The following is a 55,206-nucleotide window of genomic DNA, read 5'->3' on the forward strand; positions in this document are numbered from 1 at the left end:
CGGACTCGACGGCCTCGCCGAAGCGCTCGGCGGACCCCTCGGCGAGCGCCGGGAGCAGCCGTCTGGTGACGATGCCGGCGATTCGGTCGCCGGTCTGTGCGTCCGCGCGCTCGACGACGGAGCGCATGCTCTACTCCTCGGACGCGCCGTTGCGGCCGGGGTCCGCGTCGGGGACGACGAGCAGGAACCGCCAGCGGTCGGGTATCTCGTGTCGGGCGGCGACCGCCGGCACCGACCACGAACCGTCTTCCGGTCGGTCGGTGGTGAACCGCGCGGTCGGGTGGCCCGCGTCGAGGACGGCCCCGCCGGCTTCGAAGGTGGCGACGCCGACGCCGGAGCGGCCGCCGCGACCCATCTCGGGGGCGAGTCGGCGCACGTCGGCCTCGCGGCCCGTCGCGGCCCCGACCGCCCGCAACACCGCGAGCGCGAGCTGTGTCCCGCTCCCGAGGCCGGCGTGTCGCGGCAGGGTGCGCTCGACCGAGAGGTCGACGCCGTCGGCTCCGAGGAGGTCGACCGCCTGTTCGGCGTACTCGCGGGCGGCGGGATGCCGACACCGAACGTCGGACGCGGGCTCGGCGGCGACGACCACCCGCGGCTCGTCGAGCGCGACGCCCACGCCGCCGTAGAGGCGGTCGCGGGCGAGGCTCAGATTGAGGAAGCCGAAGTGGATGCGCGCGCCGGTCGAGACCCGAACCATGTCACCGGCTATCGGCGGGGACGCCAAAAGGGGGTTTCGACCATGGCAACGCGGGCCGGGGTTACCCGCCGCTGTCGGTCGGTTTCGACTCTCGGGGCGGTGGTCGAAAGGGGGTGGGCCGAGGCGCAGGAAGAACGAAAGCGGGGCGAACTGAAACCGGGGGCGCATCGCCTCAGCGGGGGTGACAGGCGGGAGGAGCCGCGTTACGAGGTCGTCTCGTTCGTCGTCGTTTCGTTGGCGGTCGAATCGGTCGTCGTCCCGTTCGTCTCCGTCTCGTTCGCCGTCGTCTCCGTTGACTCGTACGTCACCGTCACCTCGTCGGCGACGGGCTGGAGGACGTACTTGCCCGCGTTGCCGGCCTTGACGGGCGTGAAGTCGGCCGTGAACGTGGTCGTCTCGTCGGCGCGAATCTCGAAGGACCGCTCGAACTTCAGCGGGGCGGACCCGGGCACCTCGACGGTCGCCGAGGACCCGTCGGTGAGGGTCGCGTCGGTCTCCGACACCTCGACCTGCAGGGACTCGTAGGTGCCAGTCTCCAGTTCGAACTCCTCGACGAGCGCCGAGGCGTCGCCCTGTAGTTCGACGAGGTCGAGTTCCGCGTCGCCCGCGTCGAGCGACTCCGCCTCGCCGTCATCGGGCTTGACGCGGACCGTCGAGACCGTCACGACGCAGGACTCGAAGTCGGCGATGTCGCCGGGCTTGTCGCTCACGCGGGCCGAGAGCGTCCCCGTCGTCGCGGACGCGGTGCCCAGACAGCCGGCGAGGCCGGCGGTGGTTGCGGCGGCGATTCCAGCGGCGGACGTGAGGAAGCGTCGTCTGGTGCGTGTCATTGGTAGGTGTCCGTGTGTCTGCGGGGCGTCGCGGCGCGACCGGGCGGTCCGCGCGATGACTGGTGGGGAACCGCCGTCGCCCCGCGACGTCGCTCGCTCTGCACGCCGCGGTATTGAAGGGTGGAAACCGACGCGCCGGCTTGCGGTCGTTGGCGCGAGATTCGGCTCGAAAGACGCCGAATTTCGCCGAGTTTCGTCAGAAAATGGGGTGGGTCCGCCGCCGACCGCACGGGAGGGCGGCGACCAGCGTTCGACTCAGCGCACGCGGCAGACGTTCCCGTTTGACGGGTTCCCGTTGGACGGTCGCTCGCGCGCGGGCGAGACGGCGTCGACGACTGGGAGGACGCTGAAGCCGGGCGACCCGCCGGTGGCGAACCCGATGGCGAACACCGAGTAGGTCCGGCCGCCTTCGAGCGTCGTTCCGGGGAGGTCGAGCACGACGCTCCCGTCCGACGAGAGGACGACCTGCAGGTCGTACGTCCCGGCGGGCACCGTCTCGTAGTGCGAGACGTCGCCGAACGCAAGTCCGGAAAACAGCGTCGGGCCGTCCTTGACGACGATGTCGACTTCGGGCGCGTCGGGCGAGAAGTGCGCGACGCGGACTCTGGCTTTGCCGTACGGTGCCGGCCGGTTCGTGTCCGTGAGCACGACTGGCGTGATGTCGTCGAGCACGTCGGTCGCCGCGACGGTGTAATCGCGGTTGCGTCGGAGCGTGACCGAGGCGTCGATGACGACCGTCGAGGGGTCACCCGCGGGCGTCACCTCGACCTGATACGTCCCCGCCGGGACGGTGAAGTAGTCGGACAAGACGCCGAACGGGACGCCCTGCAGACCGGGGAAGGGGTCGCCGTTCACGTACACGTCTACGGGGGGCGCGTCGGGCGAGAAGTGGCCGACTCGGAACCGCGCGTCACCCGCGGCGACGCCGCCGGGGCGTGCCGCCGCTGTGGTCGCACCGCCGGCGAGGAGGAGTCCAGTTGCGCCGAGGCTCTTCAGCATCGTTCGTCGGGAGAAAGACGACATTTGCAACCGTCATGAAGGTCCATAAAGAGATTAATATTTCTACAAAACAATTCTTGAAAGAAAATCTTCGCGTCGAGACAGTCAGGCGTTCCTGACCGTCTCAGACGAGTTCTTCTGCGACCACGTCGACCGCGAGCAGGTTCGGGTCGATTGCGAGGTCGGCCTGCGCCGTGGCGAACTCCGGGAGGGAGTCGTAGGCGTAGGTCACGACGCGCACGTCGGGGTTCAGCTCCTTCGCCACCGAGATGGCCGTCGCGTCGTCCATATCGGTGAGCACGAACAGGTCGGCGTCCTCGATGCCGGCCTCGCCGAGCGAGTCGGCGGAGGCGATACCGCTGACGCGGACGACCGTCGCGCCCTCGGTTTCGAGCGCCTCGCCGAGTCCGTCGGGGTCGGTCCCCGCGACGACTGCCGTCGTCATTCGTACTCGATGGTCGCCGGCGGTTTGTGGGTCACGTCGTAGACGACGCGGGCGACGTTCTCGTTCGTCCCGGTGATGCGCGACTGGATGCGCTGGAGGGTGTCCCACGGCAGTTCCTGCGCGCGAGCGGTCATGCCGTCGCGCGACTCCACGGAGCGGACCGAGACGATCCAGCCGTGGACGCGGTTGTCACCCTTGACGCCGGTGCCCTTGCCGATGACGGCGGCGAACGCCTGCCACGGCTCGTGCTTTTCGGTCTCGTCTTCGACGACGTGACACGCGTCGCGGGCGACCTGCACCTTCTCGGGCGTGACTTCGCCGAGGACGCGGACCGCGAGGCCCGGCCCCGGGAACGGCATCCGCTCGGCGATGATGGATTCGAGGCCGAGCGCGCGGGCGACCTCGCGGACCTCGTCCTTGTAGAGGTCGCGGACGGGTTCGACGATGCCCTCGAAGTCCACCACGTCCGGCAGGCCGCCGACGTTGTGGTGGGACTTGATGTTGCCCTCGGACTCGATGCGGTCGGGGTAGATGGTCCCCTGCACGAGGTACTGCGCGTCGGTCTCCTTCGCCTCGCGCTCGAACTCGCGGATGAACTGCTCGCCGATGACCTTGCGCTTTTCCTCGGGGTCGACGACGCCCTCGAGGGCGTCGAAGAATCGGTCTCGGGCGTCGACGACGCGGAGGCTCTCCATGAAGGAGAAGGTGTCCGCGATCTGCTCGGTCTCGCCTTTGCGCATCAGGCCGGTGTCGACGTAGACCGGGGTGAGCTGCTCGCCGACGGCCTCGTAGGCGAGCGTCGCGGCGACCGAGGAGTCCACGCCGCCCGAGAGGGCGATGATGGCGTGCTCGTCGCCGATTTGGTCACGAATCGATGCGGTCGCGTCTTCGATGAATTCGTCTACGTTTACCATTATGCTGTCACCTCTTCGTTGCCGAGTTCGCGCGCGTCGAGTTCGCCGAGGACCGCGCGGAGGAAGCCGAGGAACGGCGGGCTCGCGCGGTCGGGTCGAGAGCGGAACTCGGGGTGGAACTGCGTTCCGAAGAAGAACGGGTGGTTCGTCAGTTCGAGAATCTCCATGCGGTTTTCGGCGCGGCCGGAGAAGCGGAGTCCCTCGGACTCGAGTTCGTCGATGAGTTCGGGGTTCACTTCGTAGCGGTGGCGGTGGCGCTCCGTACAGGAGGTGTCGCCGTACACCGCCTCCGCGAGCGTGCCGGCGTCGATGTCGGTGTCGTGCGCGCCGAGGCGCATCGTGCCGCCCATCTCGTCGACCTCGTACTGCTCGGGCAGGAGGTCGATGACGGGGTACGGCGTGTCGGGGTCGAGTTCGGCCGAGTGGGCGTCCTCGTGGCCGAGGACGTTCCGGGCCTGCTCGACGACGGCCATCTGGAAGCCCAGACAGAGGCCGAGGAACGGGATGTCGTTCTCGCGGGCGTAGCGGATGGCCTCGATTTTGCCGCCGGTTCCGCGGGAGCCGAAGCCGCCGGGGACGACGACGCCGTCGGCGTCCTTGAGTCGCTCTTCGTGCTTGTCGAGCATCTCGTCGGAGTCGACCCAGAGGATGTTCACGTCGACGCCGCACTCGATGCCCGCGTGCTTGAGCGCCTCGTGGATGGACATGTAGGCGTCTTCGAGGGCGTACTTGCCGACGAGCGCGATGTCGACCGAGCCGGTCCGGTCGGCCGTGACGAGCTCGCGCCAGCGGTTGTCGCGGTCTTCCTTCGGCAGCGCCTCGTCGGCGATGCCGAGGCGCTCCATGACGTACTCGTCGAGGCCCTCCTCTTCGACCATCAGCGGGACGTGGTAGATGTCCGGCACGTCGGGGTTGGAGAACACGGCGGCGTCCGGCACGTCGCAGAACTGCGCGATTTTGGTCTTCGTCGCCGGTTCGAGCTTGTCGTCGGCGCGGCCGACGAGGATGTCCGGCTGGAGGCCGATGCTCCGAAGCTCCTTGACCGAGTGCTGGGTGGGCTTCGTCTTCTGCTCGCCGTTCTTCGAGTAGGGGACGAGCGTGACGTGCGTGAACAGCACGTCGCCGTCTTCCTCCTCGGAGGCGAACTGGCGGAGCGATTCGAGGAACGGCATCGACTCGATGTCGCCGACGGTGCCGCCGACCTCGACGATGCACACGTCGGTGTCCTCGGCCGCCTCGCGGATGCGGCGCTTGATGTCCTCCGTGACGTGCGGGATAATCTGGACCGTCTTCCCGAGGTAGTCGCCGTCGCGCTCCTTCTGGATGACGTGCTGGTAGGTCTTGCCCGTCGTGATGTTGTGGTCGGCGGTCATGTCGACGCCGAGGAACCGCTCGTAGTTCCCGAGGTCGAGGTCGACTTCAGCGCCGTCTTTCAGGACGTACACCTCCCCGTGCTCGTAGGGGTTCATCGTCCCGGCGTCGACGTTCAGGTACGGGTCTATCTTGACCGCGGTGACGTCGAACCCGGCGTTCTTCAGGAGTCGGCCGGTGCTCGCGGCCGTGATACCCTTCCCGAGGCCGGACATGACACCCCCGGTTACGAAAATGAACTTGCGCCCCATCTCTGGGTCGTATTCGTCCGTCGGCATACTGACCGTGTGCGAGCGTACTTCAAAACCATTTCGGAGGGAACATCGTGTGCCAGAGCACCGCACGCTCCCGAATCCGCGAGAATCGCGCGACGGCGACGCGACGATGACGCCGACTCGGCGGCGCGTCCCCGGTCAGTCCAGCCTTTTAATGACTCGCGCCGGGTTGCCGCCGACGACCACCGAGTCGGGCACGTCCTTCGTGACGACCGCGCCCGAGGCGACCACCACGTCGTCGCCGATGGTGACGCCGGGGTTGACGACCGCCCGGCCGCCGAGCCACGCGTTGTCGCCGACGGTCACCGGCTCCCCCGACTCGGGGCCCTTGATTCGCTCCGCGGCGTCGAGCGGGTGGGTCGCGGTGTAGATGTGAACGCCCGGCGCGAGCTGGCAGTTGTCGCCGAGCGTGATTGGACACACGTCGAGGAAGACGCAGTCGAAGTTGGCGAAGAAGTTCTCGCCGACGCTGACGTTGTAGCCGTAGTCGCAGCGGAACGTCGGCTCGATTTCGAACGACTCGCCGACCTCCCCGAACAGTTCCCGAATCAGTTCCTCGCGGCGCTCGGTTTGGGTCTCGTCGGTCTCGTTGAACAGGCGCGTGAGCCGCCGCGCGCGCTTTCGTTCCGCGACGAGTTCCGGGTCGCTCGCGTCGTACAGTTCGCCCGCGAGCATCTTCTCCTTCTCCGAGGGCATACCCTCGATGACCGGGGGAGCGGTGGTAAGTGTACGCACGACTTCCGCAACCGCAGGATTTGACTCGCCCGCCCACGACCACCCGTGCATGAAGGACTTCCCGCGACTCGGCTTCGGGACGTACAAGCTCGAAGACCGCGACGAGTGCGTCGAGGCCGTCAAGACCGCCCTCGACGTTGGCTACCGCCACGTCGACACGGCCCAGATGTACCACAACGAGGAGTTCGTCGGCGAGGGGCTCGCCGAATCCGACGTCGACATCGACGACGTGTTCGTGGCGACGAAGCTCGACACCGACAACCTCGGCTCTGACGACGTGCTGGAGACCGCCCGCGAGTCCGCCGAAAAGCTCGGCGTCGACACCATCGACCTGCTGTACGTTCACTGGCCGCTCGACAGCTACGACGAGGACGAGACGCTCGCGGCCCTCGACGAACTCGTCGAGGAGGGCGTCGTCGCCAACGTCGGCCTGAGCAACTTCCGACCCGACCAGCTCGAATCGGCCATCGAGACGCTCGACGCGCCCGTGTTCGCCCACCAGGTCGAGATGCACCCGATGCTCCAGCAGGCCGAACTCCGCGAGCTCGCCGCGGAACGCGGCCACCGTCTGGTCGCCTACTCGCCCATCGCGCGCAACCAGGTCGCCGACGAGGAGGTCATCGTCGACATCGCCGAGAAGCACGACGCCTCGCCCGCGCAGGTCGCCCTCGCGTGGCTCATCGAGAAGGGCGCGACGCCCATCCCGAAGGCCGCCTCGCCCGACCACATCCGCGACAACTTCGCCGCGCTCGACCTCGACCTCGACGACGAGGACGTGGCCGCCATCGACGACCTCGATTCGACTCACCGCATCGTCGACTTCGAGGAAGCGCCGTGGAACCACGCCTGACCTGAGTCGAGCCGACCCGGCCGATGCCGGGACGCTGAGAACCCTCATTTTCGCCGCGAGCGCCCCGCTGTGCGTCGTCTTCGTCGCCGACGAATCCCTGACAGAGCGGGCCGTGGGACCCCGCCACAAACAGGGTGAACATATATGATGGACTCGGCCGTACTGCCGAATATGGCAACGGTGGTGGTGGTGTGCCCGCACTGCGGACAGCAAGTGGAATCGAGATACGAGGGCGACGCCGACTTCGACGGTGTCAGACAGCGGTTAAAAAGCGAGTATCGCGTCGCGCGGCAGACCTGTCCGGTCTGTTCGAATCCGTACGACCTCCGTCGGGCGTAAGTCGCTCCGACGGCGCGGCGACGGTGACGGTGACGACTTCGGCGGGTGGCCGAGGGCGTCGGCGTCGGTGTCGCGTTCGCGTTATCCCGTGTTCTTCATCCCGGCGGCGATACCTTTGACCGTGAGCCGCAGGGTCTGTTCTTCCTCGTCGGTCCGGTGGGTCTGCGACAGCAGGTGCGTCTGCAGCAGGTTCAGCGGGTCGACGTAGGGGTTGCGGCGGCGGAGGCTCTCTTCGAGCCACTCGCGCTTCAGGAGACTGCTGCGCTCGCTGATGTCGAGCATGAGGTCCGCGGCGTCCTCGTACTCCTCGGTGAGGCGGGTGAAGAACTCCTCGCGGAGCTCCTCGTCGGCGAGGTTCGCGTACTCCGTGGCGATTTCGAGGTCGGTGCGCGCCAGCGCCATCGCGGCGTTGTCGAACGTGCTCCGGAAGAACGCCCACTCGTCGTACATCTCGCGGAGGTCGTCCATGTCGCCGCCGTCTTCGAGGAAGGCGTTGACGCCGGCGGCCAGCGAGTACCAGCCGGGGAGGATACACCGCGACTGGGTCCACGAGAACACCCACGGGATGGCGCGGAGGTCCTCGACGCTGCGCTCGTCGGACCGAGAGGCCGGCCGGGAGCCGAGGTTGAGTTCCTCGATGACGGTGATGGGCGTCGCCTGCTCGAAGTAGGAGACGAAGCCGTCGGATTCGAGGAGGTTCCGGTACTCCTCGCGGGCGGCGGCCGCCATGGTGTCCATGGCGTCGACCCAGCGGTCGGGCACCTCCTCTTCGGGCGTCCGAATCGCCTGCAGGCGGGCGCGAATCTGGGCGTTGAGCATCTGTTCGAGGTTCCGCTCGGCGATGCGCGGGTTGGCGTACTTCTCGGCGATGGCCTCGCCCTGCTCGGTGAACTTAATCTGCCCCGTGACGGTCTCGTTCGGGAGCGCGAGCATGGCTTCGTTCATCGGACCGCCGCCGCGGGAGATGGAGCCGCCGCGGCCGTGGAACAGCCGCATCGTCACGTCGAAGTCGTCGCAGATGTCGGCGAGGCGGCGCTGGTTCTTGTAGAGGTCCCAGTTGGCGGCGAGGAAGCCGTTTTCCTTGTTGGAGTCGGAGTAGCCCAGCATAATCTCCTGGACGTCGTTCCGGGCGGCGAGCGCCGTCCCGTAGGCCTCGTTCTCGAACAGCGTGCCCATGATGCGGCGCGCGCCGTTGAGCGCGGACTCGGTCTCGAGGAGCGGGACCACGTCGATGCCGCAGTGGTCGGGCAGAGAGACGACGCCCGCCTGGTCGGCGAGGAACAGCACTTCGAGGACGTGCGAGGGTTCCTCGGTCATCGAGATGCAGTAGGTGTCGATAGCGCCGACGCCGTACTCGCGCTGCCACTCGCCGAGCTTGCGGAACCGGCGGAGGACGCGCTCGGCCGTCTCGGAGATGTCGCCGGGGTCTTCGAGGTCGACGACGGGCTCTTCCTGCAGAATCGCGTCGGTGAGGAGTTCGACGCGCTCCGCCTCCGAGCTACCCTCGTAGTCGAGGCCCTCGTGGGCGAGCGCCTCGTGGACGGCCTCGGTGTGGTTCTCCTGGTGGTCGCGGAGGTCAAGGCTGGCGAGGGTGAAGCCGAACGTGTCGACCTGCCGCATCAGGGGCTCGACGTACACGTCCGCGACCTGCGCCGCGCCGGTCCGCCGGAGGCTGGCGTCGATGACTTCGAGGTCGGCCAAGAGCTCGCTCTCGTCCGCGTAGCCGTTCGGGCGCACGTCCTCGACGCGGCGGAGTCGCTCGCGCATCAGTTTGAGCTTCTGGCGGTACGGCTCGTTGGGGTAGCGCTCGTCGGCCTCCTCGGCGACGACGGGGAGGAGTTCGCGGTCGGCCTTCAGCGAGCGTTCGAGCTCGTGGCCGGGGTCGATTCGCGTCGCGTCCTGACTCAGCACACCGGAGAGACGCTTGAGCGAGTCGCTGTACTTTTCCAGGGCGACGCTGCGCTGGCGTTCGAGCGTGTCCTCTGTCACCTCGGGCGTGACGAACGGGTTGCCGTCGCGGTCGGAGCCGGCCCACGACCGGAACTCGAACAGCTTCGGCACGTCGAGGCCGGGGTACTCGGCCCGAAGCTCCTCTTCGAGTTCCTCGTACACCTCGCCGACCACGTCGAAGAGGGTGTTTTCGAGGTACCACTGGACGTTGCGGGCCTCGTCGGTCGGCTCCGGGCGGCGGTCGCGGACCTGCGAGGTCTGCCAGAGGCTCGTCACCTCGGCGACGACGTGCCGCCACTCCTGGTCGTGTTCGAGGTCGGTGAGACGGCGCTCGTCGAGCGTCTCCAGCCGGTTGGCGATGGAGCGGAGCTTCGATTTCACCGTCTTGCGGCGGGCCTCGGTCGGGTGCGCCGTGAACGTCGGTTCGATGAGCACGTCTTCGAGGACCCGTCCCAGAAGCTCCTCGTCGACCTCCTCGTCGTCCAGCGCGTCGAGCGTGTCGAGGATACCGTCTTCGAGCGTCCCCTCCTGGGACGCCTCGCGGATGACGCGAACGCGCTCGCGCTCCTCGGCGAGGTTGATGAGTTCGAAGTAGGTGGTGAACGCGCGGGCGACGACGCTCTCGCGCTCCGGTTCGAGGTCGCCGACCACGTCGTAGAGCCGCTCGCGCGACCCGGACTCGCCCTTCCGGTAGGCGATGGCCGCCTGCCGAAGCTCTTCGACCGTCTCGAACGACGCCGTCGACGTCTGCGCTTCGAGCACGTCCCCGAGCAACGCCCCGAGCTCGCGAACATCTTGCCGCACGTCTCTGGTGTGCAATCGCATCGTACTCGGATACGAGTAGCACATTCTAAAAGGCCACGAGTAACGTCGAAAATTTGCCCGGAAGTCGGTTCTAAACGAACGTTACGCACGTTTTCGTCCAGTTTTCGACGACCGACGAATTCCGCGCGTTCGAGCGGTCGAACCCCCTCGCTGGCGGCCGTTTCGTGGGGCGTACTACCACGGTGGATTCGTCACGCTTTTACTGGCCGCCTCGAAGGTGAGAGTATGAGCGATAGCGACAAGTACCCCGCCGACTCGGGTCGCCGTCGGTTCGTCAAGGGCGTCGTCGGGGGAGCGACGCTCGCGGGCGTGGGAACGACAGGCGCGGCCGCCATCAACAGCGCAACGTCATCCACCGGTACCGGTGGGGGGCCGACGCAGGCGTACGCCATCGAGAACACCGCCGGTCCCGCACCGCGCGGCATGCCGCAGATACCGATCGAGATCGACGACGAGGGCTACATCCGCGGCGTCTGGCCGGAGGTTCAGACCGTCACGCAGAACGGTGTGGAAGTCGACCTCGCCCTCACCGAGGACTACCAGGGGACGGGCGTCACCTACTCGCAGGACTGGTTCCAGTACTGCGGCGTGCAGACCTACGAGGGCCTGAACCCGACCTACGAGTCTGATAACTACTTCCGCTCCGACAGCGGCGGATACGACTGGCAGTCCGAGACGTACAGCTCCGGGGACCGCCTGAACGTCAACGACTTCGACGAGTACGAGACGTGGGGCAACGGCATCGGGCGGGCCGGTATCGGGATGCCCGCGACCGGCACCTGGCGCTCCGAGGGCGCCGAGAACACGATGCCGATTCAGGTGCTCCGCTCGACGCGCATCGAGGAAGCCGCACAGGACAACGAGTGGCTCGCCGCCTCGACGGACCAGGGCGTCATCGCGTGGCTCAACAAGTGTACCCACTTCTGCTGTGTCCCCGGCTACAAGCAGGCGGCCAGTTCCGCCACGTTCGGCGGCGAAAACGGTGTCTACTGCCAGTGCCACCAGTCCGTCTACGACCCCTTCTCCATCGTCCAGACGCTGTTTACGGCGCTGCCGCGCCCGAGCGAGTAACGACCCACGAAGCCGCCCTCCCGTTTCGAGTTCGACCGCGACGCGTTCCCGCCGTTTTCTCTTTTCAGACCCCCGAACGACCCGTTTCCGCCCCGACGAGTCGCCCGTTTCGAGCCCGTGGTCTCGTCTCCGTCTTCAGCACCATCTCCGTCTCCCGCCCCCGAGTGCCGACGGACCCGTCGCTCGCGGATGTGAGTCGAATTCGAGAATGTTCCGATTCGCGCGGTGCTCCGACGCGCCGGCGCGCTAGCCGCCGCTGACCGGCGGGAAGAGCGCGAGTTCATCGCCGGCGGCGGCCTCCTCGCCGAGCGCGGCGGCTTCACCGTTTCGCAGGACGTTGATGTGGTCGTACAGTTCGCCGTCATCGCCGAACACCCGCGATTCGAGCGCCGGGTGCGCCCCGACGAGGGCGTCGAGCGCGTCGCCGACGGTCGCGTCGCCGTCGACGTCAACCCGAACGGTCCGCGTGCCGGTGACTTCCGCGAGGTCGGCGAACAGCTTCCACTCCATACTCCCGTCTCGTCGCCCGGCGCTCATGAGGATTGCGCCCCCGACGACCGCGGCCCGTCGCCGTCGGAGTCGCCGTTTTCGTCTCCGTCTCCGTCGTCTCCGCCGTCTCCGTCGCCTCCGCCGTCGGTTCGGCTCGTGTCGGTCGTCGCCCGGCGCTCGACCTTCCGGAGAACTTCCGGCCGGCCGACGACGTAGAGCGTGTCGCCGGCGGCCAGTTCGCGACCCCGACCGGGAATCGCGTCCACCGGGCGGTTCGCCGACCGGATGGCGACGACGGTCGTGTCCACGTCCGAAACCGCCAGCCCGTCGAGGTCTGCGCCCGGTGCGACGGTCGTGACCGCCATCGTCTCGTCGGCGTTCCGGAGGAGCGACGCGAACTCGCGGTCGACGTGGGGGTCTGCGGGGAGCGTCACGAGTCGGTACTGCTCGCCGCTCGTCAGGCGGTCGGCGTCCTCCTCGTCGAGGGCGACGGTCGCCACGTCGTCGGCGACGCCGCGGAGTTCGCCGAAGGCGACGCGGGTCGGTGCGGCCGGTGCGGCCGGCGCGTCGGTGCCGCCGTCGGACAGCGACCCCGAACCGCCGGGAGGCGTCTCGGCCGTCGGTTCGGCGGACTGGGCCGGTTCAGTCGCGTCGGTCGCTCCCGCGACGGCGTCGTCGGACGGGTCGTTCTCGTCGTCCGCCGCCGGCTTCGGAACCGACCAGACCTGCACGGGGTCGCCGGCGGCCGCGCCGGAACCGGGGTCGCCGCGAATGGCGACCGCGACGGTGCCGGGTGCGAGCGTCGGCCCGAGGCCGGCCGCGCGACTGCCGAGCGCGAGGTACGACACCTCGTTCCCGCCGGCTTCGAACTCCACGTCGACGTGGCCGACGCCGTGGTCGTCCTTGATGCGCGTCGCGAGTCGGTCGCGGAGTTCGGCCTCGCTGAGCCGTCGGGGGAACAGCAGCGTCTTCCCGCTCAGTTGGGTCTTGACGGCCTCGCCGACCGGGTCGTACCCCTCGATGTCGGCGATGTCCTCGGGGAGCGTCACCGACGTGACGCGGCCGACGGTCCGGACCAGTCGGCTCACGTCGGCGTCGAGTTCCTTCGCGCCCGCGACGGCGAACACGTCGGTCGTGAGCCGGTCGCCGGCGACGCGGCCGACCGGCGCGATAAGCGCTCCGCCGAGGAGCGACGCGGTGTTGAAGAGGACGGTGTCGAGTTGGAACACCTCGGTCTCGGTGCCGGTGGTGAACGCGCCGAACAGGCCGATCGTGTTCAGGTAGAGCGCGACGACCGCCCCGCCGAAGAGGACCGAAAGCGCCCGCGGGATTATCTCCCGGGTGTACCACCGGTAGAGCAGCGAGGCGATCGCGGAGACGACGAACGCGCCGACGACGAGTCCGACGAACCGGAGAATCTGCAGGACGAGCGAGTCGTCCACCGGCGGAATCGACACCTGTCCGGCGGTCGCCGACTGTCCGACCGCCGCGAGCAGGTCGGCTGCGGGTGCGGCCGAAGCGGACCCGGCGGCCGAGGCGAGGGCGGCGAACATCACGCGACCGCCCCCTCGAAGGCTGTCAGGTCGCTTCTCGACCCGACCGCGTAGAGCGTGTCGCCGGCGGAAACCTCCTGGTCACCCCGCGGCGCAATCGTCCAGTTCCCGCCGTGGCGGACCGCGAGGACCGCAACGCCGTAGGCGTCGCGGACGCCGGCCTTCCCGAGTGTTACCCCGTCGAGCGGCCCCTCTGCACCGACCGAGAGCCGCGAGAAGCGCTTGCCCGCGCGGCGGAGCAGGGAGACGAGTTCGAACTCCCGGCGGACGCCGCGGGAGGTGACGATGAATCGCTCCGCGTCGCTCCCGAGGAGCGATTCGACCTTGCCTCGGTCGACCGCGAGCGTGACGCGGCCCTCGCCGCCGACGGCCGTCGGCGCGCGCGGCGCGGCCTTCGGGGCGTCCGCGTCGTCCTCGTCCTCGTCGGCGTCGCTCGGGGTCTCGACGACTGATTCGACCCCGGCGACGCTCGCCGAGACGGTGCCGCCGTCGGTGACGACGACCACCTCGTCGCCGCGCGCGAGTCCAGTCGGGACGAGCGCCGTCACCGACACCGCGCGCTTGCCCGTCGGGAGGCGCTTCGAGAGGCCGCCGACCGGGGCCGCGGCGGAGACGGTCGCGCGGGCTCGCTCGTCGAGTCTGACCTCGACGGCGGCGAGGTCGAACTCGTTTTGCAGGCGGTCGGCGTACCGCGATTCGAGTTCCACGAGCGGGATGTCGGCGGGGAACGTCCACTCGCCGTTTCGGATACTGGTACGGATGTCGAGCGGGACCGGCGGGTAGCCCTCGATGTCGCCGACCTCGCCGGTGACGCTGACGCTGACCTGTCCGCGGCCGCCGACGAGTTCGACCACGTCGGTCGAGAGCGACCGCTCGGTGAGCTTTCGCAGCGACATCTTCCGCGGGATGTCGTTGGCGAAGGCGTCCCCGCGGTTGTGCGCGTACAGCGCCCCCATCAAGACGACAAGCAGCGCGACCGTCAGCCTGACCTGGCTCTCCGACTGGGTAATCGTCGGGTCGGCCAGCGCCATGAGACCGCCGCTCGCGCCCGCGATGGCGACGCTGAGAACGACGACGGCGAGGCCCGGAACGGTGACGCCGGTGACGTAGCGGAAGCCGAAGCCGAGGAGCCACGCGACGGCGGCCGGAACGAGCCCGGTGAGAACGCCGAAGTACAGCCCGTAAACGACTTCGACGGGGAGTGAAGCCATGGACCGGTACACTCGCCGACGGGATAAAGACGTGACGACGCGCCCGTGACGGGCCGATACCCGACCGTTTTTGGCCTCGGACGCCAGAACTGGGAGAGACATGGCTTCGGTACGCGAGTGGGTCGGTGCCCGCGCGACGATTGGGACGGTGTTCTTCGCCGCCGTCCTGTCGGTCGCCATCGGCATCCTCAACATCAGCTCCCCGGTCACCGGCGGCGTGTTGGCACCGTACATCCCGGAAGCGGTCCGCATCACCGCCGGCTTCACCGGGACGCTGACGGGCTTTCTGCTCCTCGCGAGCGTCTTCGGGCTCCGCCGACGCTACCGCGCCGCGTGGTACTCGACCGCGGTGCTGCTCCCGGTGACCGCCGCGCAGGGGCTCGTCCAGTCGCCGGAACGGGCGGCACCGCTCGTCGGCCTCTCGCTTATCAGCCTCGCGCTCCTGCTTTTCAACCACAGGGCGTTCAACCGCGACCTCGACCTGACGGCGACACAGCTGTCGGCCCTGCTCGCCATCGCGGGCGCACAGACCTACGCGACCGCCGGCGCGTGGGCGCTCAGAGAGCAGTTCAACGGCATCGAGACGCTGTTCGACGCGTTCTACTTCGGCGTCGTCACCGGCAGCACGGTCGGCTACGGCGACATCTACCCGCGGACCGCCATCGCCAGACTGTTCGGGATATCGGCGCTCCTCATCACGGTGGCGACGTTCGCCGTGGCGCTCGGTGTCCTGCTCACGCCCGCAATCGAAGCGCGACTCACCAAAGCACTCGGACGCATGACCGAATCACAACTCGACATCCTGGAGAACCACGTCCTCGTCCTCGGCTACGGCGAGCTGACCGAACCGATTCTCGAAGAGCTCGGCGACCGCGCCCGCGTCGTCATCGTCACGCCCGACGAGAGCCGCGCCAAGCGCCTCACCGACCGCGGCTACGACGTGGTCACCGACGACCCGAGCGACGAGGAGGCGCTCCAGCGGACCCGCGTGGACGCCGCCCGCTCGGTCGTCGTCGCCACCAACAACGACGCCGAAGACGCGCTGGCCATCCTCACGGCGCGACAGCTCAACCCCGACGTGCACATCGTCGCGGCGGCGACCCAGCGCGAAAACGAGCGAAAGCTCCGCCGCGCCGGGGCCAACACCGTCATCAGCCCGGCGGCGCTCGGCGGTCACTTCCTCGCCGAGTCCGCCGTCGGCGGGAGCGGCCTCGAAACCATCGAGGAACGACTGCTCGACGAACAGCCCGCCGACCCGCCCGTAGACGAGACGGCCGAGACGAACGGGGCGGGTGCGGCCGACGACACCGACGACACCGACGACACCGACGACACGAACCGCTCGTAAACGCAAGCGACTCCGACTCTGCGTCTCGCCGCTCAGTGCCCGCGGTCGAACACCGCAACGTCGCAGTCTATCTCGCGGATTCGCTCGAACGTCGGCGGCGAGATGAACCGCGAGGCGGGCGACCGGTCGCCGCTGGACCCGAGCACCACGAGGTCGTAGGTGGCGGCGTTCGAGGCGATGAAACTAGTCACGTCGGACCGGGCGACCCGCGTCTCGATGTTCCCGTCCGCGGTTTCGACCAGATTGGCGAGTTTCGACTCTGCGGGCCGCCGTTCGACCTCCGTGGAGATGCAGGTCGTGACGCTCACGCTCCCGGTCTTCCCGGCGAGGCGGGTCGCGAAATCTATCATCGCGTGAGCGGCGTCGCCGGGGCGGGAGACGAGGACGAGCACGCGCCGCCAGCGGTAGGTCTCGCCGGTCGAGCGGAACGCCACGGTGTCGTACGACCCGCCGAACAGGCCGCGGATGTAGTCCGAAAGCAGACCGCGGTCCTCCTCGTAGGGGGCCACCACGAGGTCCGAATTAGTGTTCGCCGCGGCCTCGGTCGTCGCGGTCAACGGGTCGCCGCGGGCGACCGCGACCTCCACGGGCACGCCCAGTCGGGTCCGCAGTTGGTGCGCGCAGGATTCGAGGCGCTCGACCGACGCGTCGGCGTCGGTGTCGAGTTCGCCGTCGGTTTCCGCGGCCGCGTCCGCGCCGCCCTCGGCGGTCGCCGCCGGCGGGAGCACGTCGAGGAGGACGACCTTGCCGGCGCTGTGGGCGGCGGCGAGTCGGGCGGCGAAGAAGGCCGTCTGGGTCGCCGCCTCCCCGCGCATCGGGACGAGCACGTGGTCGTCGCCGCGGACGGTCCCGTAGAGGTACTCCGCGCGGCGCTCGTAGAACTGCTCGCGCCAGATAGTGAACGCGATGGCGATGACGACGCTGGCGAAGAAGATGCTCACCACGTACTCCTCGGGGTTCACGTCGCCCGTGACGAGCGTCAGGAGCGCCGTCGAAAACGCGGAGGGGGCTTCCACGTCGAGGAGCCACGTCGTGACCCCCGCGAGGAAGATGGCGAGCGCCGCCGCCGACGGGTGGACGATTGCGGTCCCCGTCGGGCCGTAGGTCCACCCGGTGAACCCGACCGCGACGAGGCCGCAGAGCGCGCCGACCGTGAGGGAGACGGTGAACTTCACCGGCGACGAGTACCGCCCCTCCGGGTCGGAAAACAGCGTGTACGACCCCGACGCGAGCGGCGGGAAAAGCAGGAACGAGAGCGTGCTGACCGAGTTGGAGATGAACGTCACCCCGGCGATGAGCACGGGGATGATGAGGAGAATCGAGAGGTGAAGCAGGTTGTTCGTGTTCTCTATCCACCGACCGAACGCCACCATCTCGCGCCGCTCTATCCGGCGGAGCCGGGCGCGGAGCGCGCCGGCGCGTGCGACCGCTCGGGCCGCGAGGTGGCGGAGGTCCACGGCTCGGTTACGCGAGGTCGGTGACGGCGTCGAGCGTGATGGAGATGGCGCGCTCGACGTTGTTCTTCGCCTTCTCGGGGAGTTCCTCGTCCGAGTCGGCTCCCTTCTGGGTGCCGGCGACGAGGTTGCCGTCGACGGTACAGATAGCGCCGGCGCGGAGACCCTTCCGGCGGGCGAGCGAGAACACCGTCGCGGCCTCCATCTCGATGGCGAGCAGGCCGGCGTCGTTCCAGTCGTCGACGTACTCGTCGGACTCGTTGTAGAACGCGTCGTCGGAGACGATGGGGCCGACGTGCACGTCCTCGTCGTTGGCCTCCGCCGAGTCGACGAGCGACGTGAGCACGTCGTAGTCGGGGACGGCCGGGTAGACCTCGGACTCATAGCGCTTCGAGGTTCCCTCCTCCTTGGCCGCGCCCGTGGCGACGATCATGTCGCCGACTTCGATGTCCGCCTGGAGCGCGCCGATGGTGCCGACGCGGATGAACGTCTCCACGCCGACGCGGGAGAGTTCCTCGATGGCGATGGCGGCCGACGGGCAGCCGATACCGGTCGAGGAGATGGTGAGCGGGACGCCCTCGTACTCGGCGTTGACGACCTTGTACTCGCGGTTCTGCGCGACTTCCTCGACGTTGTCACACTGCTTCGCGATGCGGTCGACGCGCCCGGGGTCGCCCGGGATGAGCGCGATGTCGTTCACGTCGCCTTCTTCGACGAGGAGATGGGGCTGTTTCGCCATGTTCCGACCCACTCGGGTCGCGGGCAAAAACGACGCGGTTCGACCGGGGGCGGGTGCGGTCGGCTGGAACGACCAGCCAACCGACCGGGTCGCCGTCACGCGAACCCGGTGAAAAGCGCCGGCGCGAGGACCAGCAGCGTCGCGCCGAAGACGAGCGAAGAGCGGAGCCACTGCCCGCGGACCGCCGTCGCGCGCTCCTCGTAGATGCGCCGGCCGGCGCGCGGGAGGACGAGGCGGGCGAACGCGACGTAGATGAACGCCACGACGACCGCGGTCGCGACGAGGTGCGACGGGAGGTCGACGCCGGCGACCCCGAGGTCCGGCGCGACGGCGTCGGTCGCGAGGTAGACGAACGCGTAGAGGACGCCGGCGAGCGCGCCGGCGGCGTGGTGGACGACGTTGGCGTCGCCGAAGCTCACCTCGTCGGGCGTCGTCCGTCGGACGACCGACGCGGCGACGTAGGCGGGGGTGAAGCCCTCGTCCTGTCGCCACATCGGGATGGCCATCACGACCGCGGCCGCGACCCCGACGACCGCGCCGAGGAGCAGTCGCCCGGCGACCGCACCGAGGCTCGACGCGGCGTCGAGGGCGGCGACGGCGACCGGGAGCTGGTCTAACATCGTCCCGACGAATGACTGGTGGGGATAAAATTTGTCGGGTCGGGGTCGGCCCGGGTTCGGGCGGCGTCGAAACGGTCGCGCGGCCGGTTCAGCCCTCGACGAGGTCGTCCAGCCGTCGCCAACTGAGTTGCGTCCGCGCGCCCGGCTCGGCCGCGGTGAGCGCGCCGCAGGCGTTGGCGACCGCCAGCGCCCGCTCGTAGGCGGCCCCGTCGAGGCGAGCGGCGATGAAGCCCGAGGCGAAGGCGTCGCCCGCGCCGGTCGTGTCCACCGCGTCGACAGGGTAGCCGGGGTGAACGTGTCGGTCGTCGCCGTCTCTGACCTCCGCGCCGCGCGGGCCGTGTTTGAGGACGAGCGTCGTCCGCGCGAGCGCCTCGGCGACCTCGGAGGCGGGCTCCGAGCCGGCGCTTCGGCCGCGCTCGACCGCCGCTTCGTCCAGCGCGGTTGCGGCCTCGCGGTCGTTGAGAAAGACGTAGTCAACCTCGCGGAGGGCGTCGGCGTAGCCCCGGTCGCCGACGCGCCGGCCGGGGTCGAAGCTGACCGTCGTATCCACCTCGTGGGCCCGTCTGGCGAGCGTCGCGGCCGTGTCGGGCGACTGGCTCGTCAGGTGGAGGTGGTCGGCCGCCGCGAGCGGGGCGGCCGGGAGGTCGGTCGCCTCGAACGCCTCGTTGACGCCGGGGGAGCCGAGGACGAACACCTCGCCCGCGGCGTCGACGACGATGTACTTGACCGTGGTCGGGCCGCGGTCGACGCTGACGACGTGGCGGCAGTCGACGCCCTTCGAGGCGAGTTCGGCGACGGCGGCGTGGCCGTGTTCGTCGTCGCCGACGCTCCCGAGGAGCGCGGCGGGCACGTCGAGGCCGACGAGGCCGCTGGCGACGTTGGCGGCGCTCCCGCCGCCCGCGCCGACCCGCGACTCGACGGTCGCCTCGCCGTCGGGCTCCGGCAGCGCGTCCACGCGGAGGGTGACGTCCCAGTTCACGTGGCCGGCGCAGATGACACGGGACATGCGTCCGCGTAGGTCGGTTCGCCGGTGGGATAACTCTCCCGGGTCGGGCGACTACGGTGCCGAGAAAATGGAGTGTGGGCGTGTCCGAGCAGAATCGCGGCCTCAGCCGGCGATGGCGAACAACAGGAGGTTGTGGACGCCGGGGCCGAGGCCGACGGCGGCGACGAGACCCAAGAGGAGCGACCCCTCCGTCGGGTCCTCGCGGACGTAGTCGGCGAGCAGGGCGACCACGAAGCCGGCCACGACGAGTTTCACGAGGACGAACAGCCAGCCGACGCCGATGACCTCGGCGGTCGGGAGCGCAGCGGCGGCTTCGAGGATGATGCGCGACAGCGGCGTCCGCTCGCCGAAGCCGAGCACGTCGATGCCGACGGCGGTCGACAGCGCGTCGAGGGCGTGCCCGAAGATGGCGAGCAGGCCGAGCGACCCCGCGGCGGCCGCGTCGGTGTCGATTCGCGTCACGACCCGCCACGTCAGCGGGGTGACGACGAGCGCGGCGACGAGGGCGACGCCGGGCCAGACGATTGAGAGCGTCCCGGCGGCCAGACCGATAAAGAGCGCGAAGCCCGCGAGTCCGGCGGCGACGAGCAGTCCGGGAACCGCGAGCGCCGTCGGGGAGGCGAGGTCGGCCGCGTCGAGCGCGAGCCACGTCGCGCCGGCGGCGACGGCCACGGAGAGGTAGACGGAGGGCGTGCCGGCGAGCGGTTCGACCGCGGGCGGGAGCGCGTCGATGACGTAGAGGACGTGCAGCGCCGACCCCGACACCATCCACGGGACGAGTGCGGCGACGTGGGCGGGCGTGACCGCGGGTCGCCTGCGGCTCAGTCCGACGCCGACGCCGACGAGTCCCGCGACGAGGGCGACGAGGTAGGGAAGCGGCGGGAGCGCGAACCCCTCGGGGAGAATGGCCATGCAGGAGGCGCGGCGGGGCGGCGTGAAAGCCTTACGTTCTTTAGCCTCGGGTCGCCTCGACAGGGTATGAACCGAGCCGACCTCGCCGCCCGCATCGACCACACGGTCCTCGGACCCGAGACGACGATGGCCGACGTGGAGGCCGTCCTCGACGACGCCGACGAGTGGGGGATGAACGCCTGCATCCCGCCGTGCTACGTCGGCGAGGCGAGCGAGTACGCTCCGGACGTGTTGCTGGCGACGGTCGTCGGCTTCCCCCACGGCCAGCACACGACCACGGCCAAGCGCGAGGAGGCCGTCGACGCGTGGCAGGCCGGCGCGGACGAACTGGACATGGTCATCAACGTCGGCCGGCTCAAAGCCGGCGAGGACGAACTCGTGACCGAGGACATCTCCGAGGTCGTCGCGGCCGTCCCGATTCCGGTGAAGGTCATCATCGAGACGTCGCTCCTCGCCGAGGAAGAGAAGCACCGCGCCTGCGAGGCCGCCGTCGAGGCCGACGCCGCCTTCGTCAAGACCGCCACCGGCTTCGCCGACGGCGGTGCGACGGTCGAAGACGTGGCGCTCATGGCCGAGTACCTGCCCGTCAAGGCCTCCGGCGGGGTCGGCTCCTACGACGAGGCGGTCGCCATGTTCGAAGCCGGCGCGGAGCGCATCGGCGCATCGTCGGGCGTCGACATCGTCGCCGGCGCGCCCGAAGAATAGGTCGGTCGTCGGCCGGTCGGCATCGCGCGGTCGCCGGTGCCCAACATTGATTACTCGACTCCCGAGAACCCAGTACCATGCTCCGAGGCGGGCCGGTCGTTCAAATCGGCGTCATTTTCGTGTCAGTACTGGGGCTCTGGGTCGGCGCGCGGCTGTTGGTCGACGCCGCCGTCCGGTCGGCTCGGAGGTTCGGGCTCTCGGAACTCACCATCGGGCTGACAATCGTCGCGATAGGGACCTCGACGCCGGAGCTCTCGGTCGCGGTCGACGCCGCGTACAAGGGGTTGGGCGACATCGCGGTCGCGAACGTCCTCGGTTCGAACATCTACAATCTGGCGTTCGTGTTGGGCGTCATCTCGCTACTCCGGGTGATTCCGGTCGCGGAGTCCATCGTCTATCGCGACGGAGCCGCTCTGCTGGCGAGCACGCTCCTCGGCGGCGTCGTCCTGTTCGACCTCCGGGTCATGAGGCTCGAAGGCGCGCTCTTGGTCGGGGCGTTCGTCGCCTACACGGCGTACCTGCTCCGGGGGTCCCAGTCAGATGGGGACGGCGCGACAGACCAGTCGCTCGGCGACGGCGGCGTGACCCGTCCGATAACCGAACGAATCGACTTCCCCGGGCGAGACGCCGTGTTCCTCCTGGGCGGGTTGGGGCTGGTGTTGGTGAGCGGCGACTACATGGTGCTCGCCGCGTCGGAGTTGGCCCGCGGTGCCGGCGTCTCCGAGTGGGTCATCGGCGGGACAATCGTCGCGGCGGGCACCTCGACCCCGGAGTTCGCTGTCTCGCTGGTCGCGCTCCGACAGCGGAGTCTCGGGGTCTCGGTGGGAAACATCGTCGGCAGCAACATCCTCAACATCACGGGCATCGTCGGGGTCGCGTCGGTCGCCAGCCCTTTCGTGGTGAGCGGGTCGGCGCTCGGGACGTTCGCGTGGCTCGTCGCGGTCACGATCCTGATAGTTGCCGCGCTCTGGACGGGGCGGGTCCTGTCCCGCTTGGAGGGCGCTTTCTTCACGACCTCCGAGGTCACCCGGTGGATACTGGGGCTCATCTGATGGCCGCGGGGGTCCCGATGCGATTCTCTCGGACGACCGCCCTCGCACGCGTTTGTCACTCGGCTCGCAACGCGACGAGCCGTCGCGACCCGTCGTCGCCGCCGGATTCGAGTACGAACAGCGCGTCGCCCGCCGGCGTCGGGCCGGTCAGCGCGCCGCCCGCGAGTTCGTATCGCCAGCGCTCGGCCCCGATTCGGGTGTCGTCGAGGCCGACGCCGCCGCCGGCGTCGTAGGCGACGACCCCGCCGTCGTCGCTCGTGTCCGAGACGAAGACGGTGTCGCCCGCACCGGCGGGCGGGGCGAAGAAGTCGTCGCCGGCCGCCCATGAGGGGGAGCCGGTACGCTTGTCGAAGGCGTCGAGACCGGTCCCGTCGGTCGAAAAGACGCGCCGGGGGCCGACGACGACCGAACCGTGCGGCGAGGGCTCCTCGCGGTGCCAGTCTACGGCACCGGCGCGGAGACCGCCCCTGAGTCGGGCGACGCCCGCGCCGAAGAAGCCCGCGAACACGTCGTTCGACTGGGCGACCGCGAGCGACTGCACGCCGCCGGAGTGTTTGGTTCGCCACTTTCCGGTCGGCCCGTGCTCGATGCCCTCGTCGTTGAACGCGACCACTTCGCCCCCCTCCGTGCCGGCGATGACGGTGTCGTACCGGGCCGCGAGGGACCGAACCGGGCCGAAAACCTCGGTCCGCCACTCGACGGTCCCGTCGCTGGCGCGGACGCGGTAGACGTTCCCCGCGGTGTCGGCGGTGTAGAGGTGGTCACGGTCCGGTTCGGGTCGGACGACAGGTGCCCAGACGCTCGACTCGGTCGGCGCGTGCCACGCTTCCTCGCCGTCGTGAGTGAACGCGAGCACGCCGGTTCTGGTCCCGACGTAGCCGACGTAGACGCGCTCCGAGTCGGTCGTCACCGACGAGCGGAAGCCGCTTTGCGGGTCGCTTTCGACCGACCACAGCTCGGTGCCGTCGGTGACCGAAAACGCCCGGAGGCGCTCGCTGGTCGCGAGGTACACCGTCTCGTCGAACACGACCGGACGCGCCAGTTCGAGGCCGTTCACGTCGACGCCCCACGACTCGCTCGGCTTCGACGCCGGACCCGTCGCGCGGGGGTTGTAGCCCGTCCCCTCTGGCGAGAAGTACGGGTGCGGCCAGTCGGCGCGACCGTCGCCCGTAGAGCCCTCGTCGCCGCCGACACAGCCCGTGAGACCGGCGACCGCGCCGGTTCCGAGGGCACCGAGGAACGTTCGTCTGGAAAGGTCCGCGCCGGGTTCCGTCACGACCCCGAACCTCCGGCGTCCGCGGCTGTCCCCGCGGTCGCGTTCGTCCCTGCAGCAGCGGTCGTTCCCGCGGTCGACGCGTCGGGGTCGGCGTCGCCGACGACGGTCAGGCTGAACAGGCCGTCGTCGCGGACGACCGGACAGAACACCCGGCGGTCGGTCGCGGCCAGCGAGTGGCCGACGTTGCGGCCGAGCGAAATCGACCAGCGCTCGCGGTCGCCGAAGAGGCCGCCGCCGCCGGTTCGATCCAGGGCGACCAGTTCACCGTGTCCGGTGCCGACGTAGACCGTGTCGCCGACGACGCTCGCGGCGGAGACGGACTCTCGTGGGTCGTACTTCCATCGCTCTTCGCCGGTCGCGCTGTCGAGCGCCCGGAGCGACCCGCGGGCGGCGTAGAGGCGCTTGCCGTCGAACGCGAGGCGCTTGTGGACGCCGCGGTCGTCCTCCCAGACCACGTCGCCGTTCCGCCGTTCGAGCGCGGCGATTCGGTCCCAGCCCGCGATGTACACCCGCTCGTCGCCGACGACCGGCGCGACGGCCTCGACCGTCTCGGTCGGGGCCTGCCAGTAGGCGCTCCCGTCAGTACCGAGACAGTAGAGCCGCTGTCCCTCGGTGACGACGAACACCGAGTGGAGGTTGACCGCGAGGGGACGCCGGACCGCGCCGAACAGCGACCGCGTCCAGGTGACCTCTCCGGCGTCGATGTCGACCGCGCAGACGCGCTCGTCGTCGAGGCCGAGAAACAGCGTCTCGCGGTCGTTGGAGAACGCCGGCGGCGTCTGCGGACGGCCCGGGAGTTCGATAGTTCGGAACAGCCGACCCGAACGGGCGTGGTAGAGCGCGAGTCGGTTCGGCCCGTGAACCGTCGTTCCGAGCGAGTAGACGACGCCGTCGAGGACGACGGGAGCGGTCCAACTCTCGCCCTGTGCGGCCCACAACTCCTCGCCGGCCGCCGGGTCGATTGCTCGCATCGGGTCGCCGGGCGTGTAGCCCACTCCGTCGGCGACGACGGGCTCGGTGGAGTCCATCCCGAAATCGGGTTCGTACTCGATGGTCGGCTCGGAGATGGGGGTTCCCTCGCGGAGGAACGCGGTGTTGGCGTCGTCGTGGGCGTAGGTCCGCCAGCCGCTTTCGAAGCGGACGCCCTCGGCGGAGTCGTCGTCGGTCTGTTCGTCGCCGCCGAGGCACCCGGCGAGGCCGACGGCCGCACCCGACCCGAGGAGCCGGAGTACGTCGCGGCGACGTGGAGAACCGACGGAAGACGGACTGTGAGCGGCGGACGAAGCGTCGCTGTCGGTCGAGCCCGAGTCGTGGTCGGAGGGCGAACCGGGCGGTATCCTGCGGGAACGCATCTACCACAACTGCACAACACCGTGACAAGTAACTTTTCGCCGGGAGCGGTGGCGAGGGCGCGAAAGTGAGAGGGGGCGAGAGGAACTGGGAGGACGCGTGAGTCGGGCGGAAGGCGAAACACGGGCGAAAAACAGGAACCGGGGCCGAGTCGGCTCAGGCCGCGGGTCTGGTGCGGCGGGCGGCCGAGCGGTCGTGGAGCATGCTGCCGACCGCACCGCCGATAGCGCCGGGGATGCCCGCGAGGGCGATGATGACGACGGCCGCGGCGAACACGGTCAGGCCGAAGAACGCGCCCGCGAACAGGACGTTCATAATCACGAGGCCGATGGCGACGATAATCGCGCCCAGCGTCGTGCCGACGAGGCCGTTGAGCGCACCGTCGGCCATGCCGGTCGTGACGAGGTAGCCGGCGACGAGGCCGCCGATGATGCCCGTGAGGACGTAGCCGACCGTGGGGAGGGTGACGTTCGTGAAGGGGACCGCGAAGCCGCTGAGGATGCCGACGACTACGGTCGCGATGAACCCGTAGGCGATGGCGCGCATGTTGAACTTCATAGCGAATCTAAATACAACGCTTGAGGTAATGAATTATATTCGTCCTCGGGCGGATGATACGGCCGGCGCGAGACTCCTCGGCGACGGAGCGTCCGGTCGGTGCGACGCTCCGCCCGCCGTGTTCGTCGGCGTCGGCGTCCACGTCGAGCGGGCGAAGCACTCGGGGGACGCTATCACGGCCCGCGGACGCCGGCGGTCTCGCGGGAGACCGCGGCGTTTTTGCCCGCTGACCCGGTACGTGGGATAACCGAATGGCCCGATACCACATCGAGACATACGGCTGCACCTCGAACCGCGGCGAGAGCCGCGCCATCGAGAGCGCGCTCCGCGACGCCGGTCACTACCGCGTCGACGGGCCCGAGGAGGCCGATGTCGCCATCATGAACACCTGTACGGTCGTGGAGAAGACGGAGCGGAACATGCTCCGTCGGGCCAAAGAGCTGGAGTCGGAGACGGCGGACCTCATCATCACCGGCTGCATGGCGCTCGCGCAGGGCAACGACTTCCGTGAGGAGGGCATCGACGCCCAGATTCTCCACTGGGACGACGTGCCGACCGCCGTCACCAACGGCGAGTGTCCCACTCCCGGCCCCGGCGTCGAACCTGTCTTGGACGGCGTCGTCGGCATCCTGCCAATCGCCCGCGGCTGTATGTCGAACTGCTCGTACTGCATCACGAAGTTCGCCACCGGCCGGGTCGATTCCCCGTCGGTCGACGAGAACGTCGAGAAGGCGCGGGCGCTCGTCCACGCCGGCGCGAAGGAACTCCGCATCACGGGCCAGGACACCGGCGTCTACGGCTGGGACAAGGGCGACCGGAAGCTCCCCGAGCTACTGGACCGCATCTGCACCGAAATCGACGGCGAGTTCCGCGTCCGCGTCGGCATGGCCAACCCCGGCGGCGTCCACGGCATCCGCGAGGAACTCGCCGGCGTGTTCGCCGAACACGACAAGCTCTACAACTTCATCCACGCGCCGGTGCAGTCCGGCTCCGACGAGGTGCTCGAACACATGCGTCGCCAGCACCGCGTCGACAAGTTCAGAGAAATCGTCGAGACGTTCGACCGGGAGCTTGCGTACTGGACGCTCTCGACCGACTTCATCGTCGGCTACCCGACCGAGACCGACGAGGACCACGAGCGGTCGATGGAGCTGCTCCGCGAGATTCGCCCCGAGAAGGTCAACGTCACGCGCTTTTCGAAGCGCCCCGGTACCGACGCCGCCGACCTGAAGGGCCTCGGCGGGACGCTCAAAAAGGAGCGCTCCAAGGAGATGTCCGAGGCGAAGATGGACATCGTCGCCGCCGCCTACGACGAGATGGTCGGCACGGAGCGCGAGGTGCTCGTCGTCGAGGAGGGCACCGGCGATTCCGTGAAGTGCCGCGACGAGGCCTACCGACAGATAATCGTCCAGAACGCGACCGAACACGGCCTCGAACCCGGCGACTTCGCCCGCGTGAAGGTGACCGCCCACCAGACCGTCTACGCCTTCGCCGAACCGGTCGAGGCACAGCCCGACCCGCGCGAGCCCACCGCTGCCTAAGCGGTCGATTCCCCGCCGACCGCACTCGTTTCTCAGCGCTCGTCGCGCCCCCGAACGCCGTCCTCGCCGACCCGGAGAAACATCCCTTTGGACGCCGGCGCGGTCGGTTCGAACCCCCAGCGCTCGTAGTAGCCGTCCACGTCGGCCAGGAGGTTCACGAACGCCGACGGCGGGGCCTCGCGGTCGAGGTAGTCCACGAGCGCGTCCATCACGCGGGTGCCGAGCCCGCGGCCCTGATGGTCGGGGTGAACCGCCACGTCGACGACCTGAAAGACGGTGCCGCCGTCGCCGACGAGCCGACCCATGCCGACGACGAGCTCGTCCGAGTCGTCGCCGCCACGGGCCACGTCAGCGTCGCCATCGCGGTCACCGCCGTCGAAGACGACGCGCACGCCGAACGTCGTGTTCGGAACGCCGCGCTCGGCGGCCGCGAGCGACCGGGGAGGCATTCCGGCGGCGTCGCGGAGGGCGACGTACGTTTCGGGGTCGGGAAACTCGGGGACGAGGCGGTAGTCGTCGGTCACGATTCGGCCGTCGCGCCGCCCGGTCCTAACGGTTTCTCTCCGCCGAACCCAGCAACAGATTGATAGCGACCCGCGGGGTGACAGCACCCGTGTCCGACGACAGCCCATCGGAGCCCCGAACGTTCGCGAGAGACGCGCTGGAGACGGTCGCTATCGTCGTCGCGGTCGGCGCGGTGCTCTTCGCGGTGAGCGGCGTGTGGCCCCCGATGGTCGCTATCGAGAGCGGGAGCATGCAACCGACCCTCGAACGCGGCGACCTCGTCGTCGTGACCGCGGAGGGTCGCTACGGCGGCCCCGCGGCCGACGACTACGGCGTCGTCACGGCCAACGAGAGCGAGGGCTACGGGCGGCTCGGCGGGCCGGGCGACGTCGTCGTCTACGACGCGCCGTCGCACCCCACGCCCATCATCCACCGCGCCGTCTTCTGGGTCGAGGACGGCGAGAACTGGTACGACCGGGCCAACGAGTCCTACGCGAGCGGTGCGGACTCCTGTGCGGAGCTTCTGAACTGTCCCGCGCCGCACGCCGGCTACGTCACCCGCGGCGACAACAACGACTACTACGACCAAGCGCAGGGTATCGCCTCGCCGGTCCGACCCGACTGGGTGCGGGCGAAAGGCCAGTTCCACGTGCCGCACCTCGGAGCGCTCCGACTGGAAGCGCAGAAACTGTTCTGAACACCCCCCGACGCGTCAGCGACTGTTGCCGCCGTCGGGCGAGAACATGGTGTAGCGGTCCGTCTCGTCGTCTTCCTTCCACTCGCCGAGCTCTCGCGGGTCGATGTGGACGAACACGTCGTCGACCTCGTCGATGTTCCGAATCGCCTGGACGACCCACGTCTCGATGTCGTGGGCCTCCGCGAGCGTCATGTCGCCTTCGACCTCGATGTGGAGGCTCACGTCGATTTCGGGGCCGACGTAGTGGGCGACCACGTCGTGCGCGCCGTAGACGTCGGGGTGCGACAGGGCGGTCTGGACGATGAGCGCCCGGAGATACTCCGGCGGCGCGGCCCCGACGAGGTAGTTCACGTTGTCGCGGACGATTTCGTAGCCGGTGTAGACGATGCCGATGGAGACGACCATGGCGGCCAGCGGGTCCAAGATTGGGTAGCCGAACTGGCCGCCGACCACGCCGACGAGCGCCGCGCCCGCGGTGAGGATGTCGTTTCGGTTGTCGACGCCGGCGGCGACGAGCGCGGGCGAGTTCTGCTCGCGGCCGACCGAGTAGCAGTAGCGGTAGAGGACGTACTTCCCCGCCGCCGCGACGACGAGGACGACGACGCCGAGCATCCCCGCGGACCCGCCGTAGGTTCCGGCGAGGATGCTGGACGTGCTCTGCCAGAGAATCGCCCCGCCGGCGGCGAAGATGCCGACCGCGACGAAAAGCGAGATGAACGGCTCGATGCGCTCGTGGCCGTGGGGGTGTTCCCAGTCCGGCGGCTTCGTCGTCAGGTAGAGGCCGCCGAGGATGATGGTGCTGTAGACCACGTCCGAGAGGCTGTTGACCGCCTCGGACCCGAGGGCCAGACTCCCGGTCGTCCACCACACGCCGCCCTTCCCGAGGACGAGAAGCAGGTTCGCCACGAGGACGACGAATCCGACTCGACGGATGGCCCGCTTTCGCTCCATTACCGTGGCTTTCGGGAGTGGGGTTCAAATGCGCTTCGGGCCGGAGCGGCCTATTAGACGCACTCGACGTGAGTTTTAGAGTCAGTCTAATTCGAAGCGAACCGCGTCGTCGTCGGCGTCGACGACCGCGCCGTCGAGGCCGGCGAACGCCTCGCGAAGTTGGTCGTAGGAGTCGTCGAGGGCCTGCACGAGCACTTTCGTGTCGGAGATGACCGGCATGAAGTTGGTGTCGCCGCTCCACCGCGGGACGACGTGGGTGTGGAGGTGGTCGTCGATGGAGCCGCCGGCGGCCGACCCGCCGAGGTTCTCGCCCGCGTTACAGCCGTCGGGGTCGAAGGCGGCGTCTAACGCGGCGAGCGTCTTCGATTTGAGCCGCGCGTGGTCGAGGAGTTCCGCGTCCGAGAGGGCGGCGAACTCGCCGGTGTGGCGGTACGGGATGACCATGACGTGCCCCGGCGCGTAGGGGTAGTTGTTCAGGAGGACGAACGAGTGCGGGGAGCGAGCGACGATTTTGCTCTCTCTGTCGTCGTCGCGTTCGGGGAGCGCACAGAAGGGACAGCGGTCGTCGTCCGGGTCGTCGGCATCTTGGTCGTCGTCGCGGGCGACCCACTCGATGCGCCACGGGGCGAACAGTTGGTCCATGGCGGCCCAACGGGACCGGACGTGCAAGCCGTTTCGGTCTCGGAGCGGTCGGTGTCGACCTCGATGCGGACCCCGACTTCGTCCGATTACCGCGTGAGGTTCTCGTAGCCGTCTTCGGTGACGATGATGGTGTCTTCGGCCTGTCCGACCAGCGCGCCCTCCTCTTCTTTCAGGACGGGGTAGCCGCGCAGGATGCCCTGCTGTTCGAGCCGGCGGATGGCCATCTCGGAGCGGCCGCCCTCGAACCAGCGACCCGCGAAGGGGAGCAGTTTGTACTTCTCGCGCACCTCGTCGAGCAGTTTGCGCGACATGCGGTCGCGGACCGAGCGGTCGTTGACGAGGCTGTAAATCTCGTTTTTCGAGCCCTCGGTGACCTTGCCGGAGCCGTCGGTGGCGAACGGTTCGATGGCGATTACGTCGCCGACTTCGAGTTCGACGCCGCGCTCTGCGCCGCGGTTCGGGATGGTCGGGTCGGTGTGGGCGTCCCACTGTTCGACGCCGTGGCCCGAGAGGTTGAGGACGGGCGTGTAGCCGTAGCCGCGAATCACGTCCTCGATTTCCGCGCCGATTTTCCCGGTGTGCGCGCCCGCTTCGACCATGTCGAGGGCGGCGTCGAGCGCCTCCTCGGCGGACTCGACGAGTTCGTCGTTGCCCGAGAGGTCGACGGTCACGGCGGAGTCGGCGATGTAGCCGTCGACGTGGACGCCGACGTCGAGACAGACCATGTCCTCGCCGAACACGGTGTCGTCGTCGCGGCCGGGGCTGGCGTGCGAGGCCTCCTCGTTGACGCTGATGTTGACCGGGAAGGCGCAGCCGTCGGCGAGTTCGCGGATGCGACCTTCGGCGTACTCGGCGACTTCGAGGTGGGTGACGCCGGGTTCGACCATCTCGGCCGACTCGTCCAGCACCGTGCGCAGGACCTCCCCTGCCTCTCGATACTTCTCGACCGTCTCGTCGTCGAGGGGTCCGATGCTCATGGCCGCGACTTCGCGGCCGCGCCGGAAAGCGATTGCGGGATGGCCGGCGACTGAGCGCGGGCCGCCGCAGCCGACTCGGATACCGTGCGAGACAAACGCACCCACGTCTATATAGCACAACATTCCGAAACTAGCAACCCTTTCTTAGGCAGGGATGTTCTGAAATAGGAGAGAACGTTTCCAATGAGTGTCCCATCCTTCCACCCCGACGTCGCCGAGCAACACCTTCGAGTCGACATCGACGACTGGGACGACGTGTACGTCGTCGGCGACGTACACGGGTGTCTGCCGGCGCTCGAACGCCTCGTCGACCGGCTCGACCCGTCCGAGGACGACCTCGTCGTCTTCGTCGGCGACCTCGTGCGGAAGGGGCCGGACAGCAAGGGCGTCGTGGACTACGTCCGCGAGCGCGACAACTTCCTGACCGTCCGCGGCAACAACGAGGAGAAACTCATCCGCGGCACGAAGGAGATAGACGCGCTGACCGACGACGACCTCGAGTGGATTTCGAACCTCCCGGTCGCTATCACGTGGGACGGGGCCATCGTCGTCCACGGCGGCATCCACCCCGAAAAGCCGCTCGACGAACACGACGTGGACGCCCTCGAGAACACCCGGGCGATGAACCCCGGCGACAGCTACGACGGCCCGTTCTGGTTCGAGCACTACGAGGGCCCCGAGCGCGTTTTCTTCGGCCACACCGTCATGGCCCACCCCGCCGTCTTCGAGCACGCGATGGGGCTCGACACGGGCGCGGTCTACGGCGGCGCGCTCACCGCCTACGACCTCCGCGCCGACGAACTCGTCGCCGTCGAGTCCGAGGTCACCCACGAGTCCCGCAAGGACTCGAAGATTCTCGAACCGCGCCAGCCCGCGCTGGTCTGAGCCCCGCCGAGTCGGAGGCGGCGAACTAAAGGTCGCCGCCGAACCATCTCCTCTCAGCACATGTCCGACGACGAGGCTCGCGGCGGCGACTCGCAGGCCCGGCAGGACAGTCAGACGACCGCGCCGGTCCGCGTCCGCGAGCGCGGAGACGGCGAGTCCACTCCAGCCGACGCCGACCTCACCGACCCCGCGCTGTACCTCAACCGCGAACTCAGCGAACTCGCCTTCCACGAGCGCGTCCTCCACGAGGCGGTCGACGACCGCAACCCGCTTTTCGAGCGCGTCAAGTTCCTCTCGATTCTCACCTCGAACCTCGACGAGTTCTTCATGAAGCGCGTCGGCGGCCTGAAACAGCAGATGGCCGCCGGCGTGAGCGAACTGTCGCCCGACGGTCGGACGCCGAGCCGACAGTGGTCGCTCGTCCTCGACCGCGCTCGCGACCTGCTTGACCGGCAGTCGGCCTGCTTTCACGACCTCGTCCGGCCCGCGCTCGCCGACGCGGGCATCGAAATCGTCGGCTACGACGACCTCGCGCCCGACGAGCGGGCGGCGCTCCGCGACTACTTCGAGGCGTCGGTCCTGCCGACGCTCACACCCCTGACGTTCGACCCGGCGCACCCGTTCCCATTCATCTCGAACCTCTCGCTGTCGCTCGCGGTCCGAACGACCGAGGGCGACGACGAGCCGACGAAGTTCTCGCGGGTCAAGGTCCCCGGCAACCGCCCGCGACTCGTCAACGTCGACGAGCGCGTCGGCGACGCAAACGAGGCGACCGACGCCGATGCCTCCACCTCCGAATCCGCCGGCTCAGCCGCCCCCGTCAGGTTCGTTCCGCTCGTGGCCGTCATCGAGCGCAACATCGACCTGTTGTTCCCGAACGTCGAGGTCATCGACACCTCCGCGTTCAGGGTGACGCGGAACGCCGAGGTCCGCCGGAACGAGGAGGTCGCCGAGGGCCTCATCGCCACGATAGAGGACGTGCTCCGCCAGCGCCGGTTCGCAACGGTCGTTCGACTGGAAGTCCAGTCGGGCACGCCCGAGGCGGTCCGCGACCTGCTCGCGGAACAGCTCGACGTGGACGACCCCGAGGTGTTCGAGCGCGACCTACCGCTGGACTACGGGGCGCTCACGTCGCTTTTCGACCTCGACCGCCCGGAGCTCGAAGTCGAGCCGTGGACGCCGCAGCCCCACCCGCGGTTCGCCGGGCGCTCCGCCGACGACCCCGAGTCGGTGTTCGCCGAAATCGCCCGGAAGGACGTGCTCGTCCACCACCCGTACCACTCGTTTACGGGCACGGTGGGAACGTTCCTCGCGGCCGCCGCGGCCGACCCGGACGTGCTGGCCATCAAAGCCACCATCTACCGGACCGCGCCGGACTCCGAGGTCATCGAGACGCTCATCGAGGCCGCGAAGAACGGCAAGCAGGTCGCGGTGATGGTCGAACTCAAAGCGCGGTTCGACGAGGAGAACAACCTCCGGTGGGTCCGCCGCCTCGAAGAGGAGGGCATCCACGTCGCCTACGGCACTATCGGGCTGAAGACCCACTCGAAGACGGCGCTCGTCGTCCGCGAGGAGGACGACGAGGTGCGACTGTACTCCCACGTCGCCACCGGGAACTACCACTCCCAGACGGCGAAGCTCTACACCGACCTCGGGCTGTTCACGGCCGACCCCGACATCGGTCACGACCTCGTTCGCCTGTTCAACTTCTTCACCGGCCACTCGCGCCAGGAGACCTACCGGAAACTGCTGGTCGCGCCGACGAGTCTCCGCGAGGAGATGACCCGACTCGTCCGCCGGGAGGCCGACCACGCCCGCGCCGGCCGCGACGCCCGCATCGTCGCCAAGATGAACTCCCTCGAGGACCCCGCGATGGTCCGCGAACTCTACGAGGCGTCGATGGCGGGCGTCGATATCGACCTCGTGGTCCGGGGAATCTGCCGGCTCAGGCCCGGCATCGATGGGCTCTCGGAGAACGTCTCGGTGTCGAGCGTCGTCGGTCGGTTCCTCGAACACTCGCGTATCTTCTACTTCGAAAACGCGGGCGACCCCGACTACTACGTCGGCTCTGCCGACTGGATGACGCGCAATCTCGACCGCCGGGTCGAGGCCGTCGCGCCCGTCGAAGACCCGGAACACCGCGCCGAACTCGACGCCGTCCTCGACGCGCTCCTGTCGGACAACCGCCGGCGCTGGGTGATGGACGCCGACGGTCGGTACCAGCAACTACGCCCGACAGACGACGCACAGGAAGTCGAGGCGCATACTGTCCTGATGAACCGGGCGCTGGCGGAGACCCACCGGTCGAAGAACGGCGACCACGAGTCGTAGCGTGCCCGACACGACTGGCCCGCACGTTTAGTTGGACAGAAGACATATTCTGGTCCACGTTGCAGACGAGTCTATGAACTCTCCTCACCACCGAAGACGTATCCTCCAGCGTACCGGCATCGTTCTCGTCTTCGGAATCGGTCTCGCAGGATGTCTCGCCGACACACCGACTGGTGATGGCTCACCCACCACGACACACCCCGAGACGACCGATGACCAGACGGCAACACCGGAATCCGAGACAGCAGTTCCACTCGCCGAAATTTCAGACGAGGACGCCAAAGCCCGAGCGCTCGCCGCCGAGGAAACCTATCTCGAAAACCGTCTGCAGAACGCCACCTGTCTCCTGAGTTGGGGAACGACACCGACGACGGCGAGCAAAGAAGCGATGGTCGTCGAACGCTCTGCTGACGGCGTCGTCGTCGACGTGACGCATCCGTACTGGTACGGCAAAGAAGGCGAAGAAGCGGACTCGTCCTCGGAGGCGCTCTACCTCGTGACCGAGACGGATGTCGAACGCACCAGCGGTGACGACGTCTCTCCCTGTTGACCCGAACAGCGTACCGCCGAAAAATAGCCGTCGTCAGGCGCTCGGTTGCACCCGCGCGAGCACGTCGCCGCGGTCGAAGTCGCCGCCCTCGGCGACGAGTATCTCCGTGACCGTCCCCGCGGTCGGCGCGGCCACGTCGATGCTCACCTTCTCGACCTGTATCTCGCAGAGCGTCTCGCCCTCGTCGACCGCCGACCCCTCGCGGACGAACCAGTTGGCGAGGTAGCCCTCGGCCACGTCGTCGGCGTCGTCGGGCCACGAATCGGCCGAGTTCACGTCGAGGGCGTCGCTCATCGTCCGCCTCCGTTCCCGTCTCTGCCTCCGTCCCCGTCTGTTTCGGGCGCTCGTCTCATTCGTGGAGTTCGCGGACGGCCGCCGCGATATCGTCGGTGCCGGGGTTGACCTCGTCTTCCAGCGAGCGGGCGTAGGGAATCGGCACGTCGGGGATGGCGAGGCGCTTGACGGCCGAGAGGTCGTTCAGCGCGCCCTCGGCGGCCCGCGCGATGATTTCCCCCGTCACGCCGAACGACTGGTAGTCTTCGTCCACGACGAGGAGTTTCCCGGTCTTGCGGACCGAGTCGAGCACCGTCTCAGTGTCGAGGGGTACGAGCGTCCGGAGGTCGATGACCTCGGCGTCGATGCCGTCGTCGTCGAGCTGTTCCGCGGCCTCCATCGCCCGGTGGACGTGCAGGCCGAGGGTGACCACGGTCACGTCGTCGCCGGGGCGCTTCACGTCGGCCTCGCCGAACGGAATCGTGTAGTCGTCCTTGGGAACCCCGGTCTTCGGGCCCGAGGGCGAGGGCATCCAGCCGAGGCCCATGAGGCGCTTGTGGAACATGTAGACGACCGGGTCGTCGTCGCGGATGGCGCTGTGCATCAGGCCCTTCGCGTCGTAGGCCGTCGAGGGGACGACGACTTTCATCCCCGGCAGGTGGGCGAAGGTCCCGTAGAGCGTCTGGGAGTGCTGGCCGGCGTCGTTGTAAGTTCCGCCGACGGCCGTGGTCAGCACCATCGGGACCGAAAAGGACCCGCCGCTCATGTAGGTGTTCTTCGCCATGTTGTTGTAGATCTGGTCCATGGCGACGCCGAAGAAGTCGACGAACATCAGTTCGGCAATCGGGCGCATGCCGGCCTGTGCGGCCCCGACGGCCGCGCCGAGGTAGGCCGTCTCGCTGATGGGCACGTCCATCACGCGGTCGCGGCCGAACTCGTCCAAGAGGCCGGTCGTACTGGAGAAGATGCCGCCGTAGTCGGCGACGTCCTCGCCCATGTAGAACACCTCCTCGTTCTCGCGCATCTCCCACGCGATGGCTTCCACCATCGCCCTGCTCATGGTCAGTTCGCGGTCCGTCTCGGTCGCTTCCGTGTAGTCTCGTGATTCGGTCGCCATCAGTTGTCACCTCCCGTCTCGCCGGCGTCGTCCGGCGCGTCTGTCGCGCTCCCGCCGTCCGTCGCCGCCTGCGCCGGCGGGTTCGTAAACACGTTCTCGTACGCCTCCTCCGGGGCCGGTTCGGGCTGCTCTTTGGCCCACGAAATCGCCTCCTCGACCCGCTCGTGGGCGCGCTCTCGAATCTCGTCGAGTTCGTCGTCGGTCACGCCGTGCGAGCGGAGGTCCTCGGCGAGTCGCTCGATGGAGTCGCGCTGCTTCGCGCGGTCGATGTCGGCCTCCGGTCGATAGGCTTCGGCGTCGCCCATGAAGTGGCCCATCCGGCGGTGGACCTGTACCTCGATGAGCGTCGGCCCGTTGCCGTCGCGGGCGCGCATCACGGCCTCGCCCGCGGCCTCGTAGACCGCCGTGGCGTCGTCGGAGTCGATTCGGACGCCGGGCAGGTCGAAGCCGGCGGCGCGCTGTGCGCCGTTCTGCACGTCGGTCACGCGGTCTTTCGGCATGCTGATGGCCCAGTCGTTGTCCTCGACGACGAAGACGACCGGGAGGTCGTGGACCGCCGCGAGGTTCAGCGATTCGAGGAAGCCGCCCTGGTCGATAGCGCCCTCCCCGAGGAAGGCGACGGCCACGGCGTCGGTGTTCCGCTTTTTCGCCGCCATCGCCGCGCCGACCGCCGGCGGACAGCCCTGCGCGATGATGCCCGAACACGCGAAGTTCACGTCGGGGTCGAACAGGTGCATGTGCCCGCCCTTCCCGCGGCAGAGCCCCGTCTTCCGGCCGAAAATCTCGGCGGTCATGCGCTTGAGGTCGACGCCCTTCGCGATGGCGATGTGGTGCGGTCGGTGCGGCGCGGTCACCGTGTCGTCGTCACGGAGGTGCATGCAGACGCCCGCTCCGGACGCCTCGTGGCCGGCCGCGAGGTGGAGTTCGCCGGGAATCGGCCCCGCCGAGATGTCGAACGCCGGCTGCTTGCCGACGAGGTACTCGTCCACCAGTCGCTCCTCGTAGTGCCGAGCGGTCACCATCTGCTCGTACATCGTCTGTAGGTCGGTAACACTCACCATAGTTGGCGTGCGGGTGTACTCCCGAGTATCTATTAACATTAATTGTGTAAGTCATGACCATCAGAACGAACGGACTGCGGATTCACGCGAAGCGACGGGTCGAGACAGGTCTAAGCCCGGTTCGAGCGTATCGTCTCGTATGAACGACACGACGACGAACCTCGTCTCGATACCCGTCGGCGACGCGGTGCTGGAGGGCGACCTCCGCGTTCCGTCCGGGGCGTCGGGGCTCGTGGTGTTCGCCCACGGCAGCGGCAGCAGTCGGAAGAGCCCGCGGAACAACTTCGTCGCCGAGGTCATCCGCGACCGCGGGCTCGGGACGCTCCTTTTCGACCTGCTCACGGAGGCGGAAGACGAGACGTACGAGACGCGGTTCGACATCCCGCTTCTGACCGAGCGACTGCTCGGCGCGACCGAGTGGCTCCGCGGCCGCGACGACGTCGCGGCCCTCGACTACGGCTACTTCGGGTCGAGCACCGGCGCGGCGGCGGCGGTCCTCGCGGCGGCCGACCTCGGCGACGACGCCGGCGCGGTCGTCTCTCGCGGCGGGCGCGTCGACCTCGCGGAGTCGCGGCTCGGCGACGTGACGGCACCGACGCTGTTCGTCGTCGGCGGTGCCGACGAGCCGGTTTTGAGCCTGAACCGCGACGCGTTCGCCCGACTGGACTGCGAGAAGTCGTTGGAAGTCGTCGCCGGCGCGGGCCACCTGTTCGAGGGGCCGGGCGAACTGGACGAGGTGGCCGACCTCGCCGCCGACTGGTTCGAGAGCCACCTCGGCTGAGGGCGTCGCCTGCGGTCGCCGGCGACCGCGGAGCGGGGGGTCGGGACGGTCAGCGCGAGAACTTGCGGTCCTTCGCGGGGTCTTCGACGACGACCCACCAGCGGACGTCCTCCTTCGGGTGGCGGCGCTCGACGTGTTCGTCGAGTCGCCCCCGGAGTCGAAACCGCGGCCGCAGCGGTTGCAGCGGTGGCGTCTGTTGGTCGTGGGTACGGATACGCCGTAGATGATACTCGACATACATGGGTGGACGCTTCCGACGCGACCGAACTGTTGTAGACGGCCTGAACCGGTACGTTTAGAACGGTTTATTCGAAAAACACCGCTCAATGACAGAACCCGAGTCGACGGAGCTCGACGAATCCGTTCGCGAGGCCGTCGAACGGTCACGAAGCGGCGCGCCGGCGGTCGGTTCGGTGGTTCGCGACCGTTTTTCGTCCGACGAGGTGTTCCAGCGCATCGTCGCGGCCGCGGACGAGGAGATAACCTCCGGGGCGCGGGAACTGTTCTTCAGCGCCCTCGCCGCGGGCTTCGCGATTACGATCACGTTCCTCCTCTACGTCTCGATGAAGGCGTCCACCGGCGGCGACCCGGTGTTAAGTGCGATGCTCTACCCGCTCGGGTTCATCTACATCATCATCGGGGGCTATCAGCTCTACACCGAGAACACGCTCCCGCCGGTCGCGTTGACGCTGGAGCGGTTGGCCAGTATCCCCGCGCTCTTGCGTAACTGGGTCGTCGTCCTCGCGGGGAACCTCTTCGGCGGGACGCTCGGTGCGGCCGCCCTCGCCTTCGGCGGCGTCCTCTCGCCGGAAGCCGCGAACGCGGCGCTCGAACTCGCTCAGAAGGGCGTCGAGACGCCATGGTGGAGTCTCTTCTTCAAGGCCGCGTTCGCCGGCCTCATCGTCGCCGGCGTCGTCTGGGTCACCTTCGCCGCCCGCGACACCATCTCTCGTCTCGTCGTCGTCTACCTCGCGTTCCTCGCGGTCCCGCTGGGTGGCCTCTTCCACGTCGTCGTCTCCTACACCGAGATGGTCTACCTCGTGATGAACGGCCAGCTGGCGTTCCTCGTCGGCCTGACCGAGTTCGTCGTCCCCGTCCTGTTGGGCAACACCTTCGGCGGCGTCGTCCTCGTCACCGTCGTCAACTACTTCCAGACGACGGAAAACCGGTTAGAATCCGCTCGTTTCGAGGGCGCGAAACGGCAGCTCTCGGTTCGCGAGTGGGTGCTGGGTGGACTCGCGGGACGGTCGTACGTCCCGCTCATCGAGACCGAAGAGGGAACCGAAGACCACCCGGACTCCTACCGGGTCGTCGTCCCCATCGCGAACCCGCGGACCGAGTCGCACGTCGTCGAACTCGCCTGCGCGCTCGCGAAGTCGAAAGAGGACGCCATCGTCGACATCGTCCACGTGGTGCAGGTCCCCTCGCGCGTCTCGCAACGCTACGGTGCCGCACAGAACCAGCGGATTATCGCACACTCCAACGAGCAGCTCGAAGACGCCCGTGAACGCGCTGCCGGCTACGATATCGAAGCCCGCACGTCGACCGTCGTCTCACACCGCTCGTTCGAGGAGATATTCACCGTCGCCCGCCGCAAAGACGCGGACCTCGTCGTCATGGGCTGGAGCAACGACCGAATCTGGGCGGGAGGACGTGCAGAGCGGACGATGAGCGAGTTGACGAGTCGCCTGCCCTGCGACTTCCTCGTCCTCAACGACCGGAACTACGACACCAGCCGACTCCTCTTGCCGACGGTCGATAGCGCCCACTCGGCGCTGAGTGCCGAGGTCGCGAAGTCCCTCCACTCGACCGTCGGGTCGGAGGTGACGCTCCTTCACGTCGTCGACGGCCCGGACGACCGCGAACGGGGCGAGGCGTTCCTCTCCGACTGGGCGACCGAACACGGCCTGCAGGACGCGGCGCGAATCGTCGACGACTCCGGCGACATCGAACGAGCCATCGCCGACCGGGCCGACAGCCACTCGATGGTGCTGATGGGAGCGACCGAACAGGGCCTTCTCACTCGACTCCTGACCGACTCGCTGCACCTCGACGTGGTCAACGACACCGACCACGCGGTTCTCCTGGTGGAGCGCGCCACCGACCGAAGCCTCAGGCAGCGTCTGTTCGGACGCTGAGGCGGTCGGCTACTCTCCTCGCGGCCGTTCGCTCTCTGCAACTCAGTAGCGTCGGCATTCGAACTGGTCGCCGGCGACCGCGCCGTTTTTGTAACCGTAGGAGAGACAAATGCGTATGAGCTCAGACGCCGACCAGGCGATAACGGTCTACTCGGACTACGTGTGTCCCTTCTGCTACCTCGGGAGGCAGTCCCTGTCGCAGTACCAAGAGACGAGAGACGAGGAACTCGACATCGACTGGCATCCGTTCGACCTGCGGAGTCAGAAGCGTCGCCCCGACGGAAGCATCGACTTCTCGGTCGACGACGGAAAAGACGAAGACTACTACGAGCAGGCGAAGCAGGGAGTCCGCCGGTTACAAGAGCGGTACGGCGTCGAGATGAACCTGGAACTCGGGACCGACGTGGACTCGCTTCCGGCGCAGGTCGTCTCGTACTACCTGAAGGGACACGCCGACTACGAGACGTGGCTCGCGTTCGACGAGTCGGTCTTCGAGGCGCTCTGGCAGGACGGCAAAGACATCGGCGACGAGGCGGTACTCGTCGAACTCGCCGAATCGGTGGGCGTCGACGGCGAGGAAGTCACGTCCGCGCTCGGCGACGAAACGCTTCGGAGCGAGGTGCGCGAACGATTCAGCGAGGCCCAGCAACACGGCGTCACCGGCGTCCCGACGTTCGCGTACGAGGGCTACGCCGCGAGAGGTGCGGTTCCGCCGGAACAGCTAGAGCGACTCGTCGAGGGCGTGTAGGACCGGACGAGCGACCAACGAGACCGACAGCGCTCGAAGGGTCGTCGCGCCCGCCGGCGAGTCGGTTCACCCGGCGGTGTTCGTTTCGAGCATCCGACGGAGCGCGACTTCCATCTCCTCGAACTCCGAGAGTTCGAGTTCGTCGGTGGTGACGATGACGCCGCGGTCCCCGGCGACGACGCGGCCGACGAACCCGTCAGAGAAGACGCGAAGGGTGAACTCGTACTCGCCGAACTCCGGACGCTCGCCGTTCCTGTCGGCGTTGTAGGTTTCCTGCGGTCCGAACCCGGTGCGCTCGCTCTCGACGAGTTCGGATTTGGCCGCGCGCGCCGCGGCCTCGTCGCCGCCGTAGAGGTCCCGCCGGACGTACAGCACGTCGAAGTCGTCGCGGGTGAAGTGGACGACGCTTCGGAGAGCGTCCCCGAGGGTCGTTCGGCAGGTGGAGACGAGGGCGTCGGCGACGCTCCCGGTGATTGTCGGCGTTGATTCGGTCACGGGGGTAGATAGCACGCCACAGTATTTGGCCGTCTCGCCTCTCCCACCACCCGGTCGCCGCGCCGCTCGGCCCGGCGCGGTTCAGGCCAGTCGGAACCGCGTGTCGGTGAGTTCCTCCGAGACCTCCCAGAGCCGTGCGGCAGTCTCCGGGTCTCTGGCGCGGTCGCTCGACTCCGCGATGCCGGGGTTGCCGCGCATGCCGAACAGCCCCTGCGGGCCGACGTACTCCCCGCTTTCGACAGCCGGCGACGTGGCGGCGTACAGAAGCGGGAGCGCGCCCATCTCGGCCGACTGGGCGAATATCGCGTTGCCGAGTTTGCTCATCCAGTACCGGAGCGTCGACCCGGACGCCTCGGGGCCGCGGAACTGGAGGTTCGTGTCGGCGTAGCCGGGATGTGCGCCCACGCTCAGCACGTCGTCGATGCCCGCGGCGGTCAGCCGGCGGTCGAGTTCGAACGCGAAAAGCAGGTTCGCGAGCTTGCTCTGGGCGTAGGCGTCCCACTCGTCGTAGTCGCGTTCGCCCTGCAGGTCGTCGAAGTCCATCCGGCCGCGCTCGTGGAGGCCGCTCGACATCGTGACGAGCCGCGTCTCGCCGGGCGTGTCGCGGAGCGTCGGAAACAGGCGGGCGCTCAGGACGAAGTGACCGAGGTGGTTCACGCCGAACTGCGTCTCGAAGCGCTGTGCGGTCTCCCGCCGGGGAATCGCCATCACGCCGGCGTTGTTGCAGAGGACGTGCAGCGACCCGTGTTCGGCGGCGAACTCGTCGGCGAATCGGCGGACGGAGTCGAGGTCGGCGAGGTCGAGTTCCGAGAGAGTCAGCGAGGCCGCCGGCACCGAGTCACGGATGTCGGCCATGGCGTCCTCGCCGCGGTCGAGGCTCCGGCAGGCCATGACGACGTGCGCGCCCTTCTCTGCGAACATGCGCGTCGCCTCGAAGCCGAGGCCGCTGTTCGCGCCGGTGACGACGACGGTCTTCCCCGAGAGGTCGGGGGCGTCGGCCGCGGTCCAATCGCTCATGGGGAACTCCAAGGACCGAACCGAGTAAACCGTGGCGGCGACCGCTGGCGCGGCCGGGCGAGCGGTCGCAGACGCCCGATTGGGACTACTTCGACGCGGTGCTGGTCTGCATCCCGTCGGAGTTGTACGCCGAGCCGAAGCCCTCGTCGTCGAGGAGGATGATGCCAGCCGACGACCCGGTGAGTTCGCCGAACTCCTCGATGGCGAGGTCGGCCGCGGTCTGGGCGTCGCAGCCGCGTTCGAGGTGGCCGACAGCGCGACGTGCGAGCGTCACGCGCGCGATGTCTTCTCCCGCTCCCGTGGTCGACGCGCCGCCCGCGGGGGAGGCGTAGAAACCCGAGCCGATTTGGGGCACGTCGCCGACGCGGCCGGCGAGGGCGAACCAGCGGCCGCCGGTCGAGGTCGCGGAGGCGAACATCTCGCCGTCGGTGGCGACCGCGCCGACCGTGTCGTGACCGGGAAGGCGAACATCGTGAGCCGAGCGGTCACTGCTTGCTGAGGTTCCCTCAGAATTGTCGTGGCCGGGAAGGCGAGCGTTGCGAGCCGAGCGGCCACTGCCTGCCGAGGTCTCCTCGCGGGCCGGCAGGTAGCCGTCACCCGCCTCGGCCGTCGGGTCGCTCGTGCTGCCGCCGAAGCGGTCCGCGAGCCACGCGAGGTGTTCCGTCGGCGACCCCTCGGGCGCGTCCGCGTTCTCCCAGCGCTCGCGGGTCTCGTCGGTGAAGAGGTCGACGCCGGTCTCGACGCCCGCGTCGGCGGCGAAGTCGACCGCCGGCTCGCCCGTCAGGAGGACGTGCGGGGTGTCTTCGAGGACCGCCCGCGCGACGGAGACGGCGTGTTCGACGCCCTCCATGCCGGAGGCCGCGCCGGCGCGTCGGTCGCTCAGCATGACGCCCGCGTCAGTGCGGACGACGCCGTCGGACTGGACCGCGCCGCCGACGCCCGCGTTGAATCGGTGGTCGGATTCGAGGACGCGGACCGCGGTCTCGACCGCCGAAAGCGGGTCGGATTCGCTCGCGCCCGCGTCGGCCGCGTCGTCCAAGACGGCCTGTCTGGGTTCCGGTTCGCCGGGGATACCGCCGGCACCGCCGTGGAGGATAATTCGCATACGAGGGTGTCTTCGGAGCGTGGTCCTAAACGTATCGACCGATGAATGGAGCGATACTTGCACTTCGCCGTCGATAACGGCAGGACTTTTACACCGCACTGGAAAACCCAAATTGTTCATGAGCTACGACCAGATTGAGGTTCCGGACGACGGCGAGAAGATCACGGTCGACGAGGAGACGGGCGAGCTCTCCGTCCCCGACAACCCGATTATTCCGATCATCCACGGCGACGGAATCGGAACTGACGTCGGCCCCGCCGCACAGAAGGTCCTCGACGCCGCCGCCGAGGCGACCGGCCGCTCTGTCTCTTGGATGCGCGTCTACGCCGGTTCGTCCGCCCGCGACAAGTACGACGAGAACCTCCCGGAGGACACGGTAAGCGCCATCCGCAACCACCGCGTCGCAATCAAGGGCCCGCTCACGACGCCCGTCGGTGCCGGCTTCCGCTCGCTCAACGTCGCGCTCCGCAAGAAGCTCGACCTCTACGCGAACGTCCGCCCGACCTACCACCTCGACGGCGTCCCGTCGCCCGTCAAGAACCCCTCGGCGATGGACATGGTCACGTTCCGCGAGAACACCGAAGACGTGTACGCCGGCATCGAGTGGGAAGCCGGCACCGACGAGGTCCAGAAGGTCAAGGAGTTCGTCGAAGACGAGATGGGCGCGGACGGCGTCATCCACGACGGTCCCGTCGGCATCGGCATCAAGCCCATCACCGAGTTCGGGACGAAGCGCCTCGTCCGCGAGGCAATCGAGTACGCCCTCGAAAACGACCGCGACTCCGTCACCCTCGTCCACAAGGGTAACATCATGAAGTTCACCGAGGGCGCGTTCCGCGACTGGGGCTACGAACTCGCCGAAGAGGAGTTCGGCGACGTCACCATCACGGAAGACGAGCTCTGGGAGGAGTACGACGGCGAGAAGCCCGAGGACAAGGTCGTCGTCAAGGACCGCATCGCCGACAACATGCTCCAGCAGCTTCTCACCCGCACCGCCGACTACGAGGTCATCGCCACGATGAACCTCAACGGCGACTACATGTCCGACGCCGCCGGCGCGCAGATCGGTGGTCTCGGCATCGCCCCCGGCGCGAATTTCGGCGAGGGTCTCTGTCTCGCAGAGCCCGTCCACGGCTCCGCGCCCAAGTACGCCGGCGAGGACAAGGTCAACCCGACCGCGATGATTCTCTCCGGCCGTCTCATGTTCGAGTACATGGGCTGGAAGGACGCCGGCAAGCTCATCCGCGACGCCGTCGAGAAGACCATCTCGGACGGCGACGTCACCTACGACCTCGAACGCCAGATCGAGGGCGGCAACAAGCTCGCCACGAGCGAGTACGCCGACAAGGTCGTCGAGAACATTCACGAATTGGCGTAAGCCCATTCGTGAGTCTGCCGAGCTTCGCTCGGCAACATCAAAAAGCTCGCATAAGCGAGCTTTTCGTGCGCTCGGAAATCTGTGATTTCCGAGAACATCAACGAACTCGCCTACGCGAGTTCGTTGAGCAGCCAGAAATCTCCGATTTCTGGATACATTCACGAATTGGCGTAAACGAACACACCACTTCTCTCTCGCGGCACCGACGCCGCAGTTCTTTCGCGCCGACTACAGTCGATTCGGGTCCCGCCAGCGCTGAATCCGGTTCCACAGGGGCCTGACGAACCCGAAGACGACCGCGCCGGCGGTGTCGGCGACGATGTCGACGCCCGTGTCCTCCAAGTAGACAGAGCGGGGCCACTCGACCCAGAAGCTAGTGAACAGGCGCTCGTACACCTCGAACCACGTGCCGATGGCGGCGACCGCCATCGGGAGGACGACGAGGAGCGCGACCCGCGAGTGGAGCAGGCGGGGGTTGAGGACGTAGAGGACCGCCGCGACGCCGAACCCGGAGGCGGCGTGGACGAGGATGTCCCACCACCAGATGCGGGTGTAGAGAAACAGCGCCATGCTCGTGAAGTGCGTCGCGGTGACGACGCCCCCGAACACCGCGACGGCGGCCATCTCTCGGGGGCGTTCTTCCCACCCGGCCAGCACCATCTCGTCCCAGGTGCGCCTCAGCATGCGCGGGGGAGTGCGCGAGTCGCGCCGAGTACGGTGAGGAGGGTCGGTGCCGGGCCTGCTGCGAGCGGAAGCATAGACGAGAGATAGGACATCATCGATATGTACGTTATCCCGACGGAGCAACACGTTTGGGGTTAAATTAACCCTCCCGACGGGAGCATCGCGTCCGGAGTCAGCGGTCCGATGAGGAGTCGTCGTCCGCCTTCTCGCCGCCGTCGGAGCGGAGGTGACCGGAGGAGGGCGGCGAGTCGCCGCGGGGGCTGTCCGCCCGCGTCCGCGACCTGAGGACGCCCTCGACGAGGGCGAAAAAGCCGAGGCCGCCGACCACGTCGACCACGAGGTCTATCGCGGTGTCCTCGACGTAGTAGGCCATCGACCAGCCCCACCAGAAGTCCTTGAACAGGTACTCGTACACCTCGAACCCCGCGCCGATGGCGAGGATGATGCCACCGACGACCACCGGGGCGCGAGCGCCCCGGAAGGTCCGGGGGAACACGAGGAACAACACGCCCGCGACGCCGAAGCCCGAGAGCGAGTGGGTGAGCACGTCCCACCACCAGATACGCGTGTAGATGTCGTAGGCGAGCCCGCCGAAGTGGAGCGCGCTGACGACCGCCGCCCAGACGCCGACGAACACCCACAGCCACGGCTCGCGTGCGAGCTTCGAGTGACTCATGGTCGCCCGCTGCTCGGCGGGGTATCCGGGGTGTTCGGCGCGCCGGGCGCTATCCATGGAGGAAGTACGCGGGGGAGGGGCATAGTTAGGGACTACCGTCTACCGGATGGTGACACCGGACTGATAAATGCTTTCTCCTCATGTGTTTCGAACGAAACGTTCCGGGACTCGTTCGAGAGACCCCACCCCGACGGCCCGTAAGGGAGGTTCTAACGGGGGGTCGCACTCGGCGTCAGTCTAGCCACGGCGGATTCTCCCGCGGCGGCGAGAACACGTCGATGCCGACGACGGTCTCGTCGCCGCGGTTCTCCGCACCGTGGAGTTCGCCGCCCGCGAGCGAGTAGGCGTCGCCGGGACCGACGGCGACTTCCTCGCCCTCGTCGCCGACGAGGAACGTCAGTTCGCCGGCGACGATGTAGCCGACCTGCTCGTGCGGGTGGTCGTGAACCGGGACGGCCGCGCCGGGTTCGATGCGGAAGTGCTGGACGTTCATCTTCTCCCCGCCCGCGAGGAGCGAGAGGGAGACGCCGTCGGCCGCCTCGGCGGACGGCGCGTCGTCGAGTGAAACTCGGTCCATGGTGGCAAGCCACAGGGAACGGGGATAAATCCGCCGGGGAGGCGCGGCGGGGGTCGTCACCCGCGAGGGGCCCGCGGTCGCTCCCGCTCCCGAACGTTCAAATCCGACGCCGCGGAACATCGGCGTATGTACGCGGTCGTAGGGTGTACGGACTGCGCGAACATGTGGCTGCTTTCGGACCCCGACGGGTCGAAGACGGCGACGTGTCCGCGGTGCGGCAGGCGACACCAGACGAAGAAGCTCCGGCGCTTCTTCGAGTCCGACGACAGGGACGCCGCGCGGCAGGCGCGCTCGGCGCTGTTGGCGAAGAAACACGGCGACAGCGAGGCGTTCGCGCAGGTCGAACACGTCTCGGAACTCGACCGGCGGGCCGAGGAGTCGGGCGTCGACGACCGCGAGTACCTCGAAGGCTCGGGGCTCGACGCCGACGAGGTGTTCGAGGCGGGCGAGGCCGCCTCTCGCGGTCGGAACTCGTCGTCGGGGTCGCCCGACCGCCTGACGGTCGTTCGCGAGGCGGTTCGGGACGGCGACCGGCCGACCGAGGAGGAAATCGTCGCGACCGCGGTCGAACGCGGCGTCCCGGAGGACCGCGCCCGCGACCTGCTCGACAAACTCCGGCGGCGCGGCGAGGTGTCGGAGTCGCGGGGCCGACACCGACTGGTCTGAGCGTCGCGGCGGGCGACCGGTAGGAGGGGGCCGCGAGCGCGAGCACCTCAGAGCGCGCCGAGCAACTTCGCCACGGTCAGCGCGGAGGCGACGACGCCGAGGGCCAACTTCACCAGCCTGAGCGCGAGCGCCAACCGCCGCGCGTCGTCGTACTCGTCGGGCGATTCGGGGTCGGTACTGCGTGTAGAGAGTGGCATGGGAGGGGATGGGGTGTGGACACGCCCGCGGGTGCTGCCCGACGGGCGCGTTTTCATCGTTTCCGCGGAAACGGAATAAACGCGAGCCACGGGTGCGGGGTGAAAGTGAAAGTAAACAGAGAGATGCGAATACGCTAGTATAGTGCGGGAGTGTGCTGAGAAAAGCAGTTCAGCTGTGTCCGGTGCCGGTGAAACTGAAACCCGGTTCGAGTTATCGACCGAGTTCGGCGTGGGCGCTGGAGAGGTGCCGCGAGGCGAGCGCCGAAAGGAGCGAGAGTTCGCCCGCGAGGGAGCCGACGGCGATGCACTCGGCAAGGGCGTCGGCGTTGGAGCCGGCGGGGTCGCCGCCGCCGCTGACGCCGAGGATGTCGAGGCCCTCGGACTGCGTCGGGAGCTTCGTGCCGCCGCCGACGGTGCCGACTTCGAGGGAGGCGATGGAGACCGAGACGTAGAGGTCGCCGTCCTGCACCTCGGCGGTCGTGATGGCGTTCGCGCCCTCGACGACCTGCGCCTCGTCCTGTCCGGTGGCGAGGAACATCGCGGCGACGACGTTGGCGACGTGGGCGTTGAAGCCGAGGCTCGCGGCCTTCGCGGAGCCGACGAGGTTCTTGCGGGTGTTGAGTTCGGCGACCGCTTCAGGCGTGGTGTGCAGGCGCTCTTCGACGACCTCGCGCGGGATGCGCACGTCGGCGGTGACGCTCCGGCCGCGGCCCTCGACGGCGTTGATTGCGGCGGGCTTCTTGTCGGTACAGAGGTTGCCCGAGAGGGCGACGAGCGAGGCGCTCGTCTCTGCTTCGACGACGCCGGAGGCGGCCTCGGTGGCGATGGTGGCCATGTTCATCCCCATCGCGTCCTTGGTGTCGTAGCGGAACCGCAGGTAGACCGAGTTGCCGACGACGTACGGCGTCACGTCGAGGAGTTCGCCGTGGTTCGTCGTCTCCTCGGCGGCTTCCTTCAGCGCCGCGAAGTTGTCGCGGGTCCACGAGACGAGCGCCTCGGCCTCGGCCACGTCGGCGACGCGGAACACGGGCGCGCGGGTCATCCCGGACTTGAGGACGCGGGCGGTCGCGCCGCCGGCGCTGTTGATGACCGAACAGCCGCGGTTGACCGACGCGAGGAGCGCGCCCTCGGTGGTCGCGAGCGGGAGGTACTTCTCGCCGGAGACGGAGCCGCCGTCGACGCTGACGGGGCCGGCGACGCCCATCGGCACCTGAATCGCGCCGACCATGTTCTCGATGGCCGACTCGGCGGCCTCGGCGGGGAAGCCGTAGTTACCAACCGCGTCGAGCGACGCGCCGGACTGCGATTCGACGAGCAGCCGGCGCGCCTCGGCGGCGGTGTCGGCGTCGGCGTGCGCTTCGAGTTCGTGGAGGCGGAGTTCGCCCTCCCGAACGCGGTCGGCGAGGGACGCGGCGTCTGTCATGCCCCGACGTTTCCCGCGCCGGCCCTAACGCGTTCCGGTTCTTTCAACGGTCGCCGTCTGTCCCCGTCCGAGACCACCCGGCCACCGCCCGGCCACCCCGCCGCCTCCCGAACCGTTTTGCCCTCCCGCGTCGGGGTCGAACGTATGACCGCGGCAGCGGACCTCGTACTGACGAACGCGGAGGTACACACGCTCGGCTCGCCCGACGAGACGCACGAAGCCGTCGCCGTCCGCGACGGCGAGGTCGTCCGCGTCGGCCGCGCGTTCGACGTGGAACTGCTCGTCGGCGTCGAGACGCGGGTCGTCGACTGTGGCGGCCGCGTCGTTCTCCCCGGCTTCATCGACGCCCACACGCACCTCCCGATGGTCGGCCGGTCGCTCGTCCACGCCGACCTCTCGGCCGCCGACTCCCCGGCGGAGGCGGTCGAACTGCTCCGCGAGCGAGCCGCCGAAGTCGAAGCTGACGACGGCGGAGCCGGCGGTGGTGGGGCCAGCAGCGACGGGACCGGCGACGAGACCGACTGGGTGCTCGGCTACGGCTACGACGAGAGCACGTGGGACGAATCCAGATATCTCACCCGCGACGACCTCGACGCCGTCTCCGAGTCGCTTCCCGTGGTCGCCTTCCGCGAGGACCTCCACACCGCCGGCGTCAACTCGGTCGTCCTCGACCGCTACGCCGACGAGATGCCCGGCTCGGGCGTGCAGACCGCCGGCGGAGACGCTGCTTCCGAGGGCGTCGTCGACGGCGACGCCGCCGGCGAGCCGACGGGCGTCGTGGTCGAGGGCGCGGTCGACGTGCTCCGCGAGGCGACCGAACCGGGCCGCGAGGAGATGGCGGCGCTCGTCCGCGCCGCGCAGTCGTACGCAACCGCCCGCGGGGTCACCGGCGTCCACGACATGGTCCGCGGCTCCCGCGCGCCCGAGGTCTACCGCGACCTCGACGAAGCCGGCGAACTGGACCTCCGCGTCCGAATCAACTACTGGTCGGACCACCTCGACGCGCTCCGCGAGGTCGGTCTGCGGACGAACCACGGAGGCGGGAGCCGCGGCGACCTCGTCGCCGTCGGCGCGATAAAGACGTTCACCGACGGGAGCTTCGGCGGCCGGACCGCGAAGCTCACCGAACCGTACGCGGACGCCGCGGGTGACCCCGACGCGGCCGACGACGAGGCGGGCCAGTGGGTCGTCAACCCCGAGGAACTCCGCGAACTCGTCGCCGACGCGGACGACTCGGGCTACCAGCTCACCGCGCACGCCATCGGCGACGCGGCCATCGACGCAGTGCTCAACGCGTACGAGGAGACCGACGACCCCGGCTCGGCCCGCCACCGGGTCGAACACGTCGAACTCGCCTCCGACGAGGCCATCGAACGGTTCGCCGAACTGGGCGTCGTCGCCTCGGTCCAGCCGAACTTCCTGAAGTGGGCCGACGAGGGCGGCCTCTACGACGCCCGCCTCGGCGAGCGACGCCTGCGGACCAACCGCTACCGCGACCTGCTCGACGCCGGGGTCGACCTCGCGTTCGGGAGCGACTGCATGCCGCTCGGGCCGCTTCTCGGCGTCGACCTCGCCACCGACCACCCGAACCCCGACCAGTCGCTCACCGTCACCGAGGCGCTCCGGGCGTACACGTCCGGCGCGGCCTACGCCGGCTTCGACGAGGACCGACTGGGAACCGTCGCGGTCGGCACCGCCGCGGACCTCGTCGTCCTCGACGAGTCGCCGTGGGAAACCGACTCGATTCGCGACGTCGCGGTCTCGATGACCGTCGTGGACGGTCGCGTCGTCTTCGAACGCGACTGAGCGAACAATCGCCATCGACGGGGGAGTACATTCGAAGAAAATTATTCTTCAACCGAGTAGACGGCGTTCGCGGGTTCTGAATCCAATCAGACGAAAGTACCACCGACCAATCGGGGCTGTAGAGAATCTTTACGGGTGGGTGTCGAGTATTGAAGAAAAATATTTTTCAATAAGGCCCGATGATTGGACTTCCACCGTGGTGACCAATCGTGGTTGAATTACAGTCGGTCGGGTTCGAGTCGGAGCTCAGCCTGTTCAAATACGACACGCTCGAACAGCTTCCGGAGAGCCACCGCGACCTCGACGAGGCCGCCCGCTCCCGGCGAATCGCCGCCGCCCGCGAGGAGCTCGGCGACCGAGTCATCGTGCTCGGACACAACTACCAGCGACGCGAAATCGTCGAGCACGCGGACTTCATCGGCGACTCCTACGAGCTCTCGAAGCGCGCCGCCGAGTCCGATGCCGAGTACGTCGTCTTCGCCGGCGTGACGTTCATGGCCGAGAGCGCGGACATCATCACCGACGACGACCAGACGGTGATTCTCCCGTCGATGGAGGCGTCGTGTCCGATGGCCGGGATGGCCGAGGCCGTGCAGGTCGACTCCGCGTGGGAGACGCTCGTCGAGGAGTCCTGCGGCAAGGACATCATCCCCGTGACGTACATGAACTCCTACGCAGACCTGAAGGCCTTTTGCGCCTCCCACGGCGGGCTCATCTGCACCTCCTCGAACGCCGCCGACGCCTTCGAGTGGGCCTTCGAACGGGGCGACGCCGTGCTGTTCCTGCCCGACAAGCACCTCGGGCGCAACACGGCCGACGACCTCGGCATCGACGGGGTCGTCGAGTGGGACCCGTGGGCCGGCGACGTGGCCGAGTCGATGGGCGCCGCCGGCGAGGTCGACCCCGAGATTCCCGACCTCGGCGACGCCGAGGTCATCCTCTGGGACGGCTACTGTCAGGTCCACGAGCGCTTCCGCGTCGATCACGTCGAGGAGGCGCAGGCCGACGGCGCGAAGGTCGTCGCCCACCCCGAGTGCCGCCCGAGCGTCGTCGCGGCCGCCGACGAGGTCGGCTCGACGAGCCACATCTGCGACGTCATCGAGAACGCCGACCCCGGCGAGACGTGGGCCATCGGCACCGAAGTCCACCTCGCGCGACACCTCGCGCGCTGGCACCCCGAGGTCGACGTGCGGCCGCTCTGCGGCGACGCCTGCATGGACTGCAACGCCATGCGGCAGGTCGACCCCAACTACCTGACGTGGGTGCTCGAAGAACTCGCCGCGGGCCGCGAACCCAACGTCGTCGAGGTCGCGCCCGAGGAGAAAGAACTCGCCGCGGTCGCGCTCGACCGCATGCTCGAACTATGAAGGCCGACGTGCTCGTCGTCGGCTCCGGCATCACCGGCTGCGCCGCGGCCCTCGCCGCCGCCCGCGAGGGGGCCGACGTGCTCGTCGTCACGAAGGCGACCGAGCCCGAGGACGCCGCGTCCGACTGGGCGCAGGGCGGCATCGCCGTCACCCAGTCCGCGCCCGAGGAGTTCGCCGCCGACATCCGCCGCGCGAGCGACGACACCGCCGACCCCGAGGCGGTCGAGACGCTCGTCTCCGAGTCCCGAGCCGTCGTCGAGGACGTGCTCTTGGACACGCTCGAAGTCGAGTTCGACGCGGTGGGCGGCGGCGCCGACGGCGCCGACAGCACCGACAGCACCGACTTCGACCTCGCCCGCGAGGCGGGCCACTCCAGCCGCCGCATCCTCCACGTCGACGCCAGCACCGGCGCGCACGTCCTCCGGCCGTTCCTTCAGCACCTCTCGGCCCGCGACGGCGTGCGCATCGTCGACGACGCGACGGCGCTCGACCTCCTGACCGAGGAGGGGACCGTCCGCGGCGCGACCATCCTCGCCGACGGCGAGGTCGAACCCGTGTTCGCCGGGGCGACCGTCCTCGCCACCGGCGGCATCGGCGACTGTTACGCCCGGTCGACCAACCCCGCGGGCGCGACCGGCGACGGCGTGGCGATGGCCGCGCTCGCCGGCGCGACCGTCTCGGACATGCAGTACGTCCAGTTCCACCCGACGGCGTACGACCCCCGGACTGACCCCCAGGCCGACGACGACGCGCAACCGTTCCTCGTCAGCGAAGCCGTTCGCGGCGAGGGCGCGGCCCTGCGCGACGCCGACGGCCGCCGATTCATGCCTGACGTGCACGAAGACGCCGAACTCGCCCCCCGAGACGTGGTCGCCCGCGCCGTCTCCCGCGCTCGCGACCGAACCGGCCGCGTCGTCCTCGACGTGTCCGACCTCGACTTCCGCGAGGAGTTCCCCGACCTCGCGGCGCTCTGCGACGACCGCGGCGTCGACCTCGACGCCGGCATCCCCGTCGCCCCGAGCGAGCACTTCCTCTGCGGCGGCGTCGCCGTCGACGACCGCGGCAGAACCTCGCTGTCCCGCCTGTTCGCCGCCGGCGAGTGTGCCCGCACCGGCGTCCACGGCGCGAACCGACTCGCCTCGACCAGCCTGCTCGAAGGGCTCGTCTGGGGCGTCCGCGCCGGCGAGACTGCGGCTGACCGGGGCCGCGGCGACGCCGAGGCCGTCGAGTACGCGCCGCCGCGCGACTCCGACCCGGCGCTGCCCGACGCCTTCGCCGACACGAAGTTCGACCGCCTCGGGCGGACGATGGACGAGTTCGTCGGCATCGAACGCACCCCCGACGGGCTCGGGACCGCGCGGGCTCGGCTCCGCCGCCTGAAGGGCGAGGTCGACGCCTACGCCCGCACCCGCGTCTCGCAGTCCATCTACGAACTCCGGAACGCCTGCGTCTCGTCGCTCCTCGTCGCCCGCGCGGCCGCCGACGCGCCGTCGGCCGGCTGTCACTCGCTGGTCGACCCGGACGGAAGCGAGGAGAGCGACGACGCCGGACGGGGGGTGACCCCGCGTGCTGACGACTGAGACCGTCGAGCGCTGGCTGGCCGAGGACGTCGGCCACCGCGACGTGACGAACGACGTGCCCGGCGACACCACCGGGCGACTCGTGGCGAAGGAGCCGGCGGTCGCCGCCGGTCTCGACGCCGCCGTCGCCGTCTTCGACTACCTCGGCGTCGAGGCCGAGCGAGCGGTCGAAGTCGGTGACGCGGTCGAAGCCGGGGACGAAGTGCTGCGAGTCGACGGCGACGCCCGGAGCGTCCTCCGCGGCGAGCGCGTCGCCGCCAACGTCGTCGGCCACGCCTCCGGGGTCGCGACCACGACTCGCGAGGCGGTCGCCGCCGCCCGCGAGGTCTCCGACTCGGTCCGGGTCGCCGCGACCCGCAAGACCACGCCCGGCCTCCGCGGCGTCGAAAAGCGCGCCGTCGTCGCCGGCGGCGGCGACACCCACCGCCTCACGCTCTCGGGGATGGTGATGGTCAAGGACAACCACGTCGCCGAACTCGGGCTTGAAGAAGCCGTCCGCAGCTTCACCGAGCGCAAGTCGTTCGCGACGAAGCTCGAAGTCGAAGTCGAGACGCCCGAGATGGGCGAGCGCGCCGCGGCCGCCGGAGCCGACATCGTCTTGTTCGACAACCTCCCGCCCGAGGCGGTCCGCGAGGGCGTCTCCCGGCTCCCCGAGGGCGTCATCGCCGAGGCCAGCGGCGGCATCACGCCGGAGACGCTCCCCGCCTACGCCGACACCGGCGTCGACGTGGTCTCGATGGGCTGGCTCACCCACAGCGCGCCGAGTTCGGACTTCTCCTTCCGGACCGGGTGAGCGGGCCGGTCCACCCGGAGCGAAGGGAAAACCCCTTACTGCCGGTCGTCGCACTCGCGGGCAATGGGCTTCTTCGACGACCTCCGCGACCGCATCGAGGCGACAGACAGCGTCGTCTCGGTCGGCCTCGACGCCGACATCGACCGCATCCCCGACCACCTCCTCGACAAGGACCTCCCGCGGTGGGCGTTCAACCGCCGCATCATCGACGCGACTCACGAGCACGCCGCGGCGTACAAGCCGAACGCGGCGTTCTACGAGGACGAAGACGGCTGGCGCTCCCTGCGCGAGACCGTCGCCTACGCCCACGGCAAGGGCGTGCCGGTCCTCCTCGACGCCAAGCGCGCCGACATCGGTAACACGACCCGCAAGTACGCCGACCTGCTCGACGACGCCGACGCCATCACGGTCAACCCCTACATGGGCCGCGACTCCATCCAGCCGTTCCTCGCCCGCGAGGACAAGGGCGTGTTCGTCCTCTGTCGGACCTCGAACCCCGGCGGCTCCGACCTCCAGTCGCTCGAACTCGATTCGGGCGAACCCCTCTACGAGCGCGTCGCGGCGCTCTGCGACCTCTGGAACGAACACGGCAACGTCGGCCTCGTCGTCGGCGCGACCGGTCCCGACGAACTGGAACACCTCCGCGAACAGGTGCCCGACCTGCCCTTCCTC

General features: G+C 68.8%; 55 protein-coding genes and 1 pseudogene (2 of these 56 cut by a window edge). 21 read left to right on the forward strand and 35 right to left on the reverse strand.

What is annotated here, in order from left to right:
- From DEQ92_RS09365 to DEQ92_RS09395, 7 genes and pseudogenes are all read right to left on the reverse strand, one after another.
- Positions 1–697: pseudogene (locus DEQ92_RS09365) on the reverse strand (beta-ribofuranosylaminobenzene 5'-phosphate synthase family protein) (it extends 266 nt beyond the left edge of the window).
- A gap of 203 nt (positions 698–900) precedes the next feature.
- A complete protein-coding gene (locus tag DEQ92_RS09370; protein WP_115820697.1) occupies positions 901–1,527 on the reverse strand; it encodes a DUF4382 domain-containing protein in 627 nt (208 codons plus the stop codon).
- Positions 1,528–1,782: 255 nt separating this feature from the next.
- A complete protein-coding gene (locus tag DEQ92_RS09375) occupies positions 1,783–2,526 on the reverse strand; it encodes a DUF4397 domain-containing protein (RefSeq protein WP_115805041.1) in 744 nt (247 codons plus the stop codon).
- 124 nt (positions 2,527–2,650) lie between these two features.
- Positions 2,651–2,971 carry an NAD-binding protein gene (locus DEQ92_RS09380; protein WP_004974796.1) on the reverse strand — a complete coding sequence of 107 codons (321 nt, stop codon included), beginning with the start codon at positions 2,969–2,971 and terminating at the stop codon, positions 2,651–2,653.
- Positions 2,968–3,885, reverse strand: a complete 918-nt coding sequence (guaA, locus tag DEQ92_RS09385) for a glutamine-hydrolyzing GMP synthase (protein WP_004974798.1) — start codon at positions 3,883–3,885, stop codon at positions 2,968–2,970. Before guaA ends, DEQ92_RS09380 begins: the two co-directional genes overlap by 4 nt.
- Complete coding sequence (gene pyrG / locus DEQ92_RS09390) at positions 3,885–5,534, reverse strand: glutamine hydrolyzing CTP synthase (protein WP_004974799.1); 1,650 nt, start codon at positions 5,532–5,534, stop codon at positions 3,885–3,887. The genes guaA and pyrG overlap by 1 nt, the downstream gene beginning before the upstream one ends.
- 135 nt (positions 5,535–5,669) lie before the next feature.
- The gene (locus DEQ92_RS09395; RefSeq protein WP_050459711.1) at positions 5,670–6,227 is read right to left on the reverse strand and encodes a maltose acetyltransferase domain-containing protein; all 558 of its coding nucleotides are present in this window, start codon (positions 6,225–6,227) and stop codon (positions 5,670–5,672) included.
- A gap of 88 nt (positions 6,228–6,315) precedes the next feature.
- On the opposite strand from DEQ92_RS09395, the gene DEQ92_RS09400 reads away from it, so the two are divergent.
- Both DEQ92_RS09400 and DEQ92_RS23395 read left to right on the forward strand, forming a co-directional pair.
- A complete protein-coding gene (locus DEQ92_RS09400) occupies positions 6,316–7,116 on the forward strand; it encodes an aldo/keto reductase (protein ID WP_050459710.1) in 801 nt (266 codons plus the stop codon).
- A 171-nt stretch (positions 7,117–7,287) separates the two neighbouring features.
- Positions 7,288–7,455 (forward strand): hypothetical protein, encoded by a 168-nt coding sequence (locus tag DEQ92_RS23395; RefSeq protein ID WP_155821702.1) that lies wholly within the window; start codon positions 7,288–7,290, stop codon positions 7,453–7,455.
- An 81-nt stretch (positions 7,456–7,536) separates the two neighbouring features.
- Here the strand turns inward: DEQ92_RS23395 and ppc are convergent, their stop codons facing one another.
- On the reverse strand, positions 7,537–10,230 hold the full coding sequence (ppc, locus tag DEQ92_RS09405) for a phosphoenolpyruvate carboxylase (RefSeq protein ID WP_050459709.1): 2,694 nt from the start codon (positions 10,228–10,230) through the stop codon (positions 7,537–7,539).
- 225 nt (positions 10,231–10,455) lie between these two features.
- On the opposite strand from ppc, the gene DEQ92_RS09410 reads away from it, so the two are divergent.
- Positions 10,456–11,301, forward strand: a complete 846-nt coding sequence (locus tag DEQ92_RS09410; RefSeq protein WP_004974806.1) for a hypothetical protein — start codon at positions 10,456–10,458, stop codon at positions 11,299–11,301.
- Between the two features lie 246 nt (positions 11,302–11,547).
- Here the strand turns inward: DEQ92_RS09410 and samp1 are convergent, their stop codons facing one another.
- Genes samp1 through DEQ92_RS09425 form a run of 3 tightly spaced genes read right to left on the reverse strand, consistent with a single transcriptional unit; the run spans position 11,548 to position 14,554 of the window.
- Complete coding sequence (samp1, locus tag DEQ92_RS09415; RefSeq protein WP_004974807.1) at positions 11,548–11,811, reverse strand: ubiquitin-like modifier protein SAMP1; 264 nt, start codon at positions 11,809–11,811, stop codon at positions 11,548–11,550.
- A 23-nt stretch (positions 11,812–11,834) separates the two neighbouring features.
- Positions 11,835–13,343, reverse strand: coding sequence for a potassium transporter TrkA (locus DEQ92_RS09420; RefSeq protein WP_115820698.1), 1,509 nt, complete (start codon positions 13,341–13,343; stop codon positions 11,835–11,837).
- Positions 13,343–14,554, reverse strand: coding sequence for a potassium channel family protein (locus DEQ92_RS09425; RefSeq protein WP_004974810.1), 1,212 nt, complete (start codon positions 14,552–14,554; stop codon positions 13,343–13,345). Before DEQ92_RS09425 ends, DEQ92_RS09420 begins: the two co-directional genes overlap by 1 nt.
- 100 nt (positions 14,555–14,654) lie before the next feature.
- Between DEQ92_RS09425 and DEQ92_RS09430 the strand changes: the two genes are divergently transcribed.
- Positions 14,655–15,902, forward strand: coding sequence for an NAD-binding protein (locus DEQ92_RS09430; protein ID WP_115820699.1), 1,248 nt, complete (start codon positions 14,655–14,657; stop codon positions 15,900–15,902).
- A gap of 32 nt (positions 15,903–15,934) precedes the next feature.
- Here DEQ92_RS09430 and DEQ92_RS09435 read toward each other — a convergent pair whose 3' ends face one another.
- The 5 genes from DEQ92_RS09435 to DEQ92_RS09455 form a co-directional block, all read right to left on the reverse strand.
- Positions 15,935–17,359, reverse strand: a complete 1,425-nt coding sequence (locus tag DEQ92_RS09435; RefSeq protein ID WP_115820700.1) for a universal stress protein — start codon at positions 17,357–17,359, stop codon at positions 15,935–15,937.
- Between the two features lie 7 nt (positions 17,360–17,366).
- A complete protein-coding gene (locus DEQ92_RS09440) occupies positions 17,367–18,095 on the reverse strand; it encodes a nucleoside phosphorylase (RefSeq protein WP_004974815.1) in 729 nt (242 codons plus the stop codon).
- Positions 18,096–18,190: 95 nt separating this feature from the next.
- A complete protein-coding gene (locus DEQ92_RS09445) occupies positions 18,191–18,715 on the reverse strand; it encodes a hypothetical protein (RefSeq protein ID WP_004974816.1) in 525 nt (174 codons plus the stop codon).
- Positions 18,716–18,803: 88 nt separating this feature from the next.
- Positions 18,804–19,721, reverse strand: a complete 918-nt coding sequence (locus tag DEQ92_RS09450; RefSeq protein WP_115820701.1) for a carbohydrate kinase family protein — start codon at positions 19,719–19,721, stop codon at positions 18,804–18,806.
- A 102-nt stretch (positions 19,722–19,823) separates the two neighbouring features.
- On the reverse strand, positions 19,824–20,633 hold the full coding sequence (locus DEQ92_RS09455; protein ID WP_115820702.1) for a DUF63 family protein: 810 nt from the start codon (positions 20,631–20,633) through the stop codon (positions 19,824–19,826).
- 66 nt (positions 20,634–20,699) lie between these two features.
- Here DEQ92_RS09455 and deoC point away from each other — a divergent pair, with 66 nt between their 5' ends.
- Complete coding sequence (gene deoC, locus DEQ92_RS09460) at positions 20,700–21,338, forward strand: deoxyribose-phosphate aldolase (protein WP_115820703.1); 639 nt, start codon at positions 20,700–20,702, stop codon at positions 21,336–21,338.
- A gap of 77 nt (positions 21,339–21,415) precedes the next feature.
- Positions 21,416–22,390 carry a sodium:calcium antiporter gene (locus DEQ92_RS09465; RefSeq protein WP_115820704.1) on the forward strand — a complete coding sequence of 325 codons (975 nt, stop codon included), beginning with the start codon at positions 21,416–21,418 and terminating at the stop codon, positions 22,388–22,390.
- A gap of 55 nt (positions 22,391–22,445) precedes the next feature.
- Here DEQ92_RS09465 and DEQ92_RS09470 read toward each other — a convergent pair whose 3' ends face one another.
- The 3 genes from DEQ92_RS09470 to DEQ92_RS09480 all read right to left on the reverse strand — a co-directional run bounded on the left by DEQ92_RS09470 (position 22,446) and on the right by DEQ92_RS09480 (position 25,574).
- Complete coding sequence (locus tag DEQ92_RS09470; RefSeq protein WP_115820705.1) at positions 22,446–23,666, reverse strand: PQQ-binding-like beta-propeller repeat protein; 1,221 nt, start codon at positions 23,664–23,666, stop codon at positions 22,446–22,448.
- Positions 23,663–25,018 (reverse strand): PQQ-like beta-propeller repeat protein, encoded by a 1,356-nt coding sequence (locus DEQ92_RS09475; RefSeq protein ID WP_115820706.1) that lies wholly within the window; start codon positions 25,016–25,018, stop codon positions 23,663–23,665. The genes DEQ92_RS09470 and DEQ92_RS09475 overlap by 4 nt, the downstream gene beginning before the upstream one ends.
- Before the next feature lie 154 nt (positions 25,019–25,172).
- Positions 25,173–25,574, reverse strand: coding sequence for a DUF5518 domain-containing protein (locus tag DEQ92_RS09480; protein WP_004974825.1), 402 nt, complete (start codon positions 25,572–25,574; stop codon positions 25,173–25,175).
- 251 nt (positions 25,575–25,825) lie between these two features.
- On the opposite strand from DEQ92_RS09480, the gene DEQ92_RS09485 reads away from it, so the two are divergent.
- A complete protein-coding gene (locus DEQ92_RS09485) occupies positions 25,826–27,115 on the forward strand; it encodes a tRNA (N(6)-L-threonylcarbamoyladenosine(37)-C(2))-methylthiotransferase (RefSeq protein WP_008095208.1) in 1,290 nt (429 codons plus the stop codon).
- A gap of 32 nt (positions 27,116–27,147) precedes the next feature.
- On the opposite strand, the gene DEQ92_RS09490 is transcribed toward DEQ92_RS09485, so the two are convergent.
- Positions 27,148–27,639 carry a GNAT family N-acetyltransferase gene (locus DEQ92_RS09490; RefSeq protein WP_049967770.1) on the reverse strand — a complete coding sequence of 164 codons (492 nt, stop codon included), beginning with the start codon at positions 27,637–27,639 and terminating at the stop codon, positions 27,148–27,150.
- Between the two features lie 89 nt (positions 27,640–27,728).
- On the opposite strand from DEQ92_RS09490, the gene DEQ92_RS09495 reads away from it, so the two are divergent.
- The gene (locus DEQ92_RS09495; protein WP_115820707.1) at positions 27,729–28,316 is read left to right on the forward strand and encodes a S26 family signal peptidase; all 588 of its coding nucleotides are present in this window, start codon (positions 27,729–27,731) and stop codon (positions 28,314–28,316) included.
- Positions 28,317–28,331: 15 nt separating this feature from the next.
- On the opposite strand, the gene DEQ92_RS09500 is transcribed toward DEQ92_RS09495, so the two are convergent.
- The 3 genes from DEQ92_RS09500 to map form a co-directional block, all read right to left on the reverse strand.
- Positions 28,332–29,267 (reverse strand): cation diffusion facilitator family transporter, encoded by a 936-nt coding sequence (locus DEQ92_RS09500; RefSeq protein ID WP_004974833.1) that lies wholly within the window; start codon positions 29,265–29,267, stop codon positions 28,332–28,334.
- Between the two features lie 81 nt (positions 29,268–29,348).
- Positions 29,349–29,909 carry an HIT domain-containing protein gene (locus DEQ92_RS09505; RefSeq protein WP_004974834.1) on the reverse strand — a complete coding sequence of 187 codons (561 nt, stop codon included), beginning with the start codon at positions 29,907–29,909 and terminating at the stop codon, positions 29,349–29,351.
- A gap of 86 nt (positions 29,910–29,995) precedes the next feature.
- Complete coding sequence (gene map / locus DEQ92_RS09510; RefSeq protein WP_050459695.1) at positions 29,996–30,886, reverse strand: type II methionyl aminopeptidase; 891 nt, start codon at positions 30,884–30,886, stop codon at positions 29,996–29,998.
- Between the two features lie 183 nt (positions 30,887–31,069).
- On the opposite strand from map, the gene DEQ92_RS09515 reads away from it, so the two are divergent.
- From DEQ92_RS09515 to DEQ92_RS09525, 3 genes are all read left to right on the forward strand, one after another.
- Positions 31,070–31,771, forward strand: a complete 702-nt coding sequence (locus DEQ92_RS09515) for a metallophosphoesterase family protein (RefSeq protein WP_004974838.1) — start codon at positions 31,070–31,072, stop codon at positions 31,769–31,771.
- 60 nt (positions 31,772–31,831) lie between these two features.
- Positions 31,832–34,102 carry a polyphosphate kinase 1 gene (gene ppk1, locus DEQ92_RS09520; protein WP_115805051.1) on the forward strand — a complete coding sequence of 757 codons (2,271 nt, stop codon included), beginning with the start codon at positions 31,832–31,834 and terminating at the stop codon, positions 34,100–34,102.
- Positions 34,103–34,175: 73 nt separating this feature from the next.
- A complete protein-coding gene (locus DEQ92_RS09525) occupies positions 34,176–34,652 on the forward strand; it encodes a hypothetical protein (RefSeq protein WP_115820708.1) in 477 nt (158 codons plus the stop codon).
- A 33-nt stretch (positions 34,653–34,685) separates the two neighbouring features.
- Here the strand turns inward: DEQ92_RS09525 and DEQ92_RS09530 are convergent, their stop codons facing one another.
- The 3 genes from DEQ92_RS09530 to DEQ92_RS09540 are packed head-to-tail and all read right to left on the reverse strand — an operon-like array spanning position 34,686 to position 37,076.
- On the reverse strand, positions 34,686–34,946 hold the full coding sequence (locus tag DEQ92_RS09530; protein ID WP_115805052.1) for a lipoyl domain-containing protein: 261 nt from the start codon (positions 34,944–34,946) through the stop codon (positions 34,686–34,688).
- Between the two features lie 55 nt (positions 34,947–35,001).
- Complete coding sequence (locus tag DEQ92_RS09535) at positions 35,002–36,042, reverse strand: alpha-ketoacid dehydrogenase subunit beta (protein WP_115805053.1); 1,041 nt, start codon at positions 36,040–36,042, stop codon at positions 35,002–35,004.
- Positions 36,042–37,076 carry a thiamine pyrophosphate-dependent dehydrogenase E1 component subunit alpha gene (locus tag DEQ92_RS09540; RefSeq protein WP_004974850.1) on the reverse strand — a complete coding sequence of 345 codons (1,035 nt, stop codon included), beginning with the start codon at positions 37,074–37,076 and terminating at the stop codon, positions 36,042–36,044. Before DEQ92_RS09540 ends, DEQ92_RS09535 begins: the two co-directional genes overlap by 1 nt.
- A gap of 166 nt (positions 37,077–37,242) precedes the next feature.
- Here DEQ92_RS09540 and DEQ92_RS09545 point away from each other — a divergent pair, with 166 nt between their 5' ends.
- Positions 37,243–37,884 carry a dienelactone hydrolase family protein gene (locus DEQ92_RS09545; RefSeq protein ID WP_004974852.1) on the forward strand — a complete coding sequence of 214 codons (642 nt, stop codon included), beginning with the start codon at positions 37,243–37,245 and terminating at the stop codon, positions 37,882–37,884.
- Between the two features lie 49 nt (positions 37,885–37,933).
- Here the strand turns inward: DEQ92_RS09545 and DEQ92_RS09550 are convergent, their stop codons facing one another.
- A complete protein-coding gene (locus DEQ92_RS09550) occupies positions 37,934–38,125 on the reverse strand; it encodes a hypothetical protein (RefSeq protein WP_004974854.1) in 192 nt (63 codons plus the stop codon).
- A gap of 85 nt (positions 38,126–38,210) precedes the next feature.
- Between DEQ92_RS09550 and DEQ92_RS09555 the strand changes: the two genes are divergently transcribed.
- Entirely contained in the window at positions 38,211–40,022 is a 1,812-nt protein-coding gene (locus DEQ92_RS09555; RefSeq protein WP_004974857.1) for a formate/nitrite transporter family protein, read from the forward strand.
- Between the two features lie 115 nt (positions 40,023–40,137).
- A complete protein-coding gene (locus DEQ92_RS09560; protein ID WP_050459689.1) occupies positions 40,138–40,770 on the forward strand; it encodes a DsbA family protein in 633 nt (210 codons plus the stop codon).
- Between the two features lie 66 nt (positions 40,771–40,836).
- Here DEQ92_RS09560 and DEQ92_RS09565 read toward each other — a convergent pair whose 3' ends face one another.
- From DEQ92_RS09565 to DEQ92_RS09575, 3 genes are all read right to left on the reverse strand, one after another.
- The gene (locus tag DEQ92_RS09565) at positions 40,837–41,265 is read right to left on the reverse strand and encodes a hypothetical protein (protein WP_115820709.1); all 429 of its coding nucleotides are present in this window, start codon (positions 41,263–41,265) and stop codon (positions 40,837–40,839) included.
- 81 nt (positions 41,266–41,346) lie between these two features.
- A complete protein-coding gene (locus DEQ92_RS09570; protein ID WP_115820710.1) occupies positions 41,347–42,282 on the reverse strand; it encodes an oxidoreductase in 936 nt (311 codons plus the stop codon).
- Positions 42,283–42,367: 85 nt separating this feature from the next.
- Positions 42,368–43,387, reverse strand: coding sequence for an isoaspartyl peptidase/L-asparaginase (locus DEQ92_RS09575; RefSeq protein WP_115820711.1), 1,020 nt, complete (start codon positions 43,385–43,387; stop codon positions 42,368–42,370).
- A gap of 118 nt (positions 43,388–43,505) precedes the next feature.
- Here DEQ92_RS09575 and icd point away from each other — a divergent pair, with 118 nt between their 5' ends.
- Complete coding sequence (gene icd, locus DEQ92_RS09580; RefSeq protein WP_004974870.1) at positions 43,506–44,765, forward strand: isocitrate dehydrogenase (NADP(+)); 1,260 nt, start codon at positions 43,506–43,508, stop codon at positions 44,763–44,765.
- Between the two features lie 228 nt (positions 44,766–44,993).
- Here icd and DEQ92_RS09585 read toward each other — a convergent pair whose 3' ends face one another.
- From DEQ92_RS09585 to DEQ92_RS09595, 3 genes are all read right to left on the reverse strand, one after another.
- Positions 44,994–45,449 carry a hypothetical protein gene (locus DEQ92_RS09585; RefSeq protein ID WP_115805057.1) on the reverse strand — a complete coding sequence of 152 codons (456 nt, stop codon included), beginning with the start codon at positions 45,447–45,449 and terminating at the stop codon, positions 44,994–44,996.
- A 172-nt stretch (positions 45,450–45,621) separates the two neighbouring features.
- Positions 45,622–46,125 (reverse strand): hypothetical protein, encoded by a 504-nt coding sequence (locus DEQ92_RS09590; protein ID WP_081605199.1) that lies wholly within the window; start codon positions 46,123–46,125, stop codon positions 45,622–45,624.
- Positions 46,126–46,357: 232 nt separating this feature from the next.
- Entirely contained in the window at positions 46,358–46,702 is a 345-nt protein-coding gene (locus DEQ92_RS09595; RefSeq protein ID WP_004974876.1) for a cupin domain-containing protein, read from the reverse strand.
- 126 nt (positions 46,703–46,828) lie between these two features.
- Here DEQ92_RS09595 and DEQ92_RS09600 point away from each other — a divergent pair, with 126 nt between their 5' ends.
- A complete protein-coding gene (locus DEQ92_RS09600) occupies positions 46,829–47,368 on the forward strand; it encodes a DUF5817 domain-containing protein (RefSeq protein ID WP_004974877.1) in 540 nt (179 codons plus the stop codon).
- A gap of 47 nt (positions 47,369–47,415) precedes the next feature.
- Here DEQ92_RS09600 and DEQ92_RS23400 read toward each other — a convergent pair whose 3' ends face one another.
- Positions 47,416–47,565 (reverse strand): hypothetical protein, encoded by a 150-nt coding sequence (locus DEQ92_RS23400; RefSeq protein ID WP_156224407.1) that lies wholly within the window; start codon positions 47,563–47,565, stop codon positions 47,416–47,418.
- Positions 47,566–47,776: 211 nt separating this feature from the next.
- A complete protein-coding gene (gene hmgA / locus DEQ92_RS09610) occupies positions 47,777–48,988 on the reverse strand; it encodes a hydroxymethylglutaryl-CoA reductase (NADPH) (RefSeq protein ID WP_115805058.1) in 1,212 nt (403 codons plus the stop codon).
- Positions 48,989–49,132: 144 nt separating this feature from the next.
- Here hmgA and DEQ92_RS09615 point away from each other — a divergent pair, with 144 nt between their 5' ends.
- From DEQ92_RS09615 to pyrF, 5 genes are all read left to right on the forward strand, one after another.
- Positions 49,133–50,794, forward strand: coding sequence for an amidohydrolase (locus tag DEQ92_RS09615; RefSeq protein WP_115805059.1), 1,662 nt, complete (start codon positions 49,133–49,135; stop codon positions 50,792–50,794).
- Positions 50,795–51,003: 209 nt separating this feature from the next.
- A complete protein-coding gene (gene nadA / locus DEQ92_RS09620; RefSeq protein WP_115820712.1) occupies positions 51,004–52,161 on the forward strand; it encodes a quinolinate synthase NadA in 1,158 nt (385 codons plus the stop codon).
- Complete coding sequence (locus DEQ92_RS09625) at positions 52,158–53,741, forward strand: L-aspartate oxidase (RefSeq protein WP_115820713.1); 1,584 nt, start codon at positions 52,158–52,160, stop codon at positions 53,739–53,741. The genes nadA and DEQ92_RS09625 overlap by 4 nt, the downstream gene beginning before the upstream one ends.
- A complete protein-coding gene (nadC, locus tag DEQ92_RS09630) occupies positions 53,728–54,534 on the forward strand; it encodes a carboxylating nicotinate-nucleotide diphosphorylase (RefSeq protein WP_115820714.1) in 807 nt (268 codons plus the stop codon). Before DEQ92_RS09625 ends, nadC begins: the two co-directional genes overlap by 14 nt.
- A gap of 63 nt (positions 54,535–54,597) precedes the next feature.
- Positions 54,598–55,206, forward strand: partial view of an orotidine-5'-phosphate decarboxylase gene (pyrF, locus tag DEQ92_RS09635; RefSeq protein WP_004974893.1) — the 5' portion only. It continues 189 nt past the right edge of the window; 609 of the gene's 798 nt are visible here — the first part of the coding sequence; its start codon is at positions 54,598–54,600; the stop codon falls past the right edge of the window.

Source organism: Haloferax sp. Atlit-6N, from assembly GCF_003383195.1.
Taxonomy (GTDB): domain Archaea; phylum Halobacteriota; class Halobacteria; order Halobacteriales; family Haloferacaceae; genus Haloferax; species Haloferax gibbonsii.

Bases quoted from the DNA above. Each gene is read 5' to 3' on its own strand.
- DEQ92_RS09370 (WP_115820697.1), bottom strand. From the start codon at position 1,527: ATGACACGCACCAGACGACGCTTCCTCACGTCCGCCGCTGGAATCGCC.
- DEQ92_RS09375 (WP_115805041.1), bottom strand. From the start codon at position 2,526: ATGCTGAAGAGCCTCGGCGCAACTGGACTCCTCCTCGCCGGCGGTGCG.
- DEQ92_RS09380 (WP_004974796.1), bottom strand. From the start codon at position 2,971: ATGACGACGGCAGTCGTCGCGGGGACCGACCCCGACGGACTCGGCGAG.
- guaA (WP_004974798.1), bottom strand. From the start codon at position 3,885: ATGGTAAACGTAGACGAATTCATCGAAGACGCGACCGCATCGATTCGT.
- pyrG (WP_004974799.1), bottom strand. From the start codon at position 5,534: ATGCCGACGGACGAATACGACCCAGAGATGGGGCGCAAGTTCATTTTC.
- DEQ92_RS09395 (WP_050459711.1), bottom strand. From the start codon at position 6,227: ATGCCCTCGGAGAAGGAGAAGATGCTCGCGGGCGAACTGTACGACGCG.
- DEQ92_RS09400 (WP_050459710.1), top strand. From the start codon at position 6,316: ATGAAGGACTTCCCGCGACTCGGCTTCGGGACGTACAAGCTCGAAGAC.
- DEQ92_RS23395 (WP_155821702.1), top strand. From the start codon at position 7,288: ATGGCAACGGTGGTGGTGGTGTGCCCGCACTGCGGACAGCAAGTGGAA.
- ppc (WP_050459709.1), bottom strand. From the start codon at position 10,230: ATGCGATTGCACACCAGAGACGTGCGGCAAGATGTTCGCGAGCTCGGG.
- DEQ92_RS09410 (WP_004974806.1), top strand. From the start codon at position 10,456: ATGAGCGATAGCGACAAGTACCCCGCCGACTCGGGTCGCCGTCGGTTC.
- samp1 (WP_004974807.1), bottom strand. From the start codon at position 11,811: ATGGAGTGGAAGCTGTTCGCCGACCTCGCGGAAGTCACCGGCACGCGG.
- DEQ92_RS09420 (WP_115820698.1), bottom strand. From the start codon at position 13,343: ATGTTCGCCGCCCTCGCCTCGGCCGCCGGGTCCGCTTCGGCCGCACCC.
- DEQ92_RS09425 (WP_004974810.1), bottom strand. From the start codon at position 14,554: ATGGCTTCACTCCCCGTCGAAGTCGTTTACGGGCTGTACTTCGGCGTT.
- DEQ92_RS09430 (WP_115820699.1), top strand. From the start codon at position 14,655: ATGGCTTCGGTACGCGAGTGGGTCGGTGCCCGCGCGACGATTGGGACG.
- DEQ92_RS09440 (WP_004974815.1), bottom strand. From the start codon at position 18,095: ATGGCGAAACAGCCCCATCTCCTCGTCGAAGAAGGCGACGTGAACGAC.
- DEQ92_RS09445 (WP_004974816.1), bottom strand. From the start codon at position 18,715: ATGTTAGACCAGCTCCCGGTCGCCGTCGCCGCCCTCGACGCCGCGTCG.
- DEQ92_RS09450 (WP_115820701.1), bottom strand. From the start codon at position 19,721: ATGTCCCGTGTCATCTGCGCCGGCCACGTGAACTGGGACGTCACCCTC.
- DEQ92_RS09455 (WP_115820702.1), bottom strand. From the start codon at position 20,633: ATGGCCATTCTCCCCGAGGGGTTCGCGCTCCCGCCGCTTCCCTACCTC.
- deoC (WP_115820703.1), top strand. From the start codon at position 20,700: ATGAACCGAGCCGACCTCGCCGCCCGCATCGACCACACGGTCCTCGGA.
- DEQ92_RS09465 (WP_115820704.1), top strand. From the start codon at position 21,416: ATGCTCCGAGGCGGGCCGGTCGTTCAAATCGGCGTCATTTTCGTGTCA.
- DEQ92_RS09475 (WP_115820706.1), bottom strand. From the start codon at position 25,018: ATGCGTTCCCGCAGGATACCGCCCGGTTCGCCCTCCGACCACGACTCG.
- DEQ92_RS09480 (WP_004974825.1), bottom strand. From the start codon at position 25,574: ATGAAGTTCAACATGCGCGCCATCGCCTACGGGTTCATCGCGACCGTA.
- DEQ92_RS09485 (WP_008095208.1), top strand. From the start codon at position 25,826: ATGGCCCGATACCACATCGAGACATACGGCTGCACCTCGAACCGCGGC.
- DEQ92_RS09500 (WP_004974833.1), bottom strand. From the start codon at position 29,267: ATGGAGCGAAAGCGGGCCATCCGTCGAGTCGGATTCGTCGTCCTCGTG.
- DEQ92_RS09505 (WP_004974834.1), bottom strand. From the start codon at position 29,909: ATGGACCAACTGTTCGCCCCGTGGCGCATCGAGTGGGTCGCCCGCGAC.
- map (WP_050459695.1), bottom strand. From the start codon at position 30,886: ATGAGCATCGGACCCCTCGACGACGAGACGGTCGAGAAGTATCGAGAG.
- DEQ92_RS09515 (WP_004974838.1), top strand. From the start codon at position 31,070: ATGAGTGTCCCATCCTTCCACCCCGACGTCGCCGAGCAACACCTTCGA.
- ppk1 (WP_115805051.1), top strand. From the start codon at position 31,832: ATGTCCGACGACGAGGCTCGCGGCGGCGACTCGCAGGCCCGGCAGGAC.
- DEQ92_RS09525 (WP_115820708.1), top strand. From the start codon at position 34,176: ATGAACTCTCCTCACCACCGAAGACGTATCCTCCAGCGTACCGGCATC.
- DEQ92_RS09530 (WP_115805052.1), bottom strand. From the start codon at position 34,946: ATGAGCGACGCCCTCGACGTGAACTCGGCCGATTCGTGGCCCGACGAC.
- DEQ92_RS09535 (WP_115805053.1), bottom strand. From the start codon at position 36,042: ATGGCGACCGAATCACGAGACTACACGGAAGCGACCGAGACGGACCGC.
- DEQ92_RS09540 (WP_004974850.1), bottom strand. From the start codon at position 37,076: ATGTACGAGCAGATGGTGACCGCTCGGCACTACGAGGAGCGACTGGTG.
- DEQ92_RS09545 (WP_004974852.1), top strand. From the start codon at position 37,243: ATGAACGACACGACGACGAACCTCGTCTCGATACCCGTCGGCGACGCG.
- DEQ92_RS09550 (WP_004974854.1), bottom strand. From the start codon at position 38,125: ATGTATGTCGAGTATCATCTACGGCGTATCCGTACCCACGACCAACAG.
- DEQ92_RS09555 (WP_004974857.1), top strand. From the start codon at position 38,211: ATGACAGAACCCGAGTCGACGGAGCTCGACGAATCCGTTCGCGAGGCC.
- DEQ92_RS09560 (WP_050459689.1), top strand. From the start codon at position 40,138: ATGAGCTCAGACGCCGACCAGGCGATAACGGTCTACTCGGACTACGTG.
- DEQ92_RS09570 (WP_115820710.1), bottom strand. From the start codon at position 42,282: ATGAGCGATTGGACCGCGGCCGACGCCCCCGACCTCTCGGGGAAGACC.
- DEQ92_RS09575 (WP_115820711.1), bottom strand. From the start codon at position 43,387: ATGCGAATTATCCTCCACGGCGGTGCCGGCGGTATCCCCGGCGAACCG.
- icd (WP_004974870.1), top strand. From the start codon at position 43,506: ATGAGCTACGACCAGATTGAGGTTCCGGACGACGGCGAGAAGATCACG.
- DEQ92_RS09585 (WP_115805057.1), bottom strand. From the start codon at position 45,449: ATGCTGAGGCGCACCTGGGACGAGATGGTGCTGGCCGGGTGGGAAGAA.
- DEQ92_RS09590 (WP_081605199.1), bottom strand. From the start codon at position 46,125: ATGAGTCACTCGAAGCTCGCACGCGAGCCGTGGCTGTGGGTGTTCGTC.
- DEQ92_RS09595 (WP_004974876.1), bottom strand. From the start codon at position 46,702: ATGGACCGAGTTTCACTCGACGACGCGCCGTCCGCCGAGGCGGCCGAC.
- DEQ92_RS09600 (WP_004974877.1), top strand. From the start codon at position 46,829: ATGTACGCGGTCGTAGGGTGTACGGACTGCGCGAACATGTGGCTGCTT.
- DEQ92_RS23400 (WP_156224407.1), bottom strand. From the start codon at position 47,565: ATGCCACTCTCTACACGCAGTACCGACCCCGAATCGCCCGACGAGTAC.
- hmgA (WP_115805058.1), bottom strand. From the start codon at position 48,988: ATGACAGACGCCGCGTCCCTCGCCGACCGCGTTCGGGAGGGCGAACTC.
- DEQ92_RS09615 (WP_115805059.1), top strand. From the start codon at position 49,133: ATGACCGCGGCAGCGGACCTCGTACTGACGAACGCGGAGGTACACACG.
- DEQ92_RS09625 (WP_115820713.1), top strand. From the start codon at position 52,158: ATGAAGGCCGACGTGCTCGTCGTCGGCTCCGGCATCACCGGCTGCGCC.